General features: G+C 39.7%; 38 protein-coding genes, 3 tRNA genes and 4 rRNA genes (2 of these 45 cut by a window edge). 15 read left to right on the top strand and 30 right to left on the bottom strand.

Translation table 11 applies throughout. From position 1 onward, the window contains the following. The 5 genes from PING_RS01435 to PING_RS01420 all read right to left on the bottom strand — a co-directional run. Window positions 1-727, bottom strand: the 5' portion of a protein-coding gene (locus tag PING_RS01435) for a DUF294 nucleotidyltransferase-like domain-containing protein (RefSeq protein WP_011768690.1). Its footprint begins 1,118 nt before the window's first position; only the first 727 of its 1,845 coding nucleotides appear in the window; it begins with the start codon at window positions 725-727; its stop codon lies beyond the left edge, outside the window. Between the two features lie 119 nt (window positions 728-846). After that, complete coding sequence (locus PING_RS01430; protein WP_011768689.1) at window positions 847-2,565, bottom strand: sodium:solute symporter family protein; 1,719 nt, start codon at window positions 2,563-2,565, stop codon at window positions 847-849. 11 nt (window positions 2,566-2,576) lie between these two features. Then, window positions 2,577-2,843 carry a DUF4212 domain-containing protein gene (locus tag PING_RS01425; RefSeq protein WP_041765763.1) on the bottom strand — a complete coding sequence of 89 codons (267 nt, stop codon included), beginning with the start codon at window positions 2,841-2,843 and terminating at the stop codon, window positions 2,577-2,579. Window positions 2,844-3,583: 740 nt separating this feature from the next. Beyond that, a complete protein-coding gene (locus tag PING_RS21710; protein ID WP_408635111.1) occupies window positions 3,584-3,679 on the bottom strand; it encodes a hypothetical protein in 96 nt (31 codons plus the stop codon). Beyond that, window positions 3,636-3,992: a transposase gene (locus tag PING_RS01420; protein ID WP_198134729.1), complete on the bottom strand. Its 357-nt coding sequence runs from the start codon at window positions 3,990-3,992 to the stop codon at window positions 3,636-3,638. Before PING_RS01420 ends, PING_RS21710 begins: the two co-directional genes overlap by 44 nt. 504 nt (window positions 3,993-4,496) lie before the next feature. Between PING_RS01420 and PING_RS01415 the strand changes: the two genes are divergently transcribed. Together PING_RS01415 and PING_RS01405 are read left to right on the top strand one after the other, a co-directional pair. Beyond that, complete coding sequence (locus PING_RS01415) at window positions 4,497-6,332, top strand: sensor domain-containing diguanylate cyclase (RefSeq protein WP_011768686.1); 1,836 nt, start codon at window positions 4,497-4,499, stop codon at window positions 6,330-6,332. A gap of 718 nt (window positions 6,333-7,050) precedes the next feature. Further along, a complete protein-coding gene (locus PING_RS01405) occupies window positions 7,051-8,475 on the top strand; it encodes an esterase/lipase family protein (protein ID WP_011768684.1) in 1,425 nt (474 codons plus the stop codon). A 206-nt stretch (window positions 8,476-8,681) separates the two neighbouring features. On the opposite strand, the gene PING_RS01400 is transcribed toward PING_RS01405, so the two are convergent. Continuing rightward, window positions 8,682-11,408 carry a hypothetical protein gene (locus PING_RS01400; RefSeq protein WP_011768683.1) on the bottom strand — a complete coding sequence of 909 codons (2,727 nt, stop codon included), beginning with the start codon at window positions 11,406-11,408 and terminating at the stop codon, window positions 8,682-8,684. A gap of 366 nt (window positions 11,409-11,774) precedes the next feature. On the opposite strand from PING_RS01400, the gene PING_RS01395 reads away from it, so the two are divergent. Next, complete coding sequence (locus PING_RS01395) at window positions 11,775-12,887, top strand: type III polyketide synthase (protein ID WP_332248879.1); 1,113 nt, start codon at window positions 11,775-11,777, stop codon at window positions 12,885-12,887. Here PING_RS01395 and PING_RS01390 read toward each other — a convergent pair. Together PING_RS01390 and PING_RS01385 are read right to left on the bottom strand one after the other, a co-directional pair. Next, entirely contained in the window at window positions 12,884-13,942 is a 1,059-nt protein-coding gene (locus PING_RS01390) for an NAD(P)/FAD-dependent oxidoreductase (RefSeq protein WP_011768681.1), read from the bottom strand. The two genes, PING_RS01395 and PING_RS01390, sit on opposite strands and share 4 nt — an antisense overlap. After that, window positions 13,930-14,643 carry a methyltransferase domain-containing protein gene (locus tag PING_RS01385; protein WP_232279396.1) on the bottom strand — a complete coding sequence of 238 codons (714 nt, stop codon included), beginning with the start codon at window positions 14,641-14,643 and terminating at the stop codon, window positions 13,930-13,932. The genes PING_RS01390 and PING_RS01385 overlap by 13 nt, the downstream gene beginning before the upstream one ends. Window positions 14,644-15,244: 601 nt before the next feature. On the opposite strand from PING_RS01385, the gene pip reads away from it, so the two are divergent. The 4 genes from pip to PING_RS01365 all read left to right on the top strand — a co-directional run bounded on the left by pip (window position 15,245) and on the right by PING_RS01365 (window position 18,561). Further along, window positions 15,245-16,207, top strand: coding sequence for a prolyl aminopeptidase (gene pip / locus PING_RS01380; protein ID WP_011768679.1), 963 nt, complete (start codon window positions 15,245-15,247; stop codon window positions 16,205-16,207). Between the two features lie 416 nt (window positions 16,208-16,623). Further along, a complete protein-coding gene (locus tag PING_RS01375; protein ID WP_011768678.1) occupies window positions 16,624-17,097 on the top strand; it encodes a GNAT family N-acetyltransferase in 474 nt (157 codons plus the stop codon). A gap of 479 nt (window positions 17,098-17,576) precedes the next feature. Then, entirely contained in the window at window positions 17,577-17,966 is a 390-nt protein-coding gene (locus tag PING_RS01370; RefSeq protein WP_011768677.1) for a hypothetical protein, read from the top strand. A gap of 313 nt (window positions 17,967-18,279) precedes the next feature. After that, window positions 18,280-18,561, top strand: a complete 282-nt coding sequence (locus PING_RS01365; RefSeq protein WP_011768676.1) for a hypothetical protein — start codon at window positions 18,280-18,282, stop codon at window positions 18,559-18,561. A gap of 343 nt (window positions 18,562-18,904) precedes the next feature. Here PING_RS01365 and PING_RS01360 read toward each other — a convergent pair whose 3' ends face one another. From PING_RS01360 to PING_RS01315, 9 genes are all read right to left on the bottom strand, one after another. Next, complete coding sequence (locus tag PING_RS01360) at window positions 18,905-19,468, bottom strand: histidine phosphatase family protein (protein WP_011768675.1); 564 nt, start codon at window positions 19,466-19,468, stop codon at window positions 18,905-18,907. 980 nt (window positions 19,469-20,448) lie between these two features. Next, entirely contained in the window at window positions 20,449-30,285 is a 9,837-nt protein-coding gene (locus PING_RS01355) for a PKD domain-containing protein (RefSeq protein ID WP_011768674.1), read from the bottom strand. Window positions 30,286-31,133: 848 nt separating this feature from the next. Continuing rightward, window positions 31,134-31,673, bottom strand: coding sequence for a recombinase family protein (locus PING_RS01345; RefSeq protein WP_011768672.1), 540 nt, complete (start codon window positions 31,671-31,673; stop codon window positions 31,134-31,136). Window positions 31,674-31,864: 191 nt separating this feature from the next. Further along, window positions 31,865-32,632, bottom strand: coding sequence for a hypothetical protein (locus PING_RS01340; protein WP_011768671.1), 768 nt, complete (start codon window positions 32,630-32,632; stop codon window positions 31,865-31,867). A gap of 102 nt (window positions 32,633-32,734) precedes the next feature. Next, window positions 32,735-33,310, bottom strand: coding sequence for a YagK/YfjJ domain-containing protein (locus PING_RS01335; RefSeq protein WP_011768670.1), 576 nt, complete (start codon window positions 33,308-33,310; stop codon window positions 32,735-32,737). A gap of 167 nt (window positions 33,311-33,477) precedes the next feature. Beyond that, entirely contained in the window at window positions 33,478-33,702 is a 225-nt protein-coding gene (locus PING_RS01330; protein WP_011768669.1) for an AlpA family phage regulatory protein, read from the bottom strand. Window positions 33,703-33,802: 100 nt separating this feature from the next. Beyond that, on the bottom strand, window positions 33,803-33,991 hold the full coding sequence (locus PING_RS01325) for a helix-turn-helix transcriptional regulator (protein ID WP_041765752.1): 189 nt from the start codon (window positions 33,989-33,991) through the stop codon (window positions 33,803-33,805). Continuing rightward, on the bottom strand, window positions 33,988-34,200 hold the full coding sequence (locus PING_RS01320) for an AlpA family phage regulatory protein (RefSeq protein WP_011768668.1): 213 nt from the start codon (window positions 34,198-34,200) through the stop codon (window positions 33,988-33,990). Before PING_RS01320 ends, PING_RS01325 begins: the two co-directional genes overlap by 4 nt. Window positions 34,201-35,515: 1,315 nt before the next feature. Then, the gene (locus PING_RS01315; protein ID WP_011768667.1) at window positions 35,516-36,547 is read right to left on the bottom strand and encodes an IS110 family RNA-guided transposase; all 1,032 of its coding nucleotides are present in this window, start codon (window positions 36,545-36,547) and stop codon (window positions 35,516-35,518) included. A 510-nt stretch (window positions 36,548-37,057) separates the two neighbouring features. Between PING_RS01315 and PING_RS19305 the strand changes: the two genes are divergently transcribed. The 6 genes from PING_RS19305 (at window position 37,058) to PING_RS01285 (ending at window position 41,745) form a co-directional block, all read left to right on the top strand. Continuing rightward, window positions 37,058-37,930 carry a DUF2971 domain-containing protein gene (locus PING_RS19305; protein ID WP_011768666.1) on the top strand — a complete coding sequence of 291 codons (873 nt, stop codon included), beginning with the start codon at window positions 37,058-37,060 and terminating at the stop codon, window positions 37,928-37,930. Between the two features lie 119 nt (window positions 37,931-38,049). After that, entirely contained in the window at window positions 38,050-38,643 is a 594-nt protein-coding gene (locus tag PING_RS01305; RefSeq protein ID WP_011768665.1) for a hypothetical protein, read from the top strand. Between the two features lie 139 nt (window positions 38,644-38,782). After that, the gene (locus tag PING_RS01300; protein ID WP_011768664.1) at window positions 38,783-39,721 is read left to right on the top strand and encodes a COG2958 family protein; all 939 of its coding nucleotides are present in this window, start codon (window positions 38,783-38,785) and stop codon (window positions 39,719-39,721) included. An 84-nt stretch (window positions 39,722-39,805) separates the two neighbouring features. Next, window positions 39,806-40,273: a hypothetical protein gene (locus tag PING_RS01295; RefSeq protein ID WP_011768663.1), complete on the top strand. Its 468-nt coding sequence runs from the start codon at window positions 39,806-39,808 to the stop codon at window positions 40,271-40,273. A 113-nt stretch (window positions 40,274-40,386) separates the two neighbouring features. Continuing rightward, window positions 40,387-41,106 (top strand): SIR2 family protein, encoded by a 720-nt coding sequence (locus PING_RS01290; RefSeq protein WP_011768662.1) that lies wholly within the window; start codon window positions 40,387-40,389, stop codon window positions 41,104-41,106. 84 nt (window positions 41,107-41,190) lie between these two features. Next, on the top strand, window positions 41,191-41,745 hold the full coding sequence (locus PING_RS01285) for a hypothetical protein (RefSeq protein WP_011768661.1): 555 nt from the start codon (window positions 41,191-41,193) through the stop codon (window positions 41,743-41,745). Window positions 41,746-41,968: 223 nt separating this feature from the next. On the opposite strand, the gene PING_RS01280 is transcribed toward PING_RS01285, so the two are convergent. From PING_RS01280 to PING_RS01245, 8 genes are all read right to left on the bottom strand, one after another. Further along, entirely contained in the window at window positions 41,969-43,219 is a 1,251-nt protein-coding gene (locus tag PING_RS01280; RefSeq protein ID WP_011768660.1) for a tyrosine-type recombinase/integrase, read from the bottom strand. A gap of 183 nt (window positions 43,220-43,402) precedes the next feature. Then, a tRNA-Thr gene (locus tag PING_RS01275) sits at window positions 43,403-43,478 on the bottom strand. An 8-nt stretch (window positions 43,479-43,486) separates the two neighbouring features. Then, a 5S ribosomal RNA gene (gene rrf, locus PING_RS01270) occupies window positions 43,487-43,602 on the bottom strand. Between the two features lie 82 nt (window positions 43,603-43,684). Further along, window positions 43,685-43,800, bottom strand: a 5S ribosomal RNA gene (rrf, locus tag PING_RS01265). Window positions 43,801-44,001: 201 nt separating this feature from the next. Further along, window positions 44,002-46,893 (bottom strand): 23S ribosomal RNA (locus PING_RS01260). A 512-nt stretch (window positions 46,894-47,405) separates the two neighbouring features. After that, window positions 47,406-47,481: transfer RNA gene (locus PING_RS01255), tRNA-Ala, on the bottom strand. 50 nt (window positions 47,482-47,531) lie between these two features. Next, window positions 47,532-47,608: transfer RNA gene (locus PING_RS01250), tRNA-Ile, on the bottom strand. A gap of 202 nt (window positions 47,609-47,810) precedes the next feature. Then, a 16S ribosomal RNA gene (locus PING_RS01245) occupies window positions 47,811-49,357 on the bottom strand. The 16S, 23S and 5S rRNA genes sit together here with 3 tRNA genes alongside, the layout of an rRNA operon. A 598-nt stretch (window positions 49,358-49,955) precedes the next feature. Between PING_RS01245 and PING_RS01240 the strand changes: the two genes are divergently transcribed. Next, a complete protein-coding gene (locus tag PING_RS01240; RefSeq protein WP_011768659.1) occupies window positions 49,956-50,495 on the top strand; it encodes a gamma carbonic anhydrase family protein in 540 nt (179 codons plus the stop codon). 48 nt (window positions 50,496-50,543) lie between these two features. Here PING_RS01240 and argH read toward each other — a convergent pair whose 3' ends face one another. The 5 genes from argH to argC form a co-directional block, all read right to left on the bottom strand. Further along, window positions 50,544-52,424, bottom strand: a complete 1,881-nt coding sequence (gene argH / locus PING_RS01235; RefSeq protein ID WP_011768658.1) for an argininosuccinate lyase — start codon at window positions 52,422-52,424, stop codon at window positions 50,544-50,546. A gap of 143 nt (window positions 52,425-52,567) precedes the next feature. Continuing rightward, window positions 52,568-53,776: an argininosuccinate synthase gene (locus PING_RS01230; protein WP_011768657.1), complete on the bottom strand. Its 1,209-nt coding sequence runs from the start codon at window positions 53,774-53,776 to the stop codon at window positions 52,568-52,570. A gap of 24 nt (window positions 53,777-53,800) precedes the next feature. Beyond that, window positions 53,801-54,709 carry an ornithine carbamoyltransferase gene (locus PING_RS01225; RefSeq protein WP_011768656.1) on the bottom strand — a complete coding sequence of 303 codons (909 nt, stop codon included), beginning with the start codon at window positions 54,707-54,709 and terminating at the stop codon, window positions 53,801-53,803. A 23-nt stretch (window positions 54,710-54,732) separates the two neighbouring features. After that, window positions 54,733-55,515 (bottom strand): acetylglutamate kinase, encoded by a 783-nt coding sequence (gene argB / locus PING_RS01220; RefSeq protein WP_011768655.1) that lies wholly within the window; start codon window positions 55,513-55,515, stop codon window positions 54,733-54,735. A gap of 15 nt (window positions 55,516-55,530) precedes the next feature. Continuing rightward, window positions 55,531-56,541: an N-acetyl-gamma-glutamyl-phosphate reductase gene (gene argC, locus PING_RS01215; protein WP_041765746.1), complete on the bottom strand. Its 1,011-nt coding sequence runs from the start codon at window positions 56,539-56,541 to the stop codon at window positions 55,531-55,533. Between the two features lie 524 nt (window positions 56,542-57,065). On the opposite strand from argC, the gene argE reads away from it, so the two are divergent. Further along, window positions 57,066-57,671: the 5' portion of an acetylornithine deacetylase gene (gene argE / locus PING_RS01210; RefSeq protein WP_011768653.1), read on the top strand. It continues 543 nt past the right edge of the window; the window shows 606 of its 1,149 coding nt (coding positions 1-606); it begins with the start codon at window positions 57,066-57,068; its stop codon lies beyond the right edge, outside the window.

Genomic DNA, 57,671 nt, shown 5'->3' with positions numbered 1-57,671 from the left:
TATTTTCGCTCATTTTTAACATGGCTTCAAACATCAATGCATTAGGTTCGATGATAACGGGATCCTTCGTCATTATTTGTCCTACTAATAGATCGCCATTGAGTCCTTTTGCTAACACGCGATTGCGTAAATCACGATCGGTTAAGATACCACACAGTTTTTCTTGATCGACCACCACCAGAGAGGAAAGACGCTTTTTAGACATTAAAAGTGCTGCTTGATGAATACTCGCATCAGCTGTGATCGTGGTAAGATCTTTAGACATTATATGAGTAATACGCGCAGTGCTAATATTATCATGTTGAAGTGTGCCTTGATTACGTAAACGTTTGGCAAAGGCTTGATTAAAGAAACGATCAAACGAATGGCTGTTGGCACGTAGTTGGTCGAACATTTTAGCAGGCAGGTGATAAACCAAACCATCTTCTAAAATATGTATTTGGTTAACAACTTTTTCTCCCGATAGCAAACCGCTAAATCCAAAGTATTGGCCTTCACCCACTCTATCAATTAGTTCTCCATCTTCCGTCGTTACTTCAAAAGCACCACTGCGAACAATATAGAGTTGTGGAGCATTACTGTCTACTGATACTAATTTCTGTTGTTTACTGTAATAGGCAATAGTTAATATTTGGCAGCATTGCTTGATGATATGTTCAGGCAATGAATCAAAAGGGGCTAATTTACCCATGAAATCAACAATTGGCTGTAATTCACTATTATCCATATGCACCTGACTATAGGTTGAGGGTTTTTAGGGTGGTGAGGGTATTGCGAGTATAGATATGTGGCTAAAAAAGCATTAAAAAAAAGCGCCGAAGCGCTTTTTTTAATTACATCATTATATTAATGATCTGATGCTTCACCTGATCCTTTAGGGAAACGAATGGCTTCAACCATATCTTGTACATCTTGAGGTACTGGTGCTGTCATGCGACAAACAATGATAGCAACAATAAAGTTAAGACACATACCCACTAAACCGATACCTTCTGGTGAAATACCAAATAACCAGTTCTCAGAAATGTTCCCAGCTGGATTTACAAATTTAAAGTAAACAATATAAGCTATTGAAAACAGTAAACCTGCAGCCATACCTGAAATAGCGCCTTCTTTATTCATCTTCTTAGAGAAGATACCCATTGTTATTGCAGGGAATAAAGACGATGCGGCAAGCCCGAACGCGATGGCAACCACTGCGGCTACAAAACCTGGAGGGTTAACACCAAAGTAACCTGCAATAAGGACACCTACACCAGCTGCCATTCGTGCATACAGTAACTCCCTCTTATCGGAGATATCCGGCATCATATTTTTCTTCAGTAAATCATGTGAAACAGAAGTTGAGATAACCAGTAATAATCCGGCAGAGGTTGACAGTGCAGCAGCTAAACCACCGGCAGCGATCAATGCGATAACCCAAGCTGGTAAGTTAGCTATTTCAGGTGTTGCTAATACGATGATATCGCGATCGATCTTCATCTCATTAGCTTCGCCTTTAGCATAATACATTTTACCATCGCCGTTTTTATCATCCCATGCGATCAAACCGGTTTTTTCCCAGCTATTGATCCAGCTTGGCGCTTCTGCATGAGAAACACCTTTCCCTTCGGGGCCATTGATTGTTTCAATCATATTTACACGAGAGAAAGCGGCTAAGGCAGGAATGGTAGTGTACAGAATGGCAATAAATACTAATGTCCAACCTGCAGAAGTACGTGCATCTTTAACCCGTGGAACGGTAAAGAAACGTACGATAACATGCGGTAAACCGGCAGTACCAAACATTAATGCACCACAGATGAAGAACACATCAATCGTATCTTTTGTACCGACTGTATATTCGGCAAAACCGAGTTGGGTAGACAATCCATCTAATTTATCAAGCAGATATACGCCTGAATTATTACCAGCGGCATCAAGTAATTCAGAACCGAAACCAATCTGTGGGAACACATGGCCGGTCATCATGATTGATAAGAAAATAGCTGGCACCATGAATGCAAAAATCATTACACAGTATTGAGCAACTTGCGTATAAGTGATGCCTTTCATACCACCTAATACAGAGTAGAAGAAAACAACGGCCATACCGATATAAACACCAGTATCAATATCTACTTCCAAGAAACGTGAAAATACAACACCTGTACCACGCATTTGGCCTGCAATATAAGTGAAACTGACCACAAGTGCACATATAACAGCGACAGTACGCGCAGTTTGAGAGTAGTAGCGATCACCAACAAAGTCAGGCACAGTAAATTTACCAAATTTACGTAAGTAAGGCGCCATTAGGAGTGCAAGTAATACATAACCACCGGTCCAGCCCATTATATATACCGAACCATCATAACCAACAAATGAAACGATACCTGCTAATGAGATGAATGATGCTGCAGACATCCAGTCTGCTGCTGTCGCCATGCCGTTGACAATGGGGTGTACACCGCCGCCTGCTACGTAAAATTCTTTAGTAGAGCCTGCTCGGCTCCATATTGCAATAACAATATAAAGGGCAAACGTCATGCCTACAATTGTATAAGTTAAAGTTTGAACATCCATTATGCTAATCCTTAGTCTTCTTGAACACCGTATTTTTCATCGAGTTTGTTTGCTTTTGCTCTATAATAAAAAATCAAGAAAAGAAACACATATATCGCGCCCTGTTGTGCAAACCAGAAACCTAATTTGAATCCCATAAAGGTGACTTCATTTAGTACATCTACGAGCAAAATACCAAAGCCAAAGGAAACGACGGCCCAAATAATTAATAGTCTGATGACTAAATTAATATTCTCCTGCCAATATTGATCTGCTTTACTTTTGTCTTCAAAACTCACTGTCATTCTCCTTAATGGTCTTAATGAGGAAGAGATTTAAAGTAAACACTTACTTTTGGTATTTAATTTAAACATTCATTAAACAAAGAATAAGCATTCACTTTTATTCACTTATCTTATGGCTTAAACAATAATTTTCTTATCAAATAAGCACGCTGCTATGGTATGTTAAAGCCATGTTAAATACATTATTTTAGTACCCTGAGACAAAGAGCTGGATCATACTTTATCGAATTAAAATTGGGCGCTCCATCACAGAAGCGGGCTACAGCTTTGTTTTTGTGATTGAGAGCATTGTTTTTGCCATTAAAATTCACTTAGCAAGCCTTTTTTTATTAACGCTATTTTTAACTCTATAAATTATTTTAAGGAGTTTAAAAAAATGCAAATGAGTGAATTTTTATTAGATAATTGATGGTGAAATATGGGTGAAATTGGCTCTTTTACATTTTATTGCTGACCTCCATATGCAAATTGTAAAATTTTCTGAAAATTAAGCGTTGAGAAAGAAATTAAAGTGTCAGGCATTGCCTTTTGCCACAATACTGCTCAATCGGTAATAATGAAAATCCAAAATACTCTCCACATGCTTTTAATATGCAAATATTATAGCCGCATCACGGCACTTGAATTTTTCTTGGTATTGTTGCATTTACGCCCTCTTCCAAGAACTGCATCTACGCACTAATAGCTGGTTTTTTATCAGAAGAAAATAATTGCAATAAAGCATCTGCCGCTAACTAAGGAGGAGAAATTTTAAGGTTCTTAACCCTGTTTTTGACTTTTAATGACTCAATACCGATCATTTTGTTTTTGTTTATAAGTTTTGAGGTCATCTTGTGGGTAAAATCTTTGCGTGAGTGGGTTATTTTTTTGTGGATTTAAGCAATAACCAGCTTCTTTCTGCTTGTTGAAATAATTAGATCCTTTCTTTATTTTGGCTAACCTGCGTGAGGCCTTCGCTAACTTTGCTGCATACTTTACCGTTAGACGAGGGTTGTTAAATTTGGTGTCGTCAGAGCAAATGGCTAAATCTTTAATGCCAACATCAATCCAAACTGTTTTGTTAACCGCTGGTAGCAGTTTAAAGTCTTCTTTAACAAGCAGTAAAACGTAATGTTTTCCTGACGTTGGTTTAGAGATAATCAACGAGCTAAGCTTGCCGGTAAATAAACGTGACCCTCTATTTTTAACGGACGCTTCATTCTGGCAAGCATTAAAGCCTGCACCCCACTTAAAGCTGTTACTCATGAGATCAGTGACGGGTTAATTTTTATTTAAAAGGAATGCTGTCGTGTTTATATTGAACTTTACACATAGCTTTAATATTTAGACAATGTCTGACGTGGTCAGAGCCTTCATTATTCAATGCACTTTATAAACAGTTGGGCGACTGCAACTCAATTCTTTACTGATTGCGTATTTATCGCGGCCCAATTTGGCAAGACTCAGACTATCTTAGTGAAGCTCATTATTAGAGAATCGCCCTAAGCGCTTAGCATATAGCCAGCTGATCGCTTTTATATCTATTCAGATTATTCACTTATTATTTGAATAGAAGGATGCTATGTTTAAGAAGATTTTAATTAAAATTTATCATTTTTTGCAATGGGTTGATTTGTCTTTTTTCATAAAATAAGGAGTATTTATCTAATGCCTTATCATAAAAATTCTACAAAACCAGCCTATCGTACGTTAACATTCCTATTTACATCTTTGCTGGTTTTGTTATTTTTCTTGCTGTCTACTCGCTTTTCTCTTGCTGAATCAACTATTAGCCTAAAGCAAGTGATGCAAGGACAAAGCACTGATTTAAGTATTTATTATTTAGAAGACCCAGAAAAAAGTTATAACATTGATCAATTACAATCAGCCCCCTTATTCTCAAAATTTCAGCCCCTGCCTAATGGAAAAAGTAGTTTTGGTATCAGTTCCTCAGACTACTGGCTTAAAATAATAGTGAGAAATACTGACGATACAGATTTGTTATGGTTACTAGAGATAGTTCATCAGCAATGGGATCATGTGAACTTATATATTAACGGAGAAAAAAAATTTTATGCCGGCGATCATATCCCCTTTACACAACGTGCTTTTGCATCTGAAAACAATGTCTTTGAAATAACTACCGCTGTAAAGGCTGAACAACAATTATTGATTCATTTTTCTTATGAACAAGCAGGCCAAGCTGAAACACAGATTCGACTATGGACAGTAAAAGAATATAGTCAGTATTATGCAAACCGATATTTTATTATTGGAGCCATGTTTGGTTTAGGCATAATACTGTTTTTTTATAATCTATTTATTGGCTATTCCACTCGCTTGCCCCAATTTCTTTGGTATAGCGGATACATTATTAGCGCACTTTTAGCTTTCTTGACTGATAAAGGATTTGGCTATCGCTACCTCTGGTCAAATTCAAACTGGTTTAGCGATTTTTCTCCTGTTTTTTTCATTGCCTTAGTGATGATAATGGCCACTCAGTTTACCCGCTCATTTTTGAATACTGCAACTGAATCAGTGAATATCGACAGGCTACTACAATTAATATTTGTTGTAGCTGGACTTTCCATTTTTTTCAGCTTAATAGGTTATCGTGACTATGCCGTTATTTTAGGTCTTCTTAGCATGTTAACTTCTATTTTTTTCCCGGTTATCGGTTGGGTCATCTATTTAAAAGGCAGGTCATATGCCCGTTTTTATATTTTGGGATGGAGTATTTGGTCTTTGGGTATGATTTTGGCAGTATTACAGCATATCGGCATGATTCCAGTAACGCTATACTCTGATTTATCCACTGGACTGTGTTTTTCTATTGAAGCAGCTCTTCTTTCCTTTGCCCTTGCAGACCGGTTTAACCAACTCAGGAACGAAAAAGAAGAAATTGAATTAATTCATATTGAGCATCTAAAAAACGATCAGCAACTACTGGAGCAACTTGTCACCGAACGTACCGAAGAACTGGAGCAAGCAAAAGATCGAGCAGAGTTATTAGCACGAACCGATCCCCTAACTAACATGTTAAATCGTCGCGCCTTTTTTGAGTGTGGTTCAGTAGAAATTAAACGTAGTTTACGCTATAAATCATCGCTGGCTATTATGATGATCGATCTCGATCACTTCAAATCCATCAATGATAACTATGGTCATGCTGCTGGTGATAATGCTCTGTTATCCGTTGCTAATACATTAAAAGCGATGATACGTAATGTGGATATCATTGGACGGATAGGAGGAGAAGAGTTTGCGGTAATAATTCCCCATGCTGATCTGGAGATTGCAACTGAACTGGCGCAACGGCTTAGACTAGGCATCGAAAAAGTAGAGATAATTATTGATAACCAGCCGGTAAAGATCACCGCATGTTTTGGTGTCACTAGTATAGATATAAAAAGCGAATCATTAGATGAAGCATTAAAAAGAGCCGATAAGGCACTTTATCTGGCAAAAGAAAATGGCCGAAACCGGGTTGAACAGCTTGCTTGATTAACAAGCTCTTTATTCCAAGTGATAATATCTTCGAAAAAATAAATACAATGGCTTAAATCCACTTATTATAATGGGTAAATAAAAGCCACCAGCTGATTAAGCAAAATCACTTCCTGATTCATACCTATTCGATATGCGTAAGCTTTACGAAAAAAGAACATTTTCACAATTCCCTCCTTTATTTAATAAACATATAATAATGCCCCAGCCCTGCAAAAGAGAAGAAAGTGGGGACAAACCTTTTATCGATCGCATTCAGCACCTGACCATTAGCACTAATGATTTGTTTTTCCCAATATAATAAAAATGTCAGATCTCATAGTGACTTCATTACAGCCCTATCAAATCCAAGCTAAATCAATTTATCACTTCGATTGATCAGTAAAAAATCAGAAAAGCCAATAAAATACCCGCCATTATCCCCGTCATCAAGTATGAGAACCAAGATCTGCTTTCTGCCTGAAATACTTTTTAAATTGTGAAAGTACCAGCTTGGGATAATAGAAATACTTAGGAAAGGAACTAAGATTAAATAGAAATGGAAGACGCAATGGTTATTCTCAGCAGATCCAACAAAAAGCGCCACAGTGCGGGTTATTTCAAGAAATTTTCTACATTTGATCATAGGGTTACTGATTAAATTATAGAAGGGAAAATAAACCTTTCCAGATTGGATCATTACGGCACCCTATAAAAGGACGAAGGAGAAATTTGTATGTTAGTGATTTTTATTCATGGTTGGAGTGTTGTCGATACCAGTGCCTATGGTTTATTGCCCGAGGCGTTGGCAGAACAGGCTGATCAGTACAAGCTTAAAATTGAGATCAAGCATATCTGGCTTGGCCGTTATATTAGTTTTAACGACGAAGTCAGCGTAGCTGATGTTGCACGGGCATTTCACGACGCATTGCATGACCAGATACCCAATGGCGTTGGTGGAATAGCTGATTTTTCGTGCATTACCCACTCAACGGGTGGACCCGTTGTGCGCGAATGGCTTAATCGCTTCTATATGGGTTCCCTACTTTCACAATCGCCGTTGCGTCATCTGGTCATGCTTGCACCTGCCAATCATGGCTCCCCGCTGGCAGCCCTCGGCAAGCAACGGGTTGGGCGGATTAAAGCATGGTTTTCCGGAGTAGAGCCCGGGCAACGGATTCTTGATTGGTTGTCGCTCGGCAGTCATCAGCAGATTGCTTTAGCACAGTCTTACCTCACATATAAACCTGCTGAAAATAAGTTTTTTCCTTTTGTTCTAACCGGGCAGACGATTGACAAAAAGTTATATGACTTTGTTAACAATTATTTGGTAGAGGCGGGATCCGATGGGGTTGTTCGGGTTGCCTGTGCCAATCTCAACTACAGCATGATTAAGCTAGTGGAAGAGAAGGTTGCTCACGACTCTGATGAAAAAAAGGCTCGACTTCTTGAAGTAGAGGGAGAATTACAACGTCCCTCGTTAGCTCCTTTCGGTGTTATCCCGGGTGCCAGCCATTCCGGTAAAGACAAGGGAATTATGCGCAGTGTGCTGTCTGCAAAATCAAAGAACAAGCCCCAGGTTACGGAAATATTAAAATGCCTGACCGTCAATAACCAAGCAGATTATACTAACCGTGGCAAAGAATTGGAAATATTGACTCAAGAAAGCCAGAAGGGAACGCATCGTTATGTCATGCTAGTCTTTATTATAAAAGATGATCAGGGCGACCCGGTTAACGATTACGACCTGTTACTTTTGGGGGGTGATAGTCACAATCCAAATAAGCTTACCAAGGGCTTTTTTGTCGATCGACAACAAAATGCGGCGCACCCCAATCATCTTATTTATTACGTTGATTATGATCTGGTGATCAAAAATAAACTCACAGGATTCCGTGTTATTGCACGCCCCGCCGATGGATTCGTGTTCTATCATGTTGTTGAGTACCGTGCGAATGGCCTTAATATTAATGATTTGATAAAACCTAATGAAACTTTTTATGTGGAAATTCAACTGCACCGTTGCGTCGACAAGAACGTCTTCAGAATGGACAATGCCAGTGATCCAAAGCTGAGGAAGGAAGGTTTTCTCATCAAATCAGAAACCCGTCACTCGTTTGAAAATTTGGAACCTTCGAAGGAAGAGATCAATAAGTCTTAGTCTATCGCCTTTGCTGATCGCTGGTTTATCGGCTGAAGACTTAACTGGGAAAGTTGAAACAGCAAAGGGCCATACAGAAAACGGATGGCCCTTTTTTATTGGGCAGTCGGATATTTATATCAAAACCGACTGTTACCTTGTCGACAACGAGTTAAAGCGCTGCGTCTAACTGCAACTACTGATACAAACAGTACCGTCACTGCTTGTTACTGTTGTTTCTCGCTTTTAGGGAAATGCAGATCAGAACTGATGTCCTTTAATGGAGTCTTAGTCCTGAATGGGTCCTTGGCGAACCGCCAGGCAACAACCTTTCTAGGATCTTGCCAATGAATGACCGTATTCTTATCCTCATGTTCCACATTTTCTGTCAGTAAGACCTCGACGACAGCTTCGACCATAAAATTATTATTAGTCTGTTTTTTATTTTTAGTTTGTTGTTTATAACCTTCAGTTATTTCTGTATTTATTTTCTCAAGCATCTCTAGTGATTTTTTGGAAAGGTCGATCTTTAACGGTCTATAACCCTTCTGTTTTCCTGAGTCAGTTTCATATTTTATTTTCTTTTTAACTTCTTCAGTTTTGTTATCTTCTTTAACTCCTTTAAATATAGATCTTAAATCTTCTTGGTCTTGGTGTTCATAAAATAAATCCGCTATAAAAGACTCCGTTTTACTTTTATCATTTTCATTTTCATTTTCATTTTCAGCTACTCCTCCTAAAATATGGATCTTTCTTTCATCTACTTTAATCTTTTCTTTATCTACTCTATATTGCAGCTGGTAGTTTGTTTCTTCATTTATACAGCCGGTTAGCATCTGCGCCAATGCCAGAGTTGCAGGCCCGCTAATGCCAGATAGAACTATTATTCTTTTTCCTTCTGAATAAGGATTTTCGAAGATGGCGATATGCCCATAGGAACGATGAAATTTAGTAAAGCCTGTTGAGCCTTTATCTTTTTTTGCTTTTTCTCCTTTTTTTTCTTTTTCTTTTTCTTCTTTGTCTTTATCTTCATCTTCATCTTCATCTTCATTTTGAAAAAAAGTATATTGATTAGAACTGACAACTTTATCGTCAGATTGCTCTGAATTATCAGGTTTATCTAAGAACCTATAATTATAACTAGATTCATATTTATCTTCTTCTTTGTCCTTGCTGTCTTTATAATAGTATCTAATTCCTCGTGTATTATTATTGTTACTTTTCACTGAGACTAACCCTTCGAAAAATTTTTGACTTTCCTTTGTTATTTTTTCTGGACTGAATGGTGCAATGCCCTTTGCCTTTGCCAGCACTAATTCTGTGATGATATTGACATCAGGGGAGCCAATGATTATTACATTTTGCTTCTCTATTTTTCCTTGCAAAAATTTATCTAAACAAACACCCTCTATGAGTTTTTTGTTCACTGTGTCCGGTTGTTGATAGGTCGGGTAACTTATTTTGTAGTGTAGTGTTGACCTTTTTTCTGAGATGAAACTGTGCAATTCAGCTAAGACCATATGATCCCATTCTATCAAAGAGTATTTTTCGCTGCCTTTATGTACTGTTGCTCCTACCGATATTTGTAAATCCGCTCCTTCAAAAATAGGCTTCCACAGTTTGTTTCGCGATCTTTCTGTTTCTGTGCTTTCTAATATGTCCTTAAACATGGCCATTAAATCATCATCGATCGCTTTTGGGTTTCTTATATCATAACCAAGAAAATAGAGCCCCTGAACGTCAAAGTTACTATGACCTAATTCGGCTTGTTCCTTATCTGAGCTATAAGCATAGACAGGGATCACTGTTTTGCCTTTACCGTGTGCATATCCGAGCCAGAACAGATTGATTGCATCATTGAGATTATTGCCTGTTTTGGTTAAATCAATGGCCAAACACTCTCGACTATCAATAAAATCAACTATTTCAGTGAATGATTTTTTATCAGTTCGCATCGACTGTAAATGCATCCATGGGTAATATTTCTTTTTGTTGTATTCTTGTGCAGATATATCGCTAAACTTTTTGCCTTGAGTCGCCGTGTAGTTTCCAAGAAAATCGTTGCGCTCCTTGCACTTATCAACATCGACTTTGTCTTCTTTTTTTTGTTTACTATTCCCCCGGCTTTTAAGGTATTCTTCATATTCTTTTTCTGATTCATAACCAAGTATATTACATACTGCATCACGAATGACATTCCCTAGGTGGCATCTGAGGGCATCTGTTAATTGACTTTTAGGTTGAGTTTCTATATTTGAATTTGGTAACGGTATCTGAAAATCTATATTTGAAGTTGATAATGGCACCAGATGATCCGCGCCGAGAACTCCTATCCTGCATTGCAGGCTATCTGTTTGTCGCAATTCTTTATCGGCTCCCTTCCAAAGGGAATTTTGTAACTCTTGCGCACTTGTTGTGATAAAGCCAAATGGCTTGTAGCGAAATAATTCGGATTCTTTAATATCTAATCTTCTGAACAGATTATTAACGTCATTCGATAAATCTATTTTTTCTTCCGGCTCTTGCTCCTGAACCATTAATAATATTTTACGCTCCAGTGCCAAGCTCAGTCCAAGTTCGTAAGTGACGTTTTTATTGAGTATGGTTAATTCCACCACCACTAAGTCGGACTCAAGAATCGGCTGGCAAACCTTTCTGCACACAATATAACCCGTACGTATAAGAGTATCTGCACGGCAAGGGAGCAGAGGTTCATCTAGATTGGCCAGCATAGGTTTAATTTGTCGTTCGTATAGCATGTTGTTACGGAAATTAAAGGCCATGACCACAAATGCTTGAGGTGTATTCTTGCCACTTTGTCTTTCCTCCCAATACTTACAAATTTTTCTTTCCTCGACACACAACTGTTCTGAAATAAAACATCGATGGAGTAAGTTAGGTGTTTTATCAATACGCCAGACATTATTTTCGTCCGGGCTGTTGTTGTCATTCATAACGTTTACCTCTCTTCTATAAGTAAAAGTCTTTTGTTACCCGAGATTTATACGGCCCCGGTAAGTCGATAGTATGGCGCTATTTCCTACTCATTTTGCGCCTTCACTTTTTAAATATTGTGCAAAAAACAAGGTAAGAAAAGTATAGTAAAGTAAGTACAGAGTTGGAGGAGTAAACACTCTTTTTTATTTAAGCGTTCATGTTCATTAATCACTGTTGACTTGATTTCAGAAGAAAAAAGGCTGAACACATATGAACGCTGCACATCTGTCCAGTTATTTTGTACCAGCCATTTTCATGGCAAATGTATAGTATTTGTATTTTAATAGGCTTGGTGGCAATAAAGCATGTAATATTGTTATTCAATTCTTATAAAGCAGGATGCTAGGATGAAAAGCAGTATTAGCGCAATTGGAACCGCAGTGCCACAACACAAATTCAAGCAAAGTGAAGCCGCAGCGCTCATTTCAGAACGGCTGCAATTGAGTCCCGCAAAAAAAAGAATGCTTAGGTCCATTTATAAAGCGACGGGTATTGAATCGCGGCATAGTGTGATCAGCGATATGGGGCATCTCTCAAATTCCAGAAGTGACATATCATCACCTGATTTAAGCACAGCAGGCCGTATGGCTCTTTATAAAGAGCATGCGCTGCCGTTAGCCATTTCTGCTATCAAGCAATGTATGGATCAATCCGATGCCACATTCGCCGATATCACACATGTGATTACAGTCAGTTGTACAGGCATGTATGCCCCCGGATTAGATATTGAAATTGTGCAGCAATTAAAGCTGCGCACCAATGCTAAACGCACGGCAATCAATTTCATGGGATGTTATGGCGCCTTCAACGCGTTGAAAGTGGCAGATGATATCTGTCGCGCGAATAAAGGGGCTGTTGTTTTAATTGTGAGTGTTGAACTTTGCAGTCTGCATTTTCAAAATGATGAAGATTTGGATCACTTACTTTCAAATGCGATTTTTGCAGATGGTGCCGCAGCGGCTCTTATTCAGCCGATGGCAGAGAATCAAAAAAGCCTATCGATAGAGGCCTTCAATTGTGATTTATTACCACAGACCAGCGAAGATATGGCATGGCATATAGGAGATTCAGGATTTGATATTGTTTTAAAATCCTACATCCCAGAAGTGATTGAGTCAGGGATCGCAGAGTTTATGGATAAACTATTGAGACAGGAAGCGATCACCGAAGTTAATCACTATGCCATTCATCCAGGCGGTATGAAAATACTACAAGCCTGTGAAACGGCCTTGAATATTACAAAAGACAAAAACAAGCATGCTTATCATGTGATGCGTGAGTATGGAAATATGTCATCAGCCACCATTTTGTTTGTTTTGAAAGAATTGATGACCCATTTGACGGTTAATAATCATCAAGAAACTATTTTTAGTTGCGCTTTTGGACCGGGATTAACCTTAGAATCAATGTTACTTAAGATAAACCAGCCGCATTAAACATAATCAAGCTTTTTGAGTACAAGGTTAACCAGCTTAGGGGATCGTTTCAGTAAAGGAAGAGCCAATTGACCCACTTTTGGGTGCAGTAATGCAGTGTTAAATACGTTCCCTAATAGTACTTTTGTTTTAATCGATTTCGAATAATTGGTACGATACAGCTTAGGTTGTTGTTTTAAGTAAAACTGCACAGCTTGAATAGCGCTATCAACGCTATGTGCAAATCCAGAGCCAATAGCAGGGTAAAGCGACGCTAATGTATCACCTATCCAGTAGCTGTTAGGCCAGTTAGGCGGATTTTTTTGAGTAAATGCAGGAGCGCGACCCGACAGAATATCAATAGAGCTAAGATCAAGCGGGGTGAATATTTTTTTAAGCACCGGATGAGATTTTGTCAGATGCTGAAAGTATTCATTCGGCGAAGTTGCAGCATCCACCGCTTCTCGTTTTGCCAAACAGGCACAGTTACTTATTGTCTCGGTGATCGGAACAATGCCCAAATAAGCTTTATCCAGACTGAACATCTTAAGACTCTGATCGTTTTCAGTATGGGAAAAATGCAATTTAAATCCAAAATAGGGTAGCGCAATTTTTTTATTGTCTTTGTTGTTTCCAAACTTACCCGTTGCAAAAAAAGCACTTTTAGCCTCAATGATTTCACCCGTGGATAATTTGAAATAAAATGGCGTTCTCTCGGTGGCAGGTGTTGTGTGCTCGAGAGATGTGTTTTCGCGTATGCGTCCACCTAGTCTGCGCGCTCGTGCAGCTAACTTTAGCTCAACGTCACTTCTTGATATGGCAGCAGAGGGCTTGGTGAAGTGAATATCTAATTGCCTAATGCCAGCATAAAAGGCGGCATGAGGAATGGGGATAAGAGGATCAACGTCCCAACGCTGTAGTTGCTGTGCCGCAATCGGTGCTAAGAATTCGCCACACATTTTAGGCGTGCCGATGGTTGAGCCTTCGATTAAAAGCGCCGATATACCTTGATCCAACAATGCATTTAGGCACGATAGTCCAGCAACGCCACCGCCGATAATCACTACTTCTTCCAAATGATAACCCTCCAACGAAATGGGAAACACCATTTAACTTGGTAGTGTTTCATGCCAGCTTGTTCTAACAGTGTGATTAATTCTTGACGGATAAAACCGCGTTTGATGGAGATAAGCCCATCATAGGTAATGAGCCTACTGCTAAATAAGATTTGACTGAAAAGGCGATAAAACCAATAGGCAATGCTATTGCGGTGCAAATCATTAATGATGACTTTATCTTTTGTGGTATATAGTGCTTGTTTGAAAAAGGCAATAATTTCTTCATTGCTCATGTGGTGGCAAACCATTGTTGCCAAAATGACATCAACACTGTTTTCGCCAAATGTTAATTTTGGCTCAGCCATTTTTTCAAATTTCACGTTGGAGGTATCTGATCTAAAGACAGACTTCTCATAATTGGCCATATTAATCGCTTCAGACGAGATATCAATACCATGGAATGTCATCTTTGGAAAATAACGACTGAGATTAAGAATAAATAAGCCTGCGCCACAACCAACGTCCACCACATGTGCTTTTTCCCCACCTGTCTTTAAAACATTCACTGTTCCGTGAAAGAATCCGAGAATTTTATTGATGCGATATAGCATTTTTTGACAATGAGTAAATTCTTCCTCGGTGTAGTAGTCCGGACCTAAATCGAGAATTTCTTTTTCATTTGAACGATGTGATAGCACAGTTTTTTTCCCAGAATTCATTTGATGCTGCAAATAATAACATATTCACTATCAATACAGTACGGAGAGGCTCATTGCTCTGGATTTGGTTTATTTATTATGTAATTCTTATGTACTCTGATGATCTTTTATTATCTTTCATGTTTAAAAAGCCTTATTAATGGGGTGTATGCGATGTACGTATAGGTTGGATAAATATTCTTTTTCAGATCAATGAGGGAGTTAAAGTCAGACACTCCTAACGCATTATTTTACTGTTTAGACAAAATGACAAGTAAAAAAGGGCCTCCTCTGTTATGCAAACCAGCTCTGCATATTGCTTTTATTTATGATCAACTTATGTTTATTCAAACAATGAAAGGCAGGATAAGGTAAAGGCAGGACATCCATACCTTGTATTCTTTTAAATCATCAGATTAAAATAAATACCATAATCAACTAAAAGTTAATATTACAACATATAGTCGCATCCAGAAAATCTGACATATAATTCAGAATTTCAGAGTCTTTCTTTTTTCTTTTTTAAGATTAATCAGTCGCGTATGAATGGCTCTGCATTGAGCTTTGTCCACTAAAAATAGCGACCATCACCCACCAGCAATGAACGGAGTAGCACCTTATAATGAACGAATTATACCCTGAAATTGAGCCCTTTAATGATTTTCTCTTAGACGTTGGCTGCCAGCACCAGCTGTACGTAGAACAATGTGGTAACGTTAACGGCCAGCCAGTCATCTTTATTCACGGTGGGCCCGGTGCAGGTTCCTCCGCTAATGACCGACGTTTTTTCGACCCTGAAAAATATCATATTATTTTATTTGATCAACGAGGTTGTGGACGATCGACTCCTTATGGCAGCTTAGCAGACAATACTACCGTGCAGTTAGTCGCTGATCTTGAGAAAATACGCAACCATCTTCAGCTTGATAAATGGCATGTATTTGGAGGTTCATGGGGATCAACCCTCGCATTGGTCTATGCTCAGACTCATGCTGAACAGGTGCTCAGTTTGGTGCTCAGAGGAATATTTTTAGGTCGGGTGCAAGATACTGAGTGGACTTTTGCTGGCGGTGGTGGCTCGCGTATTTTTGCTGATTATTGGCAAGAATATTTAGCTACCCTGCCCGCAGCTATACTTAGTCAACATAATCATGTCAAAGTCGCTTACGACATTATGACTGGCAACGACAAAGATGCCGCTGAAAAAGTAGCACAAGCCTGGGCTAACTGGGAAATGCGTTGTTGTACCCTAGAGCCCAATGATGAATTTGTCAGCGCCGCAACTTCTGATGATAGTTGCTGGACGCTAGCACGCCATGAAGCCCATTACATGGTCAATAAGTGCTTCTTAACGGATAATCAAATTTTGAAAAATTGTGATAAAATAGCCAATATTCCTACTGTACTTGTTCATGGCCGTTATGACATTGTTTGCCCCTTTGATAACGCGTGGCTTTTGCATCAACAACTGCCTAACTCGCAATTAGTGATCAGTAAAACCGCAGGTCATGCCTCGGTTGAACCTGAAACTAAGCATCACTTACTCAATGCCACCAACGCGATGTTGGAATTATCACATTACTAAGACGCTATCTGCTATACTCAAACCCTATTGTATGGTGGTAATTCGCGTAAAGTCCCCGATAAAAATGCTCGGGGATAACTTCAAAGATTAAGCAATAAAAAAATTTTTTACCCAATCAAAAGTGTACTAGGGTCTGGTTTTTTTGCCTTTTTCAATAATTTGTATCCGTTCTAAGGTCTTATATTCCTCAATATAATAAGTTAATTTTTTATGGTCTGCATTTATTGAGGTCTCTATAAATGGAAATGCATCATTCCCCCAGCATAAAACATCAATTTACAATCATGTGTGATTCTATCTGACTGCTTTATAGATCTGTTATTATATAATTCTTATTAATAAATAAAATTTTAAATGTGTATTAGTAAGAATGCAGACTAATACACTGTTATGTTTATTCCTAGGTAGGGGCTTATATGAAAATTAGATTCATGAAAAAAGCTGATTTAGAAGGTGCAGCTAGCATCCATAAATTAGCCTTTATAAGACAGAAAAACTCATTCGAATGGATACAATGCAACTTTAACGCATTTCCTCGGTTCTTGAACTTTGTTGCTGAAAAAAAAGGAGAAGTTGTTGGCTATATAACTTGGGTTCAAAAAAGTGGTTTCCGTCCTGAAGCCGTTATTGAACTTGAGCAACTAGCGGTATTGCCAAATTTTCAAGGACAGGGTATTGGTCGTAAATTGATTAATGAATCACTTCCCTTAGTCAAAGGTCAGTTGTTATTGAATGGTTCGACGCTAAAGCACATTCTGGTGACAACACGTGCGGATAATTTTGCGCAGCAACTTTACAAAAAAACATTGGGCGCTGAAATCGAAACAACCATTAAAAATCTTTATTCAGCTGATGAAGTTTTAATGATAGCGCGCAATGTAAGTATATAAACATAACAAATTGCTGCACGCGGACTCGATACAGTTGTCACGGTTTTTGCTAAAAAAACTAACCAAGCCACCCATTCTTACGTGTTTAGATAACCTTTTAATAATCTTGGGTGACCATGTTAATTCCTATGTTAATTCCTATGTTAATTCTTCAGTCTGCATTGAAAGTTGTAATCGGCACAGTGCATTTTATATTTGAAAAGGGGTAATTCCAGCGCTTCAATTTGTGCTAAACGGGTTAGATCAATTTATCCTGAGAGTTGCGTTGGAGTATTAAGTTTCCCTGCTTGCAATTGGGTAATAGATTGTTAAATTACTGTATTAAATGAGTTGGTTTGTCGTTTCAAGTTAAAACCAATATTAGCCAAGCGTGATATGTAGGCAACAAGCAAACATCTCACAACCAGCTAACAAGGCCATTAAATCGGACATAAAAAAGCTGATCTTTGTGGCTGGCGTTAGCTCTAAAAGGAGTTCCATTGAGCATTATCAAACAATCAAGCCTATTTACCGTATTTCTGATTATTTTCGGTTTTATTCTTCGTTATTACTCTGTTTATAACTTAGGTATAGAGATTAATTTTCTGAGTATTGCTGTAAGTGTATTAATTGCAGGTTTAATTGGCGGTGCTGGTTTTTATTTAGGGCAACGTACAGCTAAAGAGTCGTTAGCTATAAAGCACTTAGCATTCTCAGCAACCTTAGTATTCTTAGTCTCTCATACCCTAAGTTATTTATTAGGCTTATACCAGATATCTTGGTTTGCATATGTTGGCGTTGTATTTGCTGCCTCATTTATTGCAGCAGTTCGAATACCTAGCCTGTTCAGCAAAACAAAGCACAGCACAGCTAAGAAGTCATTAAACTAGGACAAAAAACGCAAGACCTGATAATCATATAGCAAGTTCCTACGATTCATATTCAAGCCTAGGATCGTGAAAACTGCTGCGGCTACTTATCCATTTTAGATTAGATAAAAAATGGATAATTATGAACGCCACGTATAGTTTAAAGCCATTAGAACAGCTTGGTGACTTACTATAAAAGTGGTAGCAAAGGCACATATCTGTATGTTATTGCCCGTATGCTAATATATTATTTGGAGTAAGTAGTTATTCGGAGTGAAATAATCACGCCATGAATGATAAATTTACAGTTAATTAATACAGGAGATAAAGAACAATGGATAAGTTATGGGATGACGCGCAGTTTAAAGTAGAGAACCTAATCGTGATGCTTACCGATGCAACGGGTTCAGAGATCGGTAAAGACCTCATAAACGTTCGTACAGGACGCATTGAGATTGCATTTAAAATAGGAGATGTTTCTATTGAATATGGTGGAGATTTTTATAAATTAATTTTAGGAAGTTTAGGCTACATGGCATCCATAAAATTGTCGAAGACTGAAGCTAACAGGTTGGCTAAGCTATTAGAAATAGATATCACTATCTTAGATGAATAAAGAAAGCTCACAGGGTTCAGCTCTTTTTTTGCCTTTAACCATTCAGGTCTTGTCTTTTACCTAAAAACGCAAGACCTGATAATCAGATAGTAAGTTCCTATGTTTCACGCTCAAGCGTGTATGTTATACGTATAGCTAAAACGCGGGCTTTAAAACGAAACTATATGTTGGCATTAACTTACATTCAAACAACAGCATTTTTTCAATTAAAGATGAAACGGATAACATCATGGCGCAGGTTATTGATAACCTACTGAGACATGGGATATATGACAGCAGACTGTCATCTTCATTACTCTATTGATTATTCCACACTGAGAATATTTTTAACGCATGTAGAGCATCATTCGATCGCAACTCTAACTGCCTTGCGCGTTCGAGTGTTATAGGCAACCCCTCCTCCAGACGAAACCCCAATCCCAGACACCGCCTGGATCACCACTTGATGTGTAACCATCAGTGTAAGACTATTTTGGTCGAGTTCTGAAAGCTTTTCTTGGAGCAACTTGAGTGTTTGATTACGATCAGCATGCTCTTCAAAAAATGAGTTAAGTCCAGCAAATTTTACAACTACGCCAAGTTGTAAAAGTTTGGCGGTTTCGAGGCAACGACACCAATAGCTTGAATAAACTTTATCAACCACTATATTCGACTGCTTTAATTTCTGCCCTAATGCGATAGCTTGACTTCGGCCAGCAGCATCCAGATTTCGCTGTGTATTGCACTGGTTAATAACAAAATTATCAGGATCACCAAAACCTGGAGCAATAGCATGGCGTATAAATAATACGTTGGCATCGATTTCCCTCAGCTTATCCATAATGGGATCGACATTTGTGGCGGCGAAGACGCTCTGCACACTACCCGATGATATGATAAAAAATAATAATAAATAACGCACTAGCATGTGTTTTGATCCACTGTTGGTTGAAGATTATGATCGATATAATCTAAAAATATTCAGTTAATATTCGAATATAACTTCATTATTGTCAATCAAAAAAATTGGATAGCTCAGGGGCTTCTTTTTGCTTTTTAACCATTAGGGTATTGTCTTTTGCCTAAAAACGCAGACCTGATAATCGTATAGTAAGTTCCTACTTTTTACATTCAAGCTTAGTGTGTGTGTTTGTGCACATAGCTAAAACGAGGGCTTTAAAACGAAACTACATGTTGGCATTGACACCATTTAGCTTAAAAGTATCGACAAGATTATATTATTTGGTTTTGGATTGGTATTTTTTTATCTGGGTATCAGTCAAGGGGAAGGTTTTTATCACTGCAGTAACATCGTTTGAATAACACTTGGACAGTGTTTCCATAAGGGTTACTTAAAATCGGGATAATAGAACGCTAAATGGCTCTAGAAGACCGTATTTAGTGGGGTTTTATTGGGGATTTGAAAGTTAAAAAATGTTTTAAAACAGGAAATTGGTCGATAGGCATCTTCGAACCTAAAAATATAACTTCATTAAAAACAAAGCATTATGCTATATTCACGGGTTATTATTTAACCCAGTATTACTTATGGTATTACTTTAAATAATTACTTTCGCAACTATTACCTATTTTGATAATAATTGTGACCCTGTCGACAAATACTGCACTACGACAAACAAAGCCGCTCCAACTATGTGCTAACGCACACACAGTCATAGCCAAACCAACTAATCTTAGAATTGAATAATGCCTCGGTTGCTCAGCCTGCCCAGACATGAAAATCAAACACCCACCATTAAACCCACTTCTTTTACGATTATGATCCAAATTGATTCAAAACCATGGGGGACTCTGCATTGAGTCTCGGGACATGGATCATGACTAAGCGATCAAATTACAAAAAAAGAGATATGCCACTCATCATATATCTCCTTTAGCTGTAGTTAATCAGGCCGCTTGTTTAAAAGATCTTTTTCCTAAAGCCGCAAAACCAAGTAAAATAAACCACCACCCCATAGAGCCGCCACCTGCACCTGCACCTGCACCGCTGCTACTTTCTTTAGCTGCCGTTGTTGCGACAACATTTTTAACCTCAATGGAAGTTATGGTAGAAACAGCTTCTATACCGTCAGATACAGTAACTTTCAGTTCTATTGTTTGGTCATTCGATACTTGAGGTGTCGTGAAAGTAACATTGGCTAATGTTGCGTCAGAAATAGTTATTGATGGACCGGATATCTGCTCCCATAGATAACTTAAGCTATTATCATCAGCATCTAAACCTTGCGAGCTTAATGTTAGAGAGGTGCCTTCATTAAATGACGCATCATGCGAGCCAATAGTAACAGAAGGAATCTGATTTACTTGAGTAACTAATACTTCGATATTTTCTGTTGTACTGCTTTGGCCATCATTCACTTCTAACTCAAAAGTTAACAATTCATCTGAACTAACCGAAGGTGTAGTAAAAGAAAGAATCGCACTATATTCTCCTGTAAGTGTTACTAAGGTTCCATCCACTTGTGACCATTGATATGTCAAAGTATCGTTTTCCGCATCCGTAGTACCTGATGCATCAATACTCGTATCACTTTCTTCATTCACTTCCATGCGAGTATTTATATTGATAACAGGAGCCTGATTTACTATTTTTATAGCCAACACGCCAGGATCTTTTATCACACCATTAACAAGTCCATCGGCATCATTATTACTGCCATCTTTTATCAGTAATTGAATACAATTATCTCCAGCAATCAGTCCTTTTTCGTATTCAGATGATAAAGGAGCAGGACAATTACCATCACTGTCTTTGAACGCTGAAAGTAGCGCGTTATCATCATCTACAATAAAATCAAACCAACCCTTCACAGCATTATACTTACGATATATAGCGGCTTCTGGAATATATCTCCCTTCTGCAAGGGGAATAACAACGGGTACTATATCTCCAACGTTAGATAGGCCTGATAAATTAAAATTGGTAATGTTTGATAGTCTTGTAAATTGACTATCGACATAGTTATCAACTGCACTGCCCTTATATCCACCATTCACTGCAATATCGTTTATATCGACAGAAGCCGTTTGAGCATTAGCCCCTCTTGATGAACTTACAACATCACCTAAACTTAAACTTAAGCCATTAATTGTTTGCATTGGTGCCATACCTTCACCAATAGGAAGGTGGCTAGGGTTATCATCGGTATCTAAATAATCAGAAATACCATCTTGATCACTATCAGCATAACCTTCATCAAAATCAGAAATACCATCATTGTCATTGTCGAATTCTGCACTTAATGCATCCAAAGCAGTATTTACCACTAAATCAACATCGATAGTAATTTCGTATAGTTCAGTAGTATTATTTTCCTTCACTTTAACAGATAAACTATAGGTATCAGCAGCTAGCCGTTCAGGAGCTAATTCAAACGTAGTCACCATAGCGTCAGCATTTAAATCAACTAACCAGTCATCGCCAGTATTCCAAGTGAGATCATGTGTATCTAGAATATTCATATCATCAATGACGGCAGTGATAGTAACCCTACCCCCTTGAGTATCTACAATGCTGATAGGCTTATCATTTTGCTCAATGCTTATGTGTAATCTAGGTGAATAATTTTTCACATCAACCGCTAATACCATTGTAAATACATCACCTAAAATAGCATTAGCAGCTGATTTAAGTGATATTTTCACTATTTCACCATTTACGGCATCGCTTGGGATAGTAACTTGCAATAAACCATTAACTCCTTCATTAATAGTTATTTGTGCAGTTTCTACCACCAAATTCACACCTGTCACCTCATAATTTATAGTTACAGGGTAATTAGCTGCATTACCCGTCAAATGCACTGGAATATCAATTGTAGCTCCTGGTTCAACTTTACGATTCTTACTCAATTCGGCTTGTGGATTAATATGAATTTCAACTTCTGTTTCCTTTTTATTTCCAGAAGCGTCTTGAGCTGAAACAGCGACAATGTGTACACCTGAAGAGTATAAACCATCCCCATTTACCTTAGCTTCGATATCACCATCAACAAGGTCGTGTGCAAGTATTGTTATGTCATTAGCGATATTAGTGCGTAAACCACGAGCATCAATAGTTTGAATTTGCATTTCACCAAAGCTTGGTGCTGTTGTATCGACAATGTGCACTAATTGAATCGCTGTTGACTTATTGCCTGCAAAGTCGGTTGCAGTCCACGTAATTTCATGATCTCCTAAAGAGAGCGCATCAGTATAATCAGAGCTAACTATCGCTGAGTTTAAATTATTATCGGTAACATCAGGCACAGCTAATTTAATAACTGTATTAGCTCCTGTTGCTTCAACAGTAACGTCGTCAAGCGTTGGGAATGTTGGCAGTTCCTCATCACCCACGGCAGCGTTTAATGGCTCATTATCATTTAAATCAATAATCCCATCCGCATCATCATCTGTATCCGCGTTGTTACCAATCAAGTCCCCATCAGTATCTATTGATTCTGAATTATCTACAGGATAATTATCTACGACATCTAACACACCATCGTTATCGTCATCGACATCAAGCACCAAGTCTGAATTAGCAACACAAGTCTCAGTACAGTTTTCATTGAAGTTATCCGGTTGTCCATCAGAATCAGTATCGATACTCGCAGCTGCATTTCCAGTAAACGCATCATTTACATCTAACACACCGTCATTATCATCATCGGTGTCTGTTAGATCTGAAACAAAGTCACCGTCGTTATCACTTGGTAAGGACTCGGCTGACAACCTATTGGTGTCATTAGCCAATTCATCAACATCAGAATAGCCATCATTATCATCGTCTAAATCAAGTGTTAAACCAGATTCAGCAACACAAGTCTCATCACAGTTTGAGTGGAAGCTATCAGGTTGTCCATCTAAGTCAGTATCAATACTGGCCGTCACATTATTGATGAATGCATCCAACGTATCTTCGATACCGTCGTTGTCATCATCGGTATCGAAATAATTATAACTACCGTCACCATCGTTGTCTTTACTAGACTTATTCACTACAGATAGATTATTCAGATCATTAACTCCGGATAATTTCAAAACAGACGAATTTTCTTTAGCATTAATATCTAATACTGTTATCAGATAACCATCATTACCATCTGTAGTAAAATACAGCTGACTTTCATTGGGAATGGCTATGATTGAATCATTTAAATTATTACTCCAAGCAAGAGTACTCATTGAGGTGTAGCCATTAATTACAAGTGTATCCTCCACTTGGTAATCGACTATTGTTGTAAAGCTAGATAATCTGGTTTTGGAGAGATCATTGAAAATAAATTCATCTTTACCATTGCCTCCGGTTAACTCATCTGCCCCTTCACTGGTAACAATAATATCGTCGCCATCATATCCATAAACAATATTAGGATTTGCATCAGTAATTATTACATCATTATTTTGGCCTGCTATTATTTTCTCAAAACCACTAAATATGTCGTTATCAATATCCACACCTGAAGCTGTGCCGCTTATAAAATCAACAATAATTGGTAGTTCAGCAGACGTATACTTTAAGGTATCAACTCCAGCATCACCTTCATAATTATCATTTCCTTGCCCTGAACCACCAATCACAAGATCATTTCCCTCTCCAGCAACAACATGATCATCACCATTACCAGCGAAAATATAATCATTTCCTGACAAACCAACTAAATAATCATCACTGCGATTAGCGCCAAAAACAAAGTCGTCACCCGTAGATCCATCTATGTCATAAGAATTAGAAGTATCATCATCAGGATAATAAAGATTGATTGAAGTAACTGAATTTTGATTAACTTGCTCAATATTTTCTTTGTATAAATAGTTTTCATTTTCAGCAAAGTCAATCAACCTTACAAAGTCAATCTTATACTCGCCATTTTCATAAATTTGTGGGAGAGCTATCTCACTAGAAAAGGTTAAATTCAGCTTATTTGTATCGACTTCTAATTCTTGCCATTTATCTAAATTTCCATTGTTCGGACGGGTTAATCTCAAATATACACTTTGAACCCCTGAAACATCATCGGTAACTAATCCATTGGCCATTAAAATAGGACGGTCGCTCAGCTCATCAAACTTAACATCAATATTGATATAACTTAGAGATGAAAGTGTCGAATCAGAATTAGGATTGGTTAAGGCGTAGGCCTCTGTATTTTCTAAAATCCAGCTTTGAGAGTTATTTGAATTTCCAGCATTGTCGTATAGACGTATGGTGTTAATTGTATATTCACCTGAGTTTGCATATTTGTTTAGAGCAAAATCGAAGTGATACGTATCAACATCAACTTTTGTACCGTACTCTTGAAGTGAGACTCCAGTGGGTGAGTTAAGTTCTAATACTATTCTCTCTTGTACACCACTTAAGTTATCTTCAACGACCAAAGAGAAGTTAACTTGAGGCTGCCCTTCTTCATTTATAAGCCAACCAGATGACGTTAAAATTTTGGGTGAAGGTTTAATAGTATCTGCAATGGGGTTATCAAAACTTACACTTGTAGTAAATCCAAGAAGGTTTAACTGGTTCTCATTTAAATTAACCTCATTACCTTGATTATCAATAAGGTTAATTGCCCTGACGTTATACAATCCAGAAGCCGTATATTGATTTAATTCAATATTGGCAATAAAAATACCGGTAGTTGAATCTCTCGTGAGGGTAATCCAGTGTTGCTCGTTATCTTTTAACCAATACAGAAGTTTAAATGATTGTGAAGAAGAGAAACTGTCAGATAATTCAAGCTCAAAATGAATTTGTGGTACTGCATCATTACTAAGGCAGTATTGAAAAAACTGTATATCACCAGTTGAATCATTAACACTACTTAACCCTGAATTTAATGGACAGGTGTCGCTAGTATCTTCAATTAAATCACCATCATCATCAGTATCAGTATTGTTACCAATTAAATCGCCATCAGTATCAACAGACTCCGCTGCATCTAACGGGAAAGCATCTTCAGTATCAAGGGCACCATCGTTATCGTCATCGACATCAAGCACCAAGCCTGATTCAGCGACACAAGTCTCAGCACAGTTTTCATTGAAGCTATCCGGTTGTCCATCAGAATCAGTATCGATACTCGCTGCTGCATTTCCAGCAAACGCATCATTTACATCTAACACACCGTCATTGTCGTCATCGGTGTCTGTTAGATCTGAAACAAAATCACCGTCGTTATCACTTGGTAAAGACTCGGCTGACAAACTATCGGTTTCATTAGCCAATTCATCAACATCAGAATAACCATCGTTATCATCATCTAGGTCTAACTCTAAGCCTGAATTAGCAACACAAGTCTCAGTACAGTTTTCATTGAAGTTATCCGGTTGTCCATCAGAATCAGTATCGGTACTCGCTGCTGCATTTCCAGCAAACGCATCATTTACATCTAACACACCGTCATTGTCTGTGTCTGTTTCGTCGACAGAAGGCACACCAGTCGTCGTCACCTGCAACGTCTCTGTGACTGATGAGTTTCCCGCAGGATCATTGATAACTATTTCGACATAATAACGGCTTCCTTGCTCTAAACCCGTTAACACAACAGCATGGTTAGTTGTAAACAGTTCAGACGCTGCTTGGTTATCAAAGCGATCAGCCGCTAAGCCATATCTGATCTGAGCCGTGGCCAATTCATCACTCAAAAAGGTTAATTTTAGAGAGGTTAACTGTATATCACTGCTTTGGGGTACTTCTGTAAAGCTAGGATTATTGTTATCTGCGGAGCTATTGGTAGTTAGTGTTTTAACAGCAGACACTAATTGATTACCCGCAAGATCAGTAGAAGTTACTTGATATTCATAGTGAGTGGCAGAGCTTAATCCACTCAACACAATTTGCTGTGATGCCAGATGGTCTGTACGTCCAGAAGAGTATCGTTGATCGTTATTCTGGGCCCAATACAAAATTGAAGCATTCGCGAGTTCATCGGTTTCCCATCCGATGATGGCAAGGTTGTTGTTAAGATAGCTCGCAGTTGGCTCAATTAGAAACATCGGCGCACTATTATCAATACTGTTCGCCATGGATACAGTGCCACTACTCACCATCGAAATATTTTGAGTTGATGCCGTAAGCTGCTGCTGTTCAACTGCCATTTCAATCGCGCCGTCTTTCGCCGTATAAGCGACCACCGAACAACTATAATATTCACCGGCAGTCATTCCTGTCAGCGAGGCTTGATGACGCAACCCTTTGTTGCGGCTTCCGTTATCGTTGTCCATTACCCGACTTGAAACTGAATAAGTATTTCCGCTGTCATCAACACAGCGAAGAGTGCCTTCGGTCTGCTGATGGGTACGCCAGTTCACCACCATAATTGACTTTGAGGTATAATCCACAGTAGGAGGAATAGCAAAACTCAAGGTGCGATTTTTCTGATTATTAGCGGTTATAACACTGTGTATCTCCGGCAATAGTACAGTGTTACCTACCTCATCGGTCAGCCTTAGCTGGAAATAGTAACGGGTTGCCGCTTCTAAGTGCTGAAGATTAACCTTGGTCTTGGTACCCGGAGCTGCGCGACCAGCAGTCAGGTTCAGGTTGCTCTGATCGGTACCATAAAGCACTTCCACGACGGCCGATTCATCAGTGTGAACAAACAGACCAATATGGTTTTGATTTATCTCATGTAGCAGCGGAGCACCGAGTAGTATCGGTGCGTTAATATCGTCTGTGAGGAGGGTCGTGACAGATACAGGTCCGGCTAAAGTTGGACCATTGCCGTTAGCATCTTCAGAAGAAACCGTGATGAAATATTCAACGCCGCTCTTCAAACCAGTCAAACGCATGCGATGCTCGGTAACCAAGGCTTCATCACTTAGAACATCATAAACAGTATTGTCATTATATGAGACGCCACTAATAGCGGGTTCATCAGTAGTCCAAAGTACCGTAGCTTCATGACTGGTAACATCGATTAACAACGGGCCAGATAAGATAACTGGTGCCGTCAAATCCGGGGCTGACAAGGTCACCAATTCCACTTGCAGTGAAACTGTTGGGCCATTACCTAGGGCATCGGTGGCTTCAACCCGCACCGAATATTGGGTGTTAGCGCTTAAGCTATTAATTTTAACTTCATGCATAGTGCCTGCGGCGCTGCTCAATTCGCGCACTAACACATCGCTTTGATAAAGCCTCACCACACCATTAGCCACTTCATCTGTTTCAAACTTAACGACCGCGCTGTTATGGGTCAACTGCTCAACCAGCGGCCCACTGATGATGACAGGCGCTTGTGTATCGAGCTGCGCCAGTCTCGTAAAACTACTGGAGCCAGTTGCTGGGCCATTACCCTGTGCATCAGTCGATTTTACCGTCACTGTATAGGGAGTGTTGGAACTCAGGCCTGAGAGTGGTACTACATGATAAGTGACAAAATCGGTATCGTTAATAGTCTGTCCGCCAATACTGACAACACTGTTTGTTGGCTCATCGGTCGTCCATTCAATTACCGCAGATGATGAAGTGACATCACGAATCATGGGGCCGTTGAGGATTAACGGAGCTTCAGTATCAACAAAATCGAGCACTATCGTCATCGAAGTATCACCCGTTAACGTTATGCCGCTAATAGGTGTAATAGCAAAGCCACTTCCTTCTGGAGGATTAATCGCAATATCTATTGCTTGATGAGCAAAAATAGCAAACTGATAGTCACCATTCTCATCGGAAATAGCATTGGAGTTGGTATTAGTTCCCCTATTATCAAGACTATAATAAGTGGATGGTGTGGTGGAGTAATCAGAAAAATAATGACTGATTTTTAGTTGAACGCCTGGTACTGCTACGCCATTAGCATCAACCGTTTTTCCACTTAACCAAACCAAAGGTAATATCGCATCTTGCACGGTATCTGCCGAAACAATGATGTGTTGTGGAAGATAGTAAATTCTCGCAGAATCCGGTACGGGATAATCGGGGAAGTGGCTGCCAAAACCACTCTCATACCAGCCATAAGGCGACAAGTATGGCCTTAGCTTATACTCCCCAGGCGCTACTGAAAATTCATAATAGCCAGTGCTATCGGTATAAACGGGATTACCTATTTGGTCACTACTTTCCTGACCGTGTAAAGTAATTTGAGTATTATCAATCACTCGGCCTTGACTGTCTTTTAAGTAACCGCTGAGCTTGACTGATGGCACCATCGCTAAATCCATGGAGGTATCATTAGTTATATCGACGTCAAAAATCGTCGTGACAGCTAAATCGGCACGTTCTACTGGTGGTGTAACAATAATATCCATGGCTTGATTAGCAAAAACAGCAAACTGATAGTCACCATTCTCATCGGAAATAGCATTGGAATTGGTATTAGTTCCCCTATTATCAAGACTATAATAAGTGGATGGTGTGGTGGAGTAATCAGAAAAATAATGACTGATTTTCAGTTGAACGCCTGGTACTGCTACGCCATTAGCATCAACCGTTTTTCCACTTAACCAAACCCAAGGTAATATCGCATCTTGCACGGTATCTGCCGAAACAATGATGTGTTGTGGAAGATAGTAAATTCTCGCAGAATCCGGTACGGGATAATCGGGGAAGTGGCTGCCAAAACCACTCTCATACCAGCCATAAGGCGACAAGTATGGCCTTAGCTTATACTCCCCAGGCGCTACTGAAAATTCATAATAGCCAGTGCTATCGGTATAAACGGGATTACCTATTTGGTCACTACTTTCCTGACCGTGTAAAGTAATTTGAGTATTATCAATCACTCGGCCTTGACTGTCTTTTAAGTAACCGCTGAGCTTGACTGATGGCACCATCGCTAAATCCATGGAGGTATCATTAGTTATATCGACGTCAAAAATCGTCGTGACAGCTAAATCGGCACGTTCTACTGGTGGTGTAACAATAATATCCATGGCTTGATTAGCAAAAACAGCAAACTGATAGTCACCATTCTCATCGGAAATAGCATTGGAATTGGTATTAGTTCCCCTATTATCAAGACTATAATAAGTGGATGGTGTGGTGGAGTAATCAGAAAAATAATGACTGATTTTCAGTTGAACGCCTGGTACTGCTACGCCATTAGCATCAACCGTTTTTCCACTTAACCAAACCAAAGGTAATATCGCATCTTGCACGGTATCTGCCGAAACAATGATGTGTTGTGGAAGATAGTAAATTCTCGCAGAATCCGGTACGGGATAATCGGGGAAGTGGCTGCCAAAACCACTCTCATACCAGCCATAAGGCGACAAGTATGGCTTTAGCTTATACTCCCCAGGTGCCACTGAAAATTCATAATAGCCAGTGCTATCGGTATAAACGGGATTACCTATTTGGTCACTACTTTCCTGACCGTGTAAAGTAATTTGAGTATTATCAATCACTCGGCCTTGACTGTCTTTTAAGTAACCACTGAGCTTGACTGCACTACCAAGCAACACTACATTATGCTGTACGTCATTTCCAGCAATAACAATTTGCTCTGCAGAAGATGAAGGAAAACCGCTGGATTGTGGCGGGGTAACCGTTAAATAATAAGTGCCATCGGCAAGCATGGGAAAATGATAAAGCCCTTGGCTATCAGTTATATCTGCCGTAATGCTTTCAATAGCCTCTTGATTTTCATCAAGCAAACCGACGCTCGCACCTTCTAATACAGCAGGACCACCATAAACCGTACCACTAATAGTGCTACTGGCCTGGGCATGCGTACTCAGTAAAGCCACAAAGAAGAAACATAAGACAGATAAAAATTTTTGAATCTGAATTCCTTTTCGCATAATTAAATCCTTATTTAATCTATTTTTATTACTGAGTATGTTTTCTCTACTTATCAAAACAGTAGCTGAAAGCAACATCATAATGCTTGCGGTTGAGGGCCTGATAAGCAAAATTTAATTTATAGTTATTTGCAGTATTTTGTACTAGACCTTCAGCAGTGGGGATTGCTTTTGATGCTTCATTATTAAGCGAATTCACAAGGGATGCTTGAGCTAATGATGCTGTATCACTTTTTTTTACTGGGTTTCGTATATCTTCAACGTAGGCTGACTTTAACAATAAAACAAACACACTAGCCAAAAATATTATTTTAATTCTTATGATTTATTTACATTTACTTGATCGCTCAATTCTAAATTGCGCTCAATACCTTACCAAACAAAAAATTAATATAACATCAAACAAACGTAAATAAGAGGGGTGAAGCATGGAAGGATTGCGACCTTGTTTCGATCGACTAGGGGAAATGGAAAAATACAACAACCTGTTTAACCATCTCAACTTCACGATGCTTACTAAAGCAATAATATGGGGTGGTATGACTTCCAAGCAAATGCCAAAAGACAGTTAACGGCATTACATCAACGTATTCAATCCAAATTGATGCCGCCTCGTCTTGCCTTTTTCCTCAGACTATAATGGGGCTAAAGCGTCTCATCGTTATAATATATCTAATTAAAGGAGAAATTGGCTTTTACGCGCGCTTCATGGGAGTTAGCAAGCGAAGGTTTGTCAGATTAAGTTGATCCTCGCAGACTGAACAGCTAAATCCGAGCTAGATACTTTAATAATTACTCCTGCTAATCTATCGTTGCGATCAATTCAACTATGCCGCTAATTCCCTATTTTATCCCAATACCTTATAAACGGTAGTGCGACTGCAACCCAGCTCTTTACTGATTGCGTGTTTATTACGACCCTGCCCTGCAAGATTATGTATCTGTTCGTGCAGATCATGGTCAGGAAAACGACCTAAATGCTTACCATCTTCTTTGGCTTTTTCTCGACCTTCATTACAACGTTGTAAAATACGTTTCCGTTCCATTTCAGCAAAAGCAGAAATGGTGGTATAAATAACTCTTCCAATATCGCTATTGATATCAAGGTCTGCAAGATCATGACATACCAGACCAACACCTTTATTTGCTAACTTATCAGCAAGTTGAAGTGCATCAATAGTATTACGAGCTAAACGGTCAACCTTCATCACGTGCACAACATCCCCTTTTCTAGCAAAATCTATGAGTAAGTTTAGTTGCTTCCTATCGGACGATTTACCACTCGCATGTTCTTTATAAATTGCCTCACACTTAATATTGTTCAATTGTTCAATCTGAACCTCAAGCGTCTGTTCCTGCGTACTGACACGGGCATATCCAATTTTCATAACCATTACCTTTATAAGTGTACATAAACATATCAATTAATAATGGACATGAACATTAAATAAATCAAGGATTATATGAACACAATTATACCTATTAGGAGGACTGTGCATTAAGTTACAACATAATGAACAGTCAACTTTGACGTTTGTATCTTATAAACTTGCGTCATAGTCGCTAAAGCATTTACTAATTAGGTATTCATCATACCGTTATTGTCCATATTCAAAATATCGTTATATATTTCATCAAGCGGGGTTTTGCTATCGCCCGAGTCCCGGCCTAATTTATCTGCCTCCAATTGCGTCTTATGCGTTAAAGCGTTACTTTTTTCTATGTCAGCTTTCATTTTTGCTTGGCTCATAAGAGAATTCGCTAATGACTCGATACGTGCAATTTTCACATTTAAAATATCTTGATATTTAGCATATGATTTATACAGTCGTACTTTTTGTTCAGCGGTGAGCTCACTACGAAGATCGGCTTCAACCTTTTTGATCACAACCATTAAATTAGATAGCTGCATACGCATTAAATTAAGCTCATCTTGTAATGTTGCCAATATAGCCGAGGAATATCGCTGGGCATCTTGGTCTGTACTAATAAATTCGCTGTAATGCCCATAGGTACGCGCATTTTGATTACCCAGTGACTTAACTCGTTTCTTTGAGCCCGGGATTTCAGCAGAGTTATCGTATATAACTTCGTCCTCTTCACTTTCTCTAAGCGATTGAATTTGATCCTTATTCGACTTTGATATAAACGATTCCTGCGCATTTTTTACATCTTCACTGCTGAGTGCATCTCCCCTTAGCTGCGCAAGTTTAGGGATTATTTTTATATATCGACGAGCCGTGTTGTAAATTAAATTATTCTTTTCGCACCACTCTTTCACCGATATTTTTGTCAGTGCATATTCGTTCATAAATTGTTGGTTTAATCGGTTCCAGTCGTTAGCCATGTGGCCTCCACTTTGTTTCTGATTATTAGTGAATTAATTCATTCAAACATTATTTCCTTAAAAATCACTCAGCGCTGATAGTTATTTGTGTTCCTCCTGAAACTATTTTTCCGACTTCAATCGGCTGGTTCCATATGTTTTGGTTTGAATTGGTCTATTACTTTTGCTGAGTAATTTCGCTTGGTATGACGCTCTGTAAATCACTTCAGCCATGATTTCTTCATCTTCTCTAAAAATCATGTAATAACCATTTTTAGATTGACGAGCCGTTCCATTACAAATATCACTCCATAAACTTTTAATTAACCTCATTAATTTATCTGGATAACGTATGGCTGATCCATTAACCATCAGCATAAAATGGTAGTGGGGATTTTCGGCAGTGTTTTGTTCTCGGCACCAAGAGAAACCAAATTTACTTATTTTATAAACAGACTTTAGTTTTGTTCTTAGCCTCCTCAGGAAATTAGTAACCAAAGTGTTTGTTTCAGCGTTTGTAGGCATGTGTAAATCAAAGAATGTTACGAATGTTCGGCGATAGGTTTTCCTCATCATATAAATTTGTTCAATAATTTTACGGAGATGCGAGGGGTATATCGGTGTATATTCTCCGGCATTCACTTTCCAGAGCAGATCTCCATATCGATAATAGGGTTGTATACTTACTGACTTACTCACTTATTAGCCCCCAGTGATATCTAAATAAACCGCAGTAGATATTAGTAAATACCCTCGGGATAATGTGTTCCTCGGATGCGGAAAGTTGAAGCAGACCAAGGGCTTCGACCTGTTTTCATTAGCACTGAAGCAACAACAAAACAGGGTTTTAAGTGATAGTCTCCAATTCATTGCAAACATACATCCCCTCCTGCTGTTACTTTCCCCTCTTTTGTAGCACGCATTTCAAGTCTATTTTCCATCCAAATTTCTACTTCAGAATCAACCCAACCAACAGATCTCATGGAGATGTGAAGGTTTAATGGAAAACGTCCGTCTTTCATTAATTTGTATAGCATCGCACGTGAAAGTCCGGTTTTCTTAACAACGTCTGCTAAGCGTAATATTTTCATGTATATCTCCAAGTGGGGCTTAGTTTGGACTCTGCCCGGTAAAAATTGACAAAAAAAAGGCCGCAATTAAATTGCAGCCTCTGAAATAAATAATTATGATTTAATGTTGTTTAATCCATGCATTAAGCTGATTGGGTATCCAACCAAGTGTTTTTCCATTATTTTTGATAGGTTGTGGAAAGGTACTGTCTTGTTTGGCCTTATTGCGAATTGTGGTAACACTCATGTTTAACATTTTGGCAACGACTGATGTTGGATATAACGGACTTGGTGCAGAATACCTTCTCATACACCACCTTTTGAGTTGATTTTTACCCGTTGATCTCGTTCTTGAATACGAGATTCAATCCACTCTTCAATCTCAGATTCTAACCAGGCGACGGTAGATCCTGACAACGTGAAAGACTGCGGAAAAGTCTGGGCGGCAACCTTTGCGTACAGAACCGAACGAGATAATCCCGTACGATTGAGGACTTCTTTGATTCGGATAAATTTCATAAATTTCCTTTCCTTTAGGTAAAAAAAAACCCATCAACAAGTTGATAGGTTTTTTGTGTTATTGAAAATCATTAGAGCTGAAAGTAGCCCTTTAGTTTTTACATATTGTTATTAATTTTCAACAGGCATAAAAAAAGCTGCACCCCAAACAAGGGGCACAGCTTTCTCTCAATATAAGAATTATATCTGATTATTTTATTATTAATTTTCGACAGACATAAAAAAATCCGGCACTAAATAAACGACAGCACTAAACATTACGGGAATCGTAGGCTTGTTTTTTCCCGTTTGCAACCCCTTTTATCCCACCCATCTTAAAGGTGCTCGATGTTACTTTCTAATTAGGGAGTAAAAACGAGATATGAAAATAATTTATCACTGTCCATATTGGCGCATATTTAGGTACTAGATCAGGAAAACAACACCACACCCAACATTTTTATTTGTTATTAATTTTTCAACAGGCACAAAAAAAGCCATGCCCTAACAGGCATAGCTTCTACGATGGGGGAAATCGTATACTCCTTTTTTCCCGTTGGCAATCCCTTTTTATCCCAATTCATCTTAATGTCCCTCTATAGCCCCCTACTTAGGACGGTATAAATGAGAAATAAAAATAATTTATTACTGTCAACCTTGGCACAAGGTTTAGGCACTAGACTCTAAAACCAACAACGCTTATAGGCATTGATTTTATAGTTAATTTTAAAAAAATACTGAAAAATAAGCCCCTAACGCGCTTAGCGCGACAGTGTTAAAAACACTTCTCTTCTTTTTATTCCAATCCGCTCGATATTACCACTAAATTAAAATTGATATTTATAATGTGAGATTCCCTAAAACGCAAATTTATAGATTAACAATGTACTTAGAGGGGCTATTTTAGATCAATATTTTTAAATCTTTGGGCCACAAACTGACTTATAAATTTTGCTCTACTTATCTGTTGAGACGACCCCTTTAGCTCGTTTTAGCCCAGTAACGAACAAAATAAAAATTGTTTTCTGGTAAAGCCGATTTGCATAATCATGTACTTCTTGAAGACTTCAGCTAAGGCGCTTTCGCCCCCAAAGCGTATATGGACTCCACGTATTTTACAATATGACTTTTCATAAACATTAAGATGCGGTCGTATATACGGCTTTTAATGAAAGAGCTACTTTCTAGCCTATGATGTTTGCGCACCCGTTATCCTCTTCGCCTTAACAGTCTTAATGACTTTCGCTTTGGACAGGTTTTTAACAGGTTGGTCTTACCGTTTATGCTTCATCATTATTGTAAAAATTTTGCTTATTGTTGTTCTTTATCGTGTTTACTATATTACTAATAGTGATTGTTGCTTATATTGATTCTCATAACGTAGCATTGCCCAGGCGGTTCTAACTGTTTTATTCGCCAAAGCAATACAGGATCGTTTAATACCCGCGCGTTGAACCAGTTTTATCAACCATGCTTGTTTGGCCGTTTTGGGTTCATCTGGCAATCGGCATATATAAGAAAGTGCGCCTTGGTATAAAGCCGATCTCAATTCTTTAATTCCGCCAGCTCGATCAATTCCTGTCATAAATACTTTACCCCCTGAGCTATGTTGTTTAGGTGTTAACCCTACAAAAGCCGATGCCTCCCGCCCACTTTTAAACTGCTTCCCATCACCAATTGATGAATACAGCATACCTGCACATACTTCAGCAACACCTTCTAAATCCATTAATGCTTTACAGGGCTGTAATTGACGAACCAGACCGTTTTTGGTTTTGATTAACTGGGCTAACTCTGTTTTTAAGTTTAAATATGTTACCCAAAGTTGATTGACGGTTGACCGTAAACACTCTGGTAATAAGCTAGCTTCAAGCGTTTCCAGTACGGCTTTAGTTAACCCTTTGACACCGACAGTACTGACAATGCCATATTCATATAGCATTGCACGCAGATGGTTGCCTAGGGCAGTAATACTGCGTGATAGGAACAGTCGGCTTGTGTCTAATGTTTGTAAAGTTTGCTGTTCTTCACTTTTGGGCTTACTTGTTTTTAACCCTATCTGTAACGATGCATTTGCAATGGCCAAAGCATCATTAGCGTCAGTTTTGTGGCCTTGTAAAAAACATTTTACTTTTTTAGGGCTAATGACTCGCACATCATGACCAAACTGTTCTGCGTACCGGCCCCAATAATGGCTACTACCACAGCCTTCAATAGCAACAACCGCAGGTTGCTGATTCGCTAGGATCTGTTTTAGTTTTTGTCGGCTAACTGCTTTATTACTGATTAACTCACCGTATTTACTGATATGGCAAATTTGAAGAATATTTTTAGCTAAATCGATTCCGATGATATTAGATTTCAACATTGTATGATCTCCTTGATAGTTACCGTAACTCTAGGCTAGTTGCTAGAGTTGTGGAGTCCATACATCGCCTTAGAAACTATAAATTAGTGACCAAATTAACTTGACGACTATGAAGCACTATTCTGGGAAAAATCGAGCTCAGAATTTGTGGAGTAACAGCTGATTTATGCAGCTATAGTAACAATCAATGCCTTGAATTTAACACGCGTACTTTCTGCTACGGCATTTAAAATGGATATGTCATTTATTTCTTTTGTGTTTCTTTCCTGATTTTATATACAGTTTGGGCGTTATTCTTTGTTTCTGTCGTTAATATGGACTTTTTCCATCTATCCACATGATGATTATTTGATTAACTATCTTAATTGTTTGATTCTATGGTTTATAAATGTATTGTTATATCAATTTTAACAAATTGATATATTCCGTATTCCCACCGTAAATATAGAGTTTTTCGGTTTAATACGCGTTATATTTACAATGCAACTATGAGTAGTTAGAGGTGAGCAATTGGAATTTGAACCATTTTATTATGATACTTTAGATTTTAGACGTAAATTAATAGTTGATAGTCAACCACCTCATTATCTATATCACTACACAACTGCAGCTGGCTTCTTGGGTATTATCCAGTCTAACAAGGATAATTCTTTCCAAATGTGGGCTTCAGATAGTCGTTATTTAAACGATTCATCAGAGTATATTGGAGGCTTGGAAGTAGCGGGAGAATGTATTAATTCTTCAAAATATAAATCTAGTGATTTGATTCAAAAAGCCTCTGTACTACTAAAAGGGGCTAATGGTCGAATTGCAGTGTTATCAATGTCTAGCAAAGAAAACCTTCTAAGCCAATGGCGTGCGTACTCTGAAAATGGGGGATATTCAATCAAGTTCAGAACAGACCTATTTAAAGCTATTGGCTATTTAGCAAATCATTATCTCGCTGAATGTATATATTCAAAAGAAGACCTATCAGTAAAAGTTAATAACTGCATCGAATGGCATCAAAATAAATTTGAAACGGCAACTACCAATCAACCTCAAGCCGTGATTGAACATCATCTAGATAACTGTTTAAAAGGTTTGGTAGGAACAATAAGAGCATTAGCTACACTGCTCAAACATAAATCATTTTCGGAAGAGTCAGAATGGCGGTATGTCGTGACATATCCCCAAGGAAATGAACTTAATATTAGGAACTGTAATGGGTTATTAGTACCATATATTTACTTAAAATTTCCTGAAAAATCTATTTTTCAAGTAGCTGTTGCACCTGGTTCAAGAGCGCTACTTGCAAAAATTTCTGCTGAGGATGTACTTACAAATAATATTAAAGACTGTAAAGCTGGGGTGGAATTATCGGATACTAGCTTCAGATGGTAATAAAAATATAACAAGGCAATTAAGTCGGATTCGTAACAGTTGGCCGTTCCGCTTCGCTCCATTTTAGCCAACTATTACTCACCGCATATTGCGGCGTTAAATTGCATGGAGGTACCGGTATGTCATTTTCAAGTATGATGAATGATCAGTTAGTTTTAAAAAAACAAAATAGTGAAATCGTTGAAGGCATCAAGGCCGCAGTAACACCAAATTTCATCGTTACGGAGCGCCATGACGTACAAATTGAATCTGGAGATTTGTTGGTTAGAAAATTGCCTAATGGACTAGAAGATACATTTAAAATAATCGACCCGGGGTTTTACCAGGGTATGGGTCGTATTTCTTCAGGGTATAAAGTGACATATAAAAAGTTAGGTATTCCTGAAGCAGAAGCTGAAGTTAAAAATATCACATATAACTTCCATGGTGACAACGCACGAGTAAATAATGATTCAGTCGATAACTCAACCAATAATGTTAATTCAGCAACTGAAATAACAGAGCATATTGAACTATTAAAATCTGAAGTCAGCCGTCTTATTAAAGGGGAACAACAGAAAGCGGATGCACTTGATGTTGTAGATGCAATTGAGAGTCAGTTGACCTCTGAAAAACCAAGTAAGGCCGTAGTTGATACATTATTAGCAGCTTTACCTCATGCTGGTAGTATTGCAACTATTGGTTCGTTCTTATTATCAGTTATAGCTAAGTAGCAATTTAACAAGTTGCTTAAACGGGAAAATAACAGTTGGCCATCGCTTCGCGATTATAGCCAACCATTATTTTCCCCTTAGCAAGGCGTTAGCTTTCATCATCAATCGAAGCCTAGGTGGCAATAAAAAGGAATAATAAGTGTCTAGACTGTCACAATCACAAAAAATCGTTGAGTTGCTTAAAGTAAATCCAAATCAAAAATTTAATGCTCGACAAATAGCAGAACAGATTGTGGAGTCTCACCCCGAAGATTATAGAGACAAAAGACAAAACCCTAGATTTGCTGATGAAAAAGCATTTATATCTCAAGTAGTAGCAGAAATTGGTTCGCAGAAAGATCAGATCGTAAAAAACGATAGTCATGTTTTTTGGCAAGATAAGCCACGGCCTAGAGTTTATTGGTATAACCCCGAAAAAATAGTTGGTGAAATAGGTCCCGAACTAGATGAAAGTGAAGATGAAAACCTTGTAATTTCAACCATAGCTGAAACAGTTTTCTCCGAACACGATTTATACCCAATACTTATTGATTATTTAAAAACAGAGTTAAAACTATATTGCCAACGTATAGACGAAAAACGCTCTAAAAACTCACGGGGTAGCGGCGGAAATCAATGGTTGCACCCAGATATAGTTGCGATGCAACCAGTAGATAAAGAGTGGGATGAACTAATACGAAGCTGCGTTAAAAAAGGTGCAGGCCAAAGTGTCCGATTGTGGTCTTTTGAAGTTAAAAAGGAATTAACAGGTTCAAATGCTAGAAAAAGCTTCTTTCAGGCTGTAAGTAATTCAAGTTGGGCTAATGAAGGGTATTTAGTCGCCACTTCTATTTCAGATAGCAGTGTTGAACAGGAGTTAAGAATGCTTTCTGCTCTTCATGGAATCGGTGTAATTCTCCTTAATCCTGAAAATCCGACTGAAAGTGAAATGATGTTGCCAGCTAAATCCAGAGCAGACGTTGATTGGCAATCTGTTAATAGAATTTTAGTTGAAAACGCTGATTTTAAAGACTACATCGAGCTTGTGTCCACGTATTACCAAACAGGTAGAGTGCGAGCGAGAGATTGGAATAAATAGAGTATTAACTAGCAAAAAGCTAACAAGGCCATAAACGGTGTTATGTTTTGCCTACAATTAATATCACAAGAGGAGTGGCGATAGATGAAATTAACCATGTGGTTCACTCTCGAAATGTTTCTAACATGTTTACTTGTTGTTGGTAAAGTGGTGTTCATAACCACATATTTATACACTGGATATAGTATTTGGTTACTACTTTTGGTAACGCTCTTACTTATATCATTACCAATATATTATGGAATTTATGAGAGTGTTGTAGGAGAAGAAAAGGTTAATAAAATTGAATCTAAAATAGGTAAATCGATTCATTTATTAATTGCTTTTATCATTGTTATTTCTGCTGTATGTGTGTTTGTTTTTCAAACATATACTTACTTAAAATCTGGAGTGTGGTTACCTCTATCTGTAATAGATGGTTTTTCTACTATTGGGTTTGAGTGGGCTAAGAATCCCACAGACTGGATTGGACTTTGGGAGTTAGTTGATCAAGTACCTCTTTCTGTTGGTTTATTTCTAATTGGTTTGTATGTATTTCAGTTTTATGATTAAACTATAAGTCAATTTAAACGGAACTAAAACCGTTGGCTCAGTTTCGCTTCGCTCCACATTTTAGCCCACAATTTTTTGCAAGTTAACAAGGGCTTAGGAAAAAGGGAGAGCACGTGCAATCAAAAGTGGTATGGCTGATTGGTCGAGGTGCATCGATCGCTTGCGGTCTAGATTGGGATCTTAGTAACTCCGAAGGAAAGCTCAATAGAGAATCTCAAATATCGATAATTAAAGAAAAGTTACCGCAGGCTATGAAAAAAGTTAACTCTGAGCCCTATAGTAAGTTGGTTCGTATTTTAGAGAAGCGTACTACTAGCAAATATTTCCATCGTTTTGTAACTACAAACTGGGATTGCCTACTGCAAAATGAATTGTCGAGTTTGTGTGAGTCTAAAGCAGCTGTGCCTGATGCATTTGGTATGAATTCACATGTTTATCACTTGAATGGCACAGTCGAAGATACACCTGAAGATTTAAGATCAAAGATATTACTTGAATCTGACGAGCCTGAGCTAAGGGAGATGTGGTTTGAGAGTAACGAAGCTTTTAATATTATTTTAGAATCTAGTATTTTCGTGGTCGTCGGAATGTCCTTTGAGTGTGTAATCGATAGGTATACCTTAGTAGCATTAGGTCGTTGCGGATCAGAAATGCCAGTAGCAAGTTCAAATTGGCTACTGGTTAATCCAAACAGAGAGCAAGCTGAAAAAGTTTCCAGTGAGATTAGTCGGCATCTTCCAGATGCAAAATTCAAGTTTGTTAACGAGGGCTTCAATGAATGGATTAATCGCGGCGCTAGGGAACTATGTGATATCGGAGTCCTAAGTGCCTAACAAGTGCATCAACCATCGCCAGTAAGCTGGCTGGACACCCTACGAGCGCCGTTTATGTAGGCGTTAGACCCAATGGGATTCAATATGTTTTCGAAGAAAAAGAAAGATATTCAAGGAAAGTTGACTGTATTTTATCTGAAGCTTAATTTGGATGAGATTTCTACATATCTAAAAGATAAGTGTGTTGTGACACCAGACAAAGGAAATAACTGGAAACGCAACGATAAAGTTAAAAGTTACGATATAACTTATCTGGGAACTGATCCTTTCATTTTTTATCACAAAAATGCTAATGAGTTCGCTTCATCTATTAACGGAAGAGACTGTGTTAATGATGGAGAAATTGACATTGAATGGGAATGGGTAGAAGGTTATTTTTTAGCAACAGCAAACAATCAAATTATTTTCTGTGCTCCTGAATTAGAAATCATCCAATTAATGGTTAATGGAAAATTAGAGAGTAATAACATCAAGAAGTCAATGCAAGGTGAAGTAATTGAACTTGATCTAGGCATTGATAATGTAAATGCAGTCCATAAGTCTCTCGTGTTTAGATATGGTGTTGTTTTTTCAAATAGGCTTGTATCATTAAGTGTGTGTCATAGTCGTGCAAATGATTTTGTCCATTATCATGAGTAAATGGTCATACAAGGCGCTCAAACGGAACAAAGTCTAGTTATAAGATGGATAGGCCTTTACGCTCGGTATTGGGAGAAAGCGACCGTAAATGGGGTGATCTCAACAGATAAAAAGTGCAAAAACTCTAAGGCGCAATGTGCCCCTTAGCGACTCAGGTTTCATGCCACTGAATGAGAAATAAAAACGAGATTTACAGGTATTTTTTAATATTAATATATGTACATCATGTTTGATCAGTCCCAACAACCTTCACGCCTTTGCTGCCTGCCATTGAAATATTTCCATAAGAAGCTTCTTCAATGTAATTACTCCACCACGCCATTATTTTTATTCGTTGATTAAGGTACGTGGAGTGATTGTAGGACTGGCTAACTGAATTACCTACTTTATGTGACAAACAAGCCTCGGAAGGCTCGTATGCGACGCCTTTATCACTAAGTGTTGTCCTCGCTAAACCACGCAAACCGTGTGCTGTCTGTCTACCTTGATAGCCCATACGTTTAAATGCCATGTTTGCACTGGCTTTATTTGCATGAGCATTAGGGTTTCTATCTGCAGGGAAAATATAGTCCGAATTACCACTAATCACCTTGCAAGCTTCAAGTATCGCCAATGTCTGTACAGTGAGTGGGATCTGATGAGTCATACCTGTTTTAATCCGCTCACCAGGAATAATCCACAAATTATTTTCGTAATCTATTTCATTCCACTGTGCTAGTGCAGTTTCAGCGGGTCTAGTCATTGTATGCAACTGCCACAGAATTAGGTTGCGTGTTATTTTCTTAATATTGGCAGTAGCAATAGCCATTAGTAACTGTGGAAGTTCTTCAGGCTTTACATGTGGGTTGTTCGTGATCTTTTTAGTCATAAATACCCCTTTAATACCAGTTAAAGGGTTGGAATGGATCATGCCAAGATTAGTTGCATAGCGCATGATCTGGTTGAGGTATTGACAAGCTCTCGCAATAACTTCGTGGTTACCTTTGGCTTCTATCGGTCTAAGCGCTTCAATGGCCATAGGCGCTGTAATTTCTGTTATTGGGCATTTACCAATACGAGGCAGGATATGATTAGTAAGCGTGGTAGAAATAGTTTTTAATGAATCCGGCTTTACTTCTGACGCTTTAAGCTTTATCCAAGCAGCCGTAACCATTTCAAATGTATTGTTTAGAATTAGTTCTTTTTCTTTAATTTCACTATCACGCTGAGCTTTGGGATTAATACCTTGTGCTAATAACTCATTGGCAGCCTCGCGTAACTTTCTAGCATTAGCTAACGAAATAGCGGGATAAGCACCAAAACCCATCAATGCAGGTTTTTTCTCAATCGGCTTATTAAAACGTAACTGCCACAGCTTAGAACCATTTGGTTTGATTCTCAGCTGTAAGCCGCCACCGTCAGATAAAGTAATTACCTTATCGCTAGCTTTGGTTAATCTAATCTGGGTGTCTGAAAGTGGTGTGGTTTTAGCCATGAAGTAATACCAGCATTTTTTGGGTTTGAGTGGTATTAGTTATGGTATTACTTTAAACAGTAGATGTCACGGTACTATTAGAGACGCTACGGGACACTAAAATGCTCAAGTTGAGGTAAGTTATTAATAAATAATGGATTTAAAAACTTGCTGGGACGTTGTGGGATGTCAAAAAAGAAGTTATGGTGCTGATAGGCGGATTCGAACCGCCGACCTCACCCTTACCAAGGGTGCGCTCTACCAACTGAGCCATATCAGCAAAAGGGGATCTGATGATGACCTACTCTCACATGGGGAGACCCCACACTACCATCGGCGCAACTGCGTTTCACTACTGAGTTCGGAATGGGATCAGGTGGTACCACAGCGCTATTGTCATCAGAAAAAAATCTTAAAATTATTATAATTATAAATTAGAAAACCCCAGTTTATAACTGAGGTTTCTATTCTTCAAAAGAATTAGGCGCTTGGCGATGACCTACTCTCACATGGGGAGACCCCACACTACCATCGGCGCAATTGCGTTTCACTGCTGAGTTCGGAATGGGATCAGGTGGTACCACAATGCTATGGTCGCCAAGCATAAAAAGTTAATTAGAAAAGCTGTTTATTGTTCTGTGTTTTGATACAAGCATTAATTTTTGTAAAATATGTTTCGCAAGCATATTTTTTCTTTGTCTTGGATACTGTTGTTTCAACTCTTAGCTTAATCAGAGGGAATGTTAATAACATTCACTGACCCACTATGCGTCTACTGCAACTCAACACGTCTTAGGTGTTGTATGGTTAAGCCTCACGGGTAATTAGTACAAGTTAGCTCAATACATTACTGCACTTACACACCTTGCCTATCAACGTTGTAGTCTCCAACGGCCCTTTAGGGAGCTTAAAGCTCCAGTGAGAACTCATCTCGAGGCTCGCTTCCCGCTTAGATGCTTTCAGCGGTTATCGATTCCGAACGTAGCTACCGGGCAATGCATCTGGCGATACAACCCGAACACCAGCGGTTCGTCCACTCCGGTCCTCTCGTACTAGGAGCAGCTCCTCTCAATTCTCAAACGCCCACGGCAGATAGGGACCGAACTGTCTCACGACGTTCTAAACCCAGCTCGCGTACCACTTTAAATGGCGAACAGCCATACCCTTGGGACCGACTTCAGCCCCAGGATGTGATGAGCCGACATCGAGGTGCCAAACACCGCCGTCGATATGAACTCTTGGGCGGTATCAGCCTGTTATCCCCGGAGTACCTTTTATCCGTTGAGCGATGGCCCTTCCATTCAGAACCACCGGATCACTATGACCTACTTTCGTACCTGCTCGACGTGTCTGTCTCGCAGTTAAGCTGGCTTATACCATTGTACTAACCTCACGATGTCCGACCGTGATTAGCCAACCTTCGTACTCCTCCGTTACTCTTTAGGAGGAGACCGCCCCAGTCAAACTACCCACCAAACAGTGTCCCAAACCCCGATTCAGGGGCCATGGTTAGAACTCAAAACATACAAGGGTGGTATTTCAAGGTTGGCTCCACGTCATCTAGCGACAACGCTTCAAAGCCTCCCACCTATCCTACACATGTAGGCTCTAAGTTCACTGCTAAGCTGTAGTAAAGGTTCACGGGGTCTTTCCGTCTAGCCGCGGGGACGCAGCATCTTCACTGCGATTTCAACTTCACTGAGTCTCGGGTGGAGACAGCATGGCCATCATTACGCCATTCGTGCAGGTCGGAACTTACCCGACAAGGAATTTCGCTACCTTAGGACCGTTATAGTTACGGCCGCCGTTTACCGGGGCTTCGATCAAAAGCTTCGACCTAAGTCTAACCTCATCAATTAACCTTCCGGCACCGGGCAGGCGTCACACCCTATACGTCATCTTACGATTTAGCAGAGTGCTGTGTTTTTAATAAACAGTTGCAGCCATCTGGTATCTTCGGCCTCCAACAGCTTAGAGAGCAAGTCTCGTCACCGTCGGAGGCGTACCTTCTCCCGAAGTTACGGTACCATTTTGCCTAGTTCCTTCACCCGAGTTCTCTCAAGCGCCTTAGTATTCTCTACCTGACCACCTGTGTCGGTTTGGGGTACGATCCTCTATTATCTGAAGCTTAGAGACTTTTCCTGGAAGCATGGCATCAATGACTTCATCACCTTGGTGACTCGACATCGTGTCTCAGCGTTAAAAGAAACCCGGATTTACCTAAGTCTCCCGCCTACGCACTTGAACCTGGACAACCATCGCCAGGCCCACCTAGCCTTCTCCGTCCTCCCATCGCAATAATAAAGGGTACGGGAATATTAACCCGTTTCCCATCGACTACGCCTTTCGGCCTCGCCTTAGGGGTCGACTCACCCTGCCCCGATTAACGTTGGACAGGAACCCTTGGTCTTCCGGCGGGGAGGTTTTTCACCTCCCTTATCGTTACTCATGTCAACATTCGCACTTCTGATACCTCCAGGATGGTTTACACCTTTCCCTTCGACGGCTTACAGAACGCTCCTCTACCATGCCTATAAATAAGCATCCGCAGCTTCGGTGATATGTTTAGCCCCGTTAAATCTTCCGCGCAGACCGACTCGACTAGTGAGCTATTACGCTTTCTTTAAAAGATGGCTGCTTCTAAGCCAACTTCCTAGCTGTCTGAGCCTTTCCACATCGTTTCCCACTTAACATATACTTAGGGACCTTAGCTGGCGGTCTGGGTTGTTTCCCTTTCCACGACGGACGTTAGCACCCGCCGTGTGTCTCCCGTGATTGCACTTGTTGGTATTCGGAGTTTGCATGGGGTTGGTAAGTCGGGATGACCCCCTAGCCCAAACAGTGCTCTACCCCCAACAGTGATACACGAGGCGCTACCTAAATAGCTTTCGAGGAGAACCAGCTATCTCTTGGTTTGATTGGCCTTTCACCCCCAGCCACAAGTCATCCCCTAATTTTTCAACATTAGTGGGTTCGGTCCTCCAGTTGATGTTACTCAACCTTCAACCTGCTCATGGCTAGATCACCAAGTTTCGGGTCTAATCCCAGCAACTATTCGCCCAGTTAAGACTCGGTTTCCCTACGGCTCCCCTATTTGGTTAACCTTGCTACTGAAATTAAGTCGTTGACCCATTATACAAAAGGTACGCAGTCACGGAACACAATGTCCGCTCCTACTGCTTGTACGTACACGGTTTCAGGTTCTATTTCACTCCCCTCACAGGGGTTCTTTTCGCCTTTCCCTCACGGTACTGGTTCACTATCGGTCAATTAGGAGTATTTAGCCTTGGAGGATGGTCCCCCCATATTCAGTCAGGATTTCTCGTGTCCCGACCTACTCGCTTTCACTGTAAAGAAGTTTTTGTGTACGGGGCTATCACCCTGTATCGCGGCACTTTCCAGAGCCTTCCACTAACTTTTAAACAGCTTAAGGGCTGTTCCAATTTCGCTCGCCGCTACTATCGGAATCTCGGTTGATTTCTTTTCCTAAGGGTACTTAGATGTTTCAGTTCCCCTCGTTCGCTTCGTTAAGCTATGTATTCACTTAACGATGACACTAAGTGCCGGGTTGCCCCATTCGGAAATTCCAGGATATAACGCTTGTTATCAACTCCCCTGGACTTATCGCAGATTACCACGTCCTTCATCGCCTCTAATTGCCTAGGCATCCACCGTGCACGCTTATTCACTTAACCATACAACACCTAAAAGGTGTCACTTTAAGCGTTTTTATGAATGTTAATAACATTCAAAAAACACATAAGACAACAAAATCTAGATTTTGTATTTATTTGAGTTTCCAAGACGCTTGCGATTTCTCATATTTTACAATACAAAAAACAACATTCGTTTTTCGTGCACCTAAGAATAATTGAATTAACAATCACTCAATAGATACGTATATTATCCAAAGTATCAGTTTGAATAATATTTATTTTTGCTTGATTCATTTACTAACACCTAAGTGTTAATAAACGAGAACTGTTTATATTTCACTGTGTGAAATACAAACTTTTCGTTTAATTTATCACACCAATCAACACTTGAGTGCCATTGTTTTTGTGTGATAAAAAGAACTTTTATCAGCTTTCCTAATTGTTAAAGAGCAAACTTTTTAGTAAAAAAAAGCTTAAGGTAAATTTTATAATTTATCTTAAGCCTCTCCTCAAAAAGAGGTTCATGTCGGATACTTATTTTTTAAAATAAGTGGTGGAGCTATGCGGGATCGAACCGCAGACCTCCTGCGTGCAAGGCAGGCGCTCTCCCAACTGAGCTATAGCCCCGACATGTTGTGTATAAATAGACTCTGTCATGCGTTCCCAAATCAACGATTTGGTGGGTCTGAGTAGATTTGAACTACCGACCTCACCCTTATCAGGGGTGCGCTCTAACCAACTGAGCTACAGACCCAGCATAAGGTCTATCTATACTCTCTATACATTCTAATCAAACAATCTGTGTGAACACTCATCAAGTATTTGCAAAGCAAAAACTTGAGCCGGAAGGTGAATTTGCAAAGCAAAATCGCCGAAAGGCTTGTACTGCAGAGCACTTGCAAGCAAGTCTCTAATGTGTCAATCCGCAAGCGAATTAACTGATGTGTCTCTTTACGTAAGGAGGTGATCCAGCCCCAGGTTCCCCTAGGGCTACCTTGTTACGACTTCACCCCAGTCATGAACCACACCGTGGTCATCGCCATCCCCGAAGGGTTAAGCTAATGACTTCTGGTGCAGCCCACTCCCATGGTGTGACGGGCGGTGTGTACAAGGCCCGGGAACGTATTCACCGTGGCATTCTGATCCACGATTACTAGCGATTCCAACTTCACGGAGTCGAGTTGCAGACTCCGATCCGGACTACGACAAACTTTATGAGATTCGCATACCTTCGCAGGCTAGCAACCCTTTGTATTTGCCATTGTAGCACGTGTGTAGCCCATCCCGTAAGGGCCATGATGACTTGACGTCGTCCCCACCTTCCTCCGGTTTATCACCGGCAGTCTCCCTAGAGTTCCCACCATTACGTGCTGGCAACTAAGGATAAGGGTTGCGCTCGTTGCGGGACTTAACCCAACATTTCACAACACGAGCTGACGACAGCCATGCAGCACCTGTCTCAGAGTTCCCGAAGGCACTCTACTATCTCTAACAGATTCTCTGGATGTCAAGGGATGGTAAGGTTCTTCGCGTTGCATCGAATTAAACCACATGCTCCACCGCTTGTGCGGGCCCCCGTCAATTCATTTGAGTTTTAACCTTGCGGCCGTACTCCCCAGGCGGTCTATTTAATGCGTTAGCTTTGAAACCCACGGCATATAGCCACAAACTTCTAATAGACATCGTTTACTGCGTGGACTACCGGGGTATCTAATCCCGTTTGCTCCCCACGCCTTCGCGCCTCAGCGTCAGTCTTTGTCCAGGTGGCCGCCTTCGCCACTGGTATTCCTTCAGATCTCTACGCATTTCACCGCTACACCTGAAATTCTACCACCCTCTACAAAACTCTAGTTAACCAGTTTCAAATGCAGTTCCAAGGTTGAGCCCTGGGCTTTCACATCTGACTTAATTAACCGCCTACGCGCGCTTTACGCCCAGTAATTCCGATTAACGCTCGCACCCTCCGTATTACCGCGGCTGCTGGCACGGAGTTAGCCGGTGCTTCTTCTGCGAGTAACGTCACAGATATTGGATATTAACCAATACCCTTTCCTCCTCGCTGAAAGTGCTTTACAACCCGAAAGCCTTCTTCACACACGCGGCATGGCTGCATCAGAGTTTCCTCCATTGTGCAATATTCCCCACTGCTGCCTCCCGTAGGAGTCTGGACCGTGTCTCAGTTCCAGTGTGGCTGGTCATCCTCTAAGACCAGCTAGGGATCGACGCCTTGGTAAGCCATTACCTTACCAACTAGCTAATCCCACTTGGGCTCATCTTGTCGCGATAGCATATAAATAGAGGCCACCTTTGGTCCGTAGACATTATGCGGTATTAGCAGTCGTTTCCAACTGTTGTCCCCCGCAACAAGGCAAATTCCCAAGCATTACTCACCCGTCCGCCACTCGTCAGCAAAATAGCAAGCTATTCTCTGTTACCGTTCGACTTGCATGTGTTAAGCCTGCCGCCAGCGTTCAATCTGAGCCATGATCAAACTCTTCAATTTAAAGTTTAATTTGCAGCTTGCGCTGCGACTCAATATAACTGACTAAAACTAATTACTATTATCTCAACACCTAAGTATAAAAACTTCAGTATAAAAATAATGAATAACTTATTATTCTGAATAAATAAATTTATTCGTGTGTCACTTTTATTGATGAGTAAGCTATTTACGAAGTAAAAAGTTACTGCCTTTACAAGAAAGGACTTTGATTTTTTTGAAATCACATCAACAATAAGTGTCCACACAGATTGTTTGATTAAATTGTTAAAGAGCGTGCCTTTCGGCGAGGTGCATATATTACGCTACCTGCAAACGATGTCAATGATTATTTTTAATGTTTTTAATCAACGTTTAACGTTATTAAAAACTTAATCTCTTTCGTTCTAAGTAACCGGTTTGACTTGCGTCTTTCCCGTTTCCGTGGGGCGCATTATAGGGATTTTGTTAACGTTGGCAAGGGTTTATTTGCATAAAACAGCCTGTTTTTGCAATTAGTTTTTATACACGCCTTACAAACAACTTATCCACAAACTTTGCTTTATTACCCACATGATTTTGCCGTATAGTTTGTTTTCTTATTTATTTATTGAGGTTTATTATGCTTCCTGTATTACGCGGTTACAAAAATTCTTTTCCTGTTCTTGGCGATTCTGTTTATATTGATCCTTTTTCTTCTATTATTGGCGATGTCACTTTAGGTGATGATGTCAATATTTGGCCAATGTGCGTTGTAAGGGGAGATGTTAACTTTATAACGATAGGTAAACGCAGCAATATTCAGGATGGATCGATATTACATGTCGCCCGCGCAGGTGAAGCAAGCATTGATGGATATCCTTTAATCATTGGGGACGATGTCACCGTCGGTCACAAAGCTATGTTACATGCCTGCAGGATTGGTAATCGGGTTTTAATTGGTATGGGCGCTATAGTATTAGATAATGCACAAATTGATGATGATGTTATTTTAGCCGCCGGTGCATTAGTTCCGCCAAATAAGCATCTTGAATCAGGTTACCTTTATATCGGCTCTCCCGCTAAAGCGGCGCGTAAATTAACTGATGATGAACTTGCCTTTCTGCCACGTTCTGCAGCGCATTATGTCACACTAAAAAATGAGTATATTGCTCAGGGTTAACATTATTTGTTCCCACGCAGAAACGTGGGAACAAATAGATAGGTTATTTTAAATTTTGCTCATTCCTTTATGGAGCAACATACTTGTTTTGTAATTCAACTCTAGTGCCTTTTCATCACTTGCATGTTCACTCACAAACATTGAACAATCTTTTAAGACTTTTTCCGGCATCGTAGTCTTACTTTCGGGACTAAAACCAAGCTTCATAAAGAAGTCTGGCATGCGTGTTAATACGAATAGACGCTTGATCGCTTGTTTTTCTGTACGTTTAACTAAGAAATCCACTAATGCGCTACCTTGACCACGGCGTTCAAAACCAGGCTCTACACCTAATGAGCGAATTTCGGCTAAACCGGTATCATAGATATGCACTGAAGCACAGGCCGTGACTTTGCCATCTATTTCAGCTACTGCAAATTCAGCCACTGACTCCGCTAAGTCGGTCTTATCTCTTCGAAGGTTTTCGCCTGTATCAGCCAAGTGGTTAACCATTGCTTCAATACGATCGATGTCTGTTAAACGAGCCGCTCTTATCACAATGCCCGATGTATCACGATCTGCTAAGCGTTGTTCTGCTTCCGTTAGTGCATATTCAATCTGCTCAGGTGAAACACCACCGAGTGCTTTACGTGCGGCAAGTGTTGCTTCGAGCGTCAATACCGGATAAACGTCATCTTCAATCACAGAAGAAAACTCTTTAAATTGGGTGACCGTTAAATCTTCCAGTGGTATGCCCTTCTCAATCGCCCCGACAACGGCAACACCTACAATATGGTGTGCTTCACGGAATGGAATGCCTTTAGCAACCAGGTAATCAGCAAGTTCAGTGGCGTTTGAATACCCGCCCTGGGCTGCTTCTTTGGTGCGTTCTTCGTTCACTTTAAGATCGGTTAAGGCCATTGCTGCCATTTCTAAACAGTCTCCCCAAGTGTCCAGAGAGTCGAATAAACCTTCTTTGTCTTCCTGCATATCTTTGTTATAAGCAAGCGGCAGACCTTTAAGCGTCATTAACATAGCCGCTAATGAGCCAAATACACGGCCGGTTCTGCCACGAATCAATTCCATTGCATCAGGATTTTTCTTTTGCGGCATTAATGATGATCCGGACGTCACTAAATCAGACATCTCAATAAATCCTGACTCACCACTGTTATAGAAGATCAGATCTTCTGCCATGCGCGACATATGCATCATGGACATCGTTGCACAGCTCATCAACTCAACAACATGGTCGCGGTCGGAAACAGCATCTAAGCTGTTGCGCGTCGCACGTTTAAATCCAAGAGAGTGTGCTAATGCGGTGCGATCTATTGCATAGCCTGTTCCTGCCAATGCGCCACTGCCCAAAGGACAAGTATCAAGGCGTTCAAGGCAGCCTTCCAAACGATCATGGTCACGCTCTAACATTTCTAAATAGGCTAAACACCAGTGCGAAAATGTCACCGGTTGTGCGCGTTGTAAATGTGTATAACCCGGTAGAACAACCCCCTGGTGAATACGTGCCAGTTCGATGAGCTTGGCTTCCAATGCATCCAGATGGACAACTAATTCCTGTGCTCTTTTTTTACACCAAAGCTTTAAATCCGTTGCAACCTGATCATTACGACTACGACCCGTATGTAATTTTTTACCTAAGTCACCGATTTTATTAATCAGTTGTCCTTCTGTCCAAGAATGGATATCTTCGGCATCGGATTGTAATACCAGCTCAGGATTATCTTTAACTGATACTAATAATTCATTTAACGCAGCTTCTAAGCGTTTTTGTTCATCATTGGTTAATACATCAACTGTTTGTAACGCTTTTGACCAAGCTATTGAACCAATAATGTCTTGTTCCGCAAGACGATAATCGAATCTTAATGAATCATTAAACAATTTAAATTTTACGTCTGCCGCGTGGCTAAAACGTCCGCCCCATAATGCCATTTTGATGCTCCATCACTTTCTTGGTTTGTTGTAGCTATTTTTTAGAATCTATTTTTATATACTTTAAAAAAAAACAGATAAAAATAGAAATTCCCGCCCTGTGAAAATACAGGACGGGAATTGTAATATGTCAGATTTAATGCTTATTTTTTACTGTTCAAGGTACGGATACGGCTTGAAAGTGAATATAAACGGATAAAACCTTCTGCATGTTTTTGATTATAAACGTTATCATCACCAAATGTCGCAAACTCTTCAGAATATAAGCTGTTTGGAGAGCGTTTTTGCTCTGCCGTCACTTGACCTTTATACATTTTAACAACGACTTCACCATTAACATCTTTTGCCAATGCTTCAGAAGCGGCTAATAAAGAGCCGCAAAGTGGTGTAAACCAACGCCCGTCATAGACTAAGTGAGTGAATTCCTGACCCACTTGGTCGCGCCATTTGCGGGCTGGTTTGTCATGAACGAGTTCATCGATACCGCGCAGCGCAGCTACCATCACGGTACCTCCAGGCGTTTCGTAACAACCACGAGACTTCATACCAACAGTACGGTTCTCAGTGATATCAACACGACCTACACCATGCGCTGCCGCTTTTTCATTTAACAGCATCAGTGCGTCATAGGGAGAAAGCTCAACACCGTCAACGGCAACAACACGGGCATTTTCAACTTTAATAGTTAAGTATTCAGGTTTATCAGGTGCGTCTTCAGGATCAACGGTTAATGTCCAAACGCCTTTGCTTGGTGCATTCCATGGATTTTCCAGCTCACCACCTTCGTGAGAAATATGCCATGCATTGGCGTCACGACTATAGATTTTAGTCGCACTTGCTGTTGTTTCGATATTACGCTCGGCAAGGTAATCAAGTAAATCTTCACGCGATTCCATTTCCCATTCACGCCAAGGAGCAATCACCTGCAACTCAGGGGCCAATGCGGCAAAACAGCTTTCAAAACGGATTTGGTCATTACCTTTACCGGTACAACCATGACATAACGCGTCAGCACCGACTTTAAGTGCCACTTCAACCTGCGCTTTAGCAATAATTGGGCGCGCCATTGCGGTGCCTAACAGGTAAGTACCCTCATAAACAGCACCCGATGCCATAGTCGGATAGATATAATCCTTAACAAACTCTTCTTTCAGATCAACAATATGGCACTCAGAAGCGCCCGATGCTAATGCTTTTTCCTCTAATCCCACTAACTCTTCAGCGCCCTGACCAACATCGGCACAAAAAGCGATGATTTCACAATCATCATAGGTCTCTTTTAACCATGGAATGATTGCCGAAGTATCCAGGCCACCTGAATATGCGAGTACCACTTTTTTAACTTTACTCATTGATTATTTTCCTTTCGTCTGCATTTATTTGTTAATTAAGGTAAGCATAATAGCGTTTTGAATGTGCATTCTATTTTCTGCCTGGTCAAAAATTAACGAAGCAGGGCCATCCATCACATCAGAGGTGATATCTAAACCACGATGGGCTGGTTGGCAATGTAATACGTGTTTAATACCAGTTAAATCTAATAATGCTTGATTGATTTGGTATGGCATAAATTTAGCTTTGATCTGTTCAAGCGGTGTATCATCACCCATTGAAAGCCAAGTATCACCATAAACCACATCATAACCTTTGATATCTTCAATATTATCAGTGACGTGGATGCTACCACCATTTTTAGCGGCAATCTCCTCGCTCATTTTTAATATTTGCGCATCCGGGCTATGGCCGACCGGACAAACCGCGGTCACGGTAGCACCTAAAATAGCCCCGGCAATAAACAGCGAATGAGTGACATTATTGCCATCACCAATATAAGCAATTTTCACTTTAGAGAGATCGTCATACTGCTGAGCGATAGTTAAAAAATCAGCCATGGCCTGGCATGGATGATACAAATCACATAATGAGTTAATCACCGGCACACTTGAATGAGCCTGCATTTCAACTAAGGTCTTGTGGTCAAAAACACGCGCTACAATACAGTCAGCCCAGCGAGAAATATTGGCAGCAAAATCTTTAACATCTTCACGACTGCCCATTTCACCGTTAGATTGATCTAAATAAACAACGTGGCCGCCTAATTTATTAACCCCAATATCAAAAGTAACACGTGTTCTTAAAGATTGTTTTTCAAATAAAGTAACAACACTTTTACCCGCTAATGCTTGACTGTATTTAGCCGGATTAGCTTTTAAATCTTTTCCCAAAGCAATCAGATCTAACGCCTGTTGCTGAGTCATTTCCATACCTGTTAGCAAATTTTTCATATCTGACTCTCTACTTAAAGGATCTACTTCACGACCTTTGTGCCCACGGCCTGACCAGCAAGCAATGATACTAAATTTTCAGGATTTTTCCAACTTGCCAGCATCACATAACCTAATTGCTCAGCAGCTTGCAGCGCAGCCTTCACTTTAACTGCCATCCCATCCTGGATTACCTTTTCGGCAATAAGTCTATCAGCTAATTGCGTGTTTAGCTCGGGAATAACTTGCTTGTGCGCATCCCAGACGCCATCAACATCGGATAAAAAAAGCAACTCGGCGCCCACCAGTTCACAAATCGTTATCGCAGCCTGATCAGCATTGACATTGTACAAGCGTCCATCATCACCAATAGCGATAGATGAAATAACGGGCAAGTAGCCCTCTTTTAATAAAGTATTTAACAGGGCAGGGTTATTAGGACTGCAAATACCGACCGCGCCTAAATCAGGATCAAGCTGAGTGACTTTACAGCTAAAACCATCCGCAAGCGATAAACCGACAGCAGAAAGACCTGCCTTTAATGCTTTGGCCATCAACAGTTTATTTGAAGTGCCCGCTAGAGCACCGGCCACATAAGGAATTTGCTCAAATGGGGTAATGCGTAAGCCCTCTTTTTTGTAACTAACGATGTTCATTTTCTTTAACACATCTTCAACAATCACACCTCCACCATGCACAATAAGAAGAGGTCGTTGCTCAGTTTGCAAATAAACGGTTAATGCTGAAAATAAATTTTCTAATGCCTGCTCATTTTCAAGTACTGCACCACCAAGCTTAATTAATAAAGGTTTTAATGCTTGAGTCATGTTTAAAAATCCTGCTTACAAAAGGGAAGTGGTGATAGCAAAACCAAAACGTAAATTAATACATTGTATTGCCTGCGATGAAGCACCTTTTAGAAGGTTATCGATAGCACTGAAAGCGACCAGATCTTCCCCGTCCACAGCCCAACCTAAATCACAGAAAGGAGTACCCACCACGTTTTTAAGGGCAGGATAAGTCCCGTCCATCAAACGCACAAGGGGCTTATCCGCATAGGCATTCTGGTAAGCCTGATTAACCTGCTGCGCGGTCACACCCGCTTTTAGCTGCACATTAATACTGGCTAATATACCGCGTTTAAAGCTGCCTAAATGCGGTGTAAATACCACCGGCATCCCCAAATGCTGATCAATTTCAGGTTTATGACGGTGGGTAAAAACCCCATAAGGCTGCAAACTCACCTCACAAAAACTACTGGCGAGGCTCGCTTTACGCCCAGTGCCACTGGCACCACTAGTGGCATTAATAGTGGGTTTTGTATTATCTTTAATTAATCCCGCTTCGACCAGAGGTTTTAATGCTGTTAAAGAGGCGGTGGTGTAACAGCCCGGTACCGCGATTAAATCGGTTTTCTTAACGGCTTCAAAATTCCATTCAGCTAAACCGTAAACGGCTTTTTCTAATAACGCAGGATACTGGTGCGTAAAGCCATAAAATTTATCGTAAAAACCGGCTTCTTGAACACGAAATGCACCAGAGAGATCAAAGACCGCAGTATTTTGAGCAAGAAAAAGCGGCACTAAATCATGACTTACTTCATGCGCCGTTGCCAAAATAACGATATCTATATCAGCACATACTGTTTTAATATCAGCATTGCCCAAAGGCTGCAGAGGTAAATCCACCACACCTAATAAATGCCCGTAAAGTGCAGATAACTTTTTGCCTTTATCAAGACTGCCCGGCGACACATACAAACCAGCCAATTCAATATGCGGATGACGTACTAAAAAATTTGCTAATTCGGCGCCCGTATAACCACTTGCGCCCACTATAATGGCTTTTAACATAAGAAGTTCCATTTCATTTGCGGTATTAAAAAAAGGGAAAATAGTATAAATAGAAATATTCCCGAGAGAAAGACATTTTAATTACATTTGATTATTTATGCAATAATAATGAATACTTACTTAACTAGTATTGTACTTTAAACCTTGCAGCCAAAAAAATAGCTTATTAAAGCAGTAATAAATGCTACTCCATAAAATATAATGACCAATAAACACAGCAGAAAAATATAGAGAAAGAAATAACCTGATAGCTGTTGGTCACTTTAATTATTGACAGGTTGATAATATCTAAATTTTATTTTTGTATGATAGTGTTCTGGCAACTAATTAACAATAAAGCTAAGTATTATTTAGTGCATCAACCCAAATTCAGTTCTGGCAGGACAACTGCATTATCTCTTAACCTTAATTAAAGGTACTGAGTCATTACATTAATACTTTCTTAACATTCATGATTCTTTGGGTGTAATATATTTTTCTGTTAGCTTACTCTCTCTTTTCTTTATTTTTTAAAAGGTGCTCTTATGGCTTTACCTACTTTTTTAAACCTCTACAAAGATCTTATTAAGATACCGTCCATTAGTTCAACGGATCCATCCTGGGATCAAAGTAACTTAAACGTCATTAATCAGCTTGCCAGCTGGTTAGAAGAGTTGGGCTTTAAAAGTGAGATACAAGCTGTCCGCAGTGCGCCCGGTAAATACAATTTAATCGCCACACTCGGTGAGGGTGATGGGGGTTTATTACTCGCAGGTCATACGGATACCGTCCCCTACGACGCGGGTAAGTGGACAACCGACCCTTTTACCTTGACGGAGAAAGACAATCGCTTATATGGTCTGGGCAGCATTGATATGAAAGGTTTTTTTGCCTTTGTTATTGAAGTGTTAAAAGAGATCGATATCAATAAGCTGAATAAACCCCTGCGCATTTTAGCAACCGCAGATGAAGAAACCACTATGGCCGGTGCGCAGGAAATAGCCGAACAAAAAACTTTTCGCCCGGATTATGCCGTGATTGGCGAGCCAACGGGAATGGCGCCTGTTACCATGCATAAAGGCCATATGTCCGAGGGTATACGCATTACCGGCCGAAGTGGACACAGCTCAGATCCGGATAAAGGCCTAAAC

The sequence above is a fragment of the Psychromonas ingrahamii 37 genome (assembly GCF_000015285.1).
GTDB classification, from domain to species: domain Bacteria; phylum Pseudomonadota; class Gammaproteobacteria; order Enterobacterales; family Psychromonadaceae; genus Psychromonas; species Psychromonas ingrahamii.
Note: the sequence above shows the minus strand (reverse complement) of the source record. Positions and strands in the feature narration are given on the sequence as shown.

Bases quoted from the DNA above. Each gene is read 5' to 3' on its own strand.
- PING_RS01430 (WP_011768689.1), bottom strand. From the start codon at position 2,565: ATGGATGTTCAAACTTTAACTTATACAATTGTAGGCATGACGTTTGCC.
- PING_RS21710 (WP_408635111.1), bottom strand. From the start codon at position 3,679: ATGACCTCAAAACTTATAAACAAAAACAAAATGATCGGTATTGAGTCA.
- PING_RS01415 (WP_011768686.1), top strand. From the start codon at position 4,497: ATGCCTTATCATAAAAATTCTACAAAACCAGCCTATCGTACGTTAACA.
- PING_RS01405 (WP_011768684.1), top strand. From the start codon at position 7,051: ATGTTAGTGATTTTTATTCATGGTTGGAGTGTTGTCGATACCAGTGCC.
- PING_RS01400 (WP_011768683.1), bottom strand. From the start codon at position 11,408: ATGAATGACAACAACAGCCCGGACGAAAATAATGTCTGGCGTATTGAT.
- PING_RS01385 (WP_232279396.1), bottom strand. From the start codon at position 14,643: ATGAATTCTGGGAAAAAAACTGTGCTATCACATCGTTCAAATGAAAAA.
- pip (WP_011768679.1), top strand. From the start codon at position 15,245: ATGAACGAATTATACCCTGAAATTGAGCCCTTTAATGATTTTCTCTTA.
- PING_RS01375 (WP_011768678.1), top strand. From the start codon at position 16,624: ATGAAAATTAGATTCATGAAAAAAGCTGATTTAGAAGGTGCAGCTAGC.
- PING_RS01365 (WP_011768676.1), top strand. From the start codon at position 18,280: ATGGATAAGTTATGGGATGACGCGCAGTTTAAAGTAGAGAACCTAATC.
- PING_RS01360 (WP_011768675.1), bottom strand. From the start codon at position 19,468: ATGCTAGTGCGTTATTTATTATTATTTTTTATCATATCATCGGGTAGT.
- PING_RS01355 (WP_011768674.1), bottom strand. From the start codon at position 30,285: ATGCGAAAAGGAATTCAGATTCAAAAATTTTTATCTGTCTTATGTTTC.
- PING_RS01345 (WP_011768672.1), bottom strand. From the start codon at position 31,673: ATGAAAATTGGATATGCCCGTGTCAGTACGCAGGAACAGACGCTTGAG.
- PING_RS01340 (WP_011768671.1), bottom strand. From the start codon at position 32,632: ATGGCTAACGACTGGAACCGATTAAACCAACAATTTATGAACGAATAT.
- PING_RS01330 (WP_011768669.1), bottom strand. From the start codon at position 33,702: ATGAAAATATTACGCTTAGCAGACGTTGTTAAGAAAACCGGACTTTCA.
- PING_RS01325 (WP_041765752.1), bottom strand. From the start codon at position 33,991: ATGAGAAGGTATTCTGCACCAAGTCCGTTATATCCAACATCAGTCGTT.
- PING_RS01320 (WP_011768668.1), bottom strand. From the start codon at position 34,200: ATGAAATTTATCCGAATCAAAGAAGTCCTCAATCGTACGGGATTATCT.
- PING_RS01315 (WP_011768667.1), bottom strand. From the start codon at position 36,547: ATGTTGAAATCTAATATCATCGGAATCGATTTAGCTAAAAATATTCTT.
- PING_RS01305 (WP_011768665.1), top strand. From the start codon at position 38,050: ATGTCATTTTCAAGTATGATGAATGATCAGTTAGTTTTAAAAAAACAA.
- PING_RS01295 (WP_011768663.1), top strand. From the start codon at position 39,806: ATGAAATTAACCATGTGGTTCACTCTCGAAATGTTTCTAACATGTTTA.
- PING_RS01285 (WP_011768661.1), top strand. From the start codon at position 41,191: ATGTTTTCGAAGAAAAAGAAAGATATTCAAGGAAAGTTGACTGTATTT.
- PING_RS01280 (WP_011768660.1), bottom strand. From the start codon at position 43,219: ATGGCTAAAACCACACCACTTTCAGACACCCAGATTAGATTAACCAAA.
- PING_RS01240 (WP_011768659.1), top strand. From the start codon at position 49,956: ATGCTTCCTGTATTACGCGGTTACAAAAATTCTTTTCCTGTTCTTGGC.
- argH (WP_011768658.1), bottom strand. From the start codon at position 52,424: ATGGCATTATGGGGCGGACGTTTTAGCCACGCGGCAGACGTAAAATTT.
- PING_RS01230 (WP_011768657.1), bottom strand. From the start codon at position 53,776: ATGAGTAAAGTTAAAAAAGTGGTACTCGCATATTCAGGTGGCCTGGAT.
- PING_RS01225 (WP_011768656.1), bottom strand. From the start codon at position 54,709: ATGAAAAATTTGCTAACAGGTATGGAAATGACTCAGCAACAGGCGTTA.
- argB (WP_011768655.1), bottom strand. From the start codon at position 55,515: ATGACTCAAGCATTAAAACCTTTATTAATTAAGCTTGGTGGTGCAGTA.
- argC (WP_041765746.1), bottom strand. From the start codon at position 56,541: ATGTTAAAAGCCATTATAGTGGGCGCAAGTGGTTATACGGGCGCCGAA.